Source organism: Proteus sp. G2673 (assembly GCF_009915125.1).
Lineage (GTDB): Bacteria > Pseudomonadota > Gammaproteobacteria > Enterobacterales > Enterobacteriaceae > Proteus > Proteus penneri.
The window spans coordinates 1-57,671 of sequence record NZ_JAABLT010000020.1; the positions used below are offsets into that span (position 1 = coordinate 1).

General features: G+C 37.6%; 50 protein-coding genes and 1 rRNA gene (1 of these 51 running past the window's edge). 10 read left to right on the top strand and 41 right to left on the bottom strand.

Annotated features, from left to right (window positions below):
* Positions 1 to 184 (bottom strand): hypothetical protein (locus tag GWI59_RS17550; protein WP_237611798.1); only part of this gene is annotated, 184 nt, incomplete at its 3' end.
* A gap of 80 nt (positions 185 to 264) precedes the next feature.
* On the opposite strand from GWI59_RS17550, the gene rrf reads away from it, so the two are divergent.
* Positions 265 to 380: ribosomal RNA gene (gene rrf, locus GWI59_RS10075) — 5S ribosomal RNA — on the top strand.
* A gap of 219 nt (positions 381 to 599) precedes the next feature.
* Here rrf and GWI59_RS10080 read toward each other — a convergent pair.
* From GWI59_RS10080 to GWI59_RS10095, 4 genes are all read right to left on the bottom strand, one after another.
* Entirely contained in the window at positions 600 to 947 is a 348-nt protein-coding gene (locus GWI59_RS10080; RefSeq protein WP_072062976.1) for a YfiM family lipoprotein, read from the bottom strand.
* Positions 948 to 1,087: 140 nt separating this feature from the next.
* Positions 1,088 to 2,446 (bottom strand): CDP-diacylglycerol--serine O-phosphatidyltransferase, encoded by a 1,359-nt coding sequence (pssA, locus tag GWI59_RS10085; RefSeq protein WP_109400636.1) that lies wholly within the window; start codon positions 2,444 to 2,446, stop codon positions 1,088 to 1,090.
* A gap of 178 nt (positions 2,447 to 2,624) precedes the next feature.
* Entirely contained in the window at positions 2,625 to 5,294 is a 2,670-nt protein-coding gene (locus GWI59_RS10090) for a bifunctional acetate--CoA ligase family protein/GNAT family N-acetyltransferase (protein ID WP_161724575.1), read from the bottom strand.
* Positions 5,295 to 5,322: 28 nt separating this feature from the next.
* A complete protein-coding gene (locus tag GWI59_RS10095; RefSeq protein ID WP_161724578.1) occupies positions 5,323 to 6,024 on the bottom strand; it encodes a tRNA-uridine aminocarboxypropyltransferase in 702 nt (233 codons plus the stop codon).
* A gap of 142 nt (positions 6,025 to 6,166) precedes the next feature.
* On the opposite strand from GWI59_RS10095, the gene GWI59_RS10100 reads away from it, so the two are divergent.
* Together GWI59_RS10100 and GWI59_RS10105 are read left to right on the top strand one after the other, a co-directional pair.
* Entirely contained in the window at positions 6,167 to 7,225 is a 1,059-nt protein-coding gene (locus tag GWI59_RS10100; protein WP_161724581.1) for a hypothetical protein, read from the top strand.
* Positions 7,226 to 7,383: 158 nt separating this feature from the next.
* The gene (locus GWI59_RS10105) at positions 7,384 to 8,487 is read left to right on the top strand and encodes a tRNA/rRNA methyltransferase (protein ID WP_006537771.1); all 1,104 of its coding nucleotides are present in this window, start codon (positions 7,384 to 7,386) and stop codon (positions 8,485 to 8,487) included.
* A gap of 94 nt (positions 8,488 to 8,581) precedes the next feature.
* Here GWI59_RS10105 and emrB read toward each other — a convergent pair whose 3' ends face one another.
* From emrB to nrdH, 16 genes are all read right to left on the bottom strand, one after another.
* Positions 8,582 to 10,099, bottom strand: coding sequence for a multidrug efflux MFS transporter permease subunit EmrB (emrB, locus tag GWI59_RS10110; RefSeq protein ID WP_161724583.1), 1,518 nt, complete (start codon positions 10,097 to 10,099; stop codon positions 8,582 to 8,584).
* Between the two features lie 15 nt (positions 10,100 to 10,114).
* Positions 10,115 to 11,293 carry a multidrug efflux MFS transporter periplasmic adaptor subunit EmrA gene (emrA, locus tag GWI59_RS10115; protein WP_161724586.1) on the bottom strand — a complete coding sequence of 393 codons (1,179 nt, stop codon included), beginning with the start codon at positions 11,291 to 11,293 and terminating at the stop codon, positions 10,115 to 10,117.
* A 192-nt stretch (positions 11,294 to 11,485) separates the two neighbouring features.
* Positions 11,486 to 12,013 (bottom strand): transcriptional repressor MprA, encoded by a 528-nt coding sequence (mprA, locus tag GWI59_RS10120; protein ID WP_006537766.1) that lies wholly within the window; start codon positions 12,011 to 12,013, stop codon positions 11,486 to 11,488.
* A 492-nt stretch (positions 12,014 to 12,505) separates the two neighbouring features.
* Positions 12,506 to 13,714, bottom strand: a complete 1,209-nt coding sequence (locus GWI59_RS10125; protein WP_006537765.1) for an MFS transporter — start codon at positions 13,712 to 13,714, stop codon at positions 12,506 to 12,508.
* A 168-nt stretch (positions 13,715 to 13,882) separates the two neighbouring features.
* Positions 13,883 to 14,290, bottom strand: coding sequence for a hypothetical protein (locus GWI59_RS10130; RefSeq protein ID WP_109847436.1), 408 nt, complete (start codon positions 14,288 to 14,290; stop codon positions 13,883 to 13,885).
* Entirely contained in the window at positions 14,271 to 15,632 is a 1,362-nt protein-coding gene (locus tag GWI59_RS10135) for a phosphatase PAP2/dual specificity phosphatase family protein (protein ID WP_115065155.1), read from the bottom strand. The genes GWI59_RS10130 and GWI59_RS10135 overlap by 20 nt, the downstream gene beginning before the upstream one ends.
* Positions 15,633 to 15,732: 100 nt before the next feature.
* Complete coding sequence (locus tag GWI59_RS10140) at positions 15,733 to 17,502, bottom strand: bifunctional alpha/beta hydrolase/class I SAM-dependent methyltransferase (protein WP_109847438.1); 1,770 nt, start codon at positions 17,500 to 17,502, stop codon at positions 15,733 to 15,735.
* Positions 17,499 to 18,134, bottom strand: coding sequence for a CDP-alcohol phosphatidyltransferase family protein (locus tag GWI59_RS10145; protein ID WP_161671348.1), 636 nt, complete (start codon positions 18,132 to 18,134; stop codon positions 17,499 to 17,501). The genes GWI59_RS10140 and GWI59_RS10145 overlap by 4 nt, the downstream gene beginning before the upstream one ends.
* A 531-nt stretch (positions 18,135 to 18,665) precedes the next feature.
* The gene (locus GWI59_RS10150; RefSeq protein ID WP_006537757.1) at positions 18,666 to 19,016 is read right to left on the bottom strand and encodes a hypothetical protein; all 351 of its coding nucleotides are present in this window, start codon (positions 19,014 to 19,016) and stop codon (positions 18,666 to 18,668) included.
* Between the two features lie 283 nt (positions 19,017 to 19,299).
* On the bottom strand, positions 19,300 to 20,295 hold the full coding sequence (gene proX, locus GWI59_RS10155; protein WP_006537756.1) for a glycine betaine/L-proline ABC transporter substrate-binding protein ProX: 996 nt from the start codon (positions 20,293 to 20,295) through the stop codon (positions 19,300 to 19,302).
* A gap of 120 nt (positions 20,296 to 20,415) precedes the next feature.
* A complete protein-coding gene (gene proW, locus GWI59_RS10160; RefSeq protein WP_072062962.1) occupies positions 20,416 to 21,612 on the bottom strand; it encodes a glycine betaine/L-proline ABC transporter permease ProW in 1,197 nt (398 codons plus the stop codon).
* Positions 21,605 to 22,804, bottom strand: coding sequence for a glycine betaine/L-proline ABC transporter ATP-binding protein ProV (gene proV, locus GWI59_RS10165; protein ID WP_115065158.1), 1,200 nt, complete (start codon positions 22,802 to 22,804; stop codon positions 21,605 to 21,607). The genes proW and proV overlap by 8 nt, the downstream gene beginning before the upstream one ends.
* Positions 22,805 to 23,425: 621 nt before the next feature.
* Positions 23,426 to 24,394, bottom strand: a complete 969-nt coding sequence (gene nrdF, locus GWI59_RS10170) for a class 1b ribonucleoside-diphosphate reductase subunit beta (RefSeq protein ID WP_109400649.1) — start codon at positions 24,392 to 24,394, stop codon at positions 23,426 to 23,428.
* Between the two features lie 24 nt (positions 24,395 to 24,418).
* Positions 24,419 to 26,545, bottom strand: coding sequence for a class 1b ribonucleoside-diphosphate reductase subunit alpha (gene nrdE / locus GWI59_RS10175; RefSeq protein ID WP_161724589.1), 2,127 nt, complete (start codon positions 26,543 to 26,545; stop codon positions 24,419 to 24,421).
* A 5-nt stretch (positions 26,546 to 26,550) separates the two neighbouring features.
* Entirely contained in the window at positions 26,551 to 26,970 is a 420-nt protein-coding gene (gene nrdI / locus GWI59_RS10180; protein ID WP_006537746.1) for a class Ib ribonucleoside-diphosphate reductase assembly flavoprotein NrdI, read from the bottom strand.
* A gap of 11 nt (positions 26,971 to 26,981) precedes the next feature.
* Positions 26,982 to 27,206: a glutaredoxin-like protein NrdH gene (nrdH, locus tag GWI59_RS10185; protein ID WP_006537745.1), complete on the bottom strand. Its 225-nt coding sequence runs from the start codon at positions 27,204 to 27,206 to the stop codon at positions 26,982 to 26,984.
* Positions 27,207 to 27,489: 283 nt separating this feature from the next.
* Between nrdH and GWI59_RS10190 the strand changes: the two genes are divergently transcribed.
* A complete protein-coding gene (locus tag GWI59_RS10190) occupies positions 27,490 to 27,963 on the top strand; it encodes a methylated-DNA--[protein]-cysteine S-methyltransferase (protein ID WP_161724593.1) in 474 nt (157 codons plus the stop codon).
* 197 nt (positions 27,964 to 28,160) lie between these two features.
* Positions 28,161 to 28,370 (top strand): transcription antiterminator/RNA stability regulator CspE, encoded by a 210-nt coding sequence (gene cspE, locus GWI59_RS10195; RefSeq protein WP_023581133.1) that lies wholly within the window; start codon positions 28,161 to 28,163, stop codon positions 28,368 to 28,370.
* Positions 28,371 to 28,430: 60 nt separating this feature from the next.
* Here the strand turns inward: cspE and crcB are convergent, their stop codons facing one another.
* The 11 genes from crcB to rsfS form a co-directional block, all read right to left on the bottom strand.
* Positions 28,431 to 28,805: a fluoride efflux transporter CrcB gene (gene crcB, locus GWI59_RS10200; protein WP_006537743.1), complete on the bottom strand. Its 375-nt coding sequence runs from the start codon at positions 28,803 to 28,805 to the stop codon at positions 28,431 to 28,433.
* A gap of 13 nt (positions 28,806 to 28,818) precedes the next feature.
* Entirely contained in the window at positions 28,819 to 29,784 is a 966-nt protein-coding gene (lipA, locus tag GWI59_RS10205; protein WP_006537742.1) for a lipoyl synthase, read from the bottom strand.
* A 100-nt stretch (positions 29,785 to 29,884) separates the two neighbouring features.
* Positions 29,885 to 30,529 carry a lipoyl(octanoyl) transferase LipB gene (gene lipB, locus GWI59_RS10210; RefSeq protein ID WP_006537741.1) on the bottom strand — a complete coding sequence of 215 codons (645 nt, stop codon included), beginning with the start codon at positions 30,527 to 30,529 and terminating at the stop codon, positions 29,885 to 29,887.
* 262 nt (positions 30,530 to 30,791) lie between these two features.
* The gene (locus GWI59_RS10215; protein ID WP_161724597.1) at positions 30,792 to 36,662 is read right to left on the bottom strand and encodes an inverse autotransporter beta domain-containing protein; all 5,871 of its coding nucleotides are present in this window, start codon (positions 36,660 to 36,662) and stop codon (positions 30,792 to 30,794) included.
* Positions 36,663 to 37,203: 541 nt separating this feature from the next.
* The gene (gene ybeD / locus GWI59_RS10220; RefSeq protein WP_036912266.1) at positions 37,204 to 37,467 is read right to left on the bottom strand and encodes a DUF493 family protein YbeD; all 264 of its coding nucleotides are present in this window, start codon (positions 37,465 to 37,467) and stop codon (positions 37,204 to 37,206) included.
* A 200-nt stretch (positions 37,468 to 37,667) separates the two neighbouring features.
* Entirely contained in the window at positions 37,668 to 38,879 is a 1,212-nt protein-coding gene (gene dacA / locus GWI59_RS10225; protein WP_109400656.1) for a D-alanyl-D-alanine carboxypeptidase DacA, read from the bottom strand.
* 121 nt (positions 38,880 to 39,000) lie between these two features.
* Complete coding sequence (gene rlpA / locus GWI59_RS10230; protein WP_161671352.1) at positions 39,001 to 39,996, bottom strand: endolytic peptidoglycan transglycosylase RlpA; 996 nt, start codon at positions 39,994 to 39,996, stop codon at positions 39,001 to 39,003.
* A gap of 10 nt (positions 39,997 to 40,006) precedes the next feature.
* Positions 40,007 to 41,119: a peptidoglycan glycosyltransferase MrdB gene (mrdB, locus tag GWI59_RS10235; protein ID WP_006537734.1), complete on the bottom strand. Its 1,113-nt coding sequence runs from the start codon at positions 41,117 to 41,119 to the stop codon at positions 40,007 to 40,009.
* Between the two features lie 5 nt (positions 41,120 to 41,124).
* Entirely contained in the window at positions 41,125 to 43,020 is a 1,896-nt protein-coding gene (gene mrdA / locus GWI59_RS10240; protein ID WP_006537733.1) for a peptidoglycan DD-transpeptidase MrdA, read from the bottom strand.
* A gap of 38 nt (positions 43,021 to 43,058) precedes the next feature.
* Positions 43,059 to 43,529: a 23S rRNA (pseudouridine(1915)-N(3))-methyltransferase RlmH gene (gene rlmH / locus GWI59_RS10245; RefSeq protein WP_109847442.1), complete on the bottom strand. Its 471-nt coding sequence runs from the start codon at positions 43,527 to 43,529 to the stop codon at positions 43,059 to 43,061.
* 2 nt (positions 43,530 to 43,531) lie between these two features.
* A complete protein-coding gene (gene rsfS, locus GWI59_RS10250) occupies positions 43,532 to 43,858 on the bottom strand; it encodes a ribosome silencing factor (RefSeq protein WP_006537732.1) in 327 nt (108 codons plus the stop codon).
* Positions 43,859 to 44,373: 515 nt separating this feature from the next.
* On the opposite strand from rsfS, the gene GWI59_RS10255 reads away from it, so the two are divergent.
* Positions 44,374 to 45,120 carry a YbgA family protein gene (locus tag GWI59_RS10255; RefSeq protein WP_161671353.1) on the top strand — a complete coding sequence of 249 codons (747 nt, stop codon included), beginning with the start codon at positions 44,374 to 44,376 and terminating at the stop codon, positions 45,118 to 45,120.
* A gap of 10 nt (positions 45,121 to 45,130) precedes the next feature.
* Here the strand turns inward: GWI59_RS10255 and nadD are convergent, their stop codons facing one another.
* From nadD to GWI59_RS10295, 8 genes are all read right to left on the bottom strand, one after another.
* On the bottom strand, positions 45,131 to 45,802 hold the full coding sequence (gene nadD, locus GWI59_RS10260) for a nicotinate-nucleotide adenylyltransferase (protein ID WP_161671354.1): 672 nt from the start codon (positions 45,800 to 45,802) through the stop codon (positions 45,131 to 45,133).
* The gene (holA, locus tag GWI59_RS10265) at positions 45,795 to 46,829 is read right to left on the bottom strand and encodes a DNA polymerase III subunit delta (RefSeq protein ID WP_161669907.1); all 1,035 of its coding nucleotides are present in this window, start codon (positions 46,827 to 46,829) and stop codon (positions 45,795 to 45,797) included. The genes nadD and holA overlap by 8 nt, the downstream gene beginning before the upstream one ends.
* Positions 46,826 to 47,374 carry an LPS assembly lipoprotein LptE gene (gene lptE, locus GWI59_RS10270; RefSeq protein WP_072062948.1) on the bottom strand — a complete coding sequence of 183 codons (549 nt, stop codon included), beginning with the start codon at positions 47,372 to 47,374 and terminating at the stop codon, positions 46,826 to 46,828. The genes holA and lptE overlap by 4 nt, the downstream gene beginning before the upstream one ends.
* Before the next feature lie 12 nt (positions 47,375 to 47,386).
* Entirely contained in the window at positions 47,387 to 49,969 is a 2,583-nt protein-coding gene (gene leuS, locus GWI59_RS10275; protein ID WP_072062947.1) for a leucine--tRNA ligase, read from the bottom strand.
* 326 nt (positions 49,970 to 50,295) lie between these two features.
* Entirely contained in the window at positions 50,296 to 51,021 is a 726-nt protein-coding gene (locus GWI59_RS10280) for an amino acid ABC transporter ATP-binding protein (protein WP_006537725.1), read from the bottom strand.
* The gene (gene gltK, locus GWI59_RS10285; protein WP_006537724.1) at positions 51,022 to 51,696 is read right to left on the bottom strand and encodes a glutamate/aspartate ABC transporter permease GltK; all 675 of its coding nucleotides are present in this window, start codon (positions 51,694 to 51,696) and stop codon (positions 51,022 to 51,024) included. It abuts the gene before it with no gap.
* Positions 51,696 to 52,436, bottom strand: a complete 741-nt coding sequence (locus GWI59_RS10290) for an amino acid ABC transporter permease (protein ID WP_072062945.1) — start codon at positions 52,434 to 52,436, stop codon at positions 51,696 to 51,698. The genes gltK and GWI59_RS10290 overlap by 1 nt, the downstream gene beginning before the upstream one ends.
* Positions 52,437 to 52,551: 115 nt before the next feature.
* A complete protein-coding gene (locus tag GWI59_RS10295; RefSeq protein ID WP_109847446.1) occupies positions 52,552 to 53,445 on the bottom strand; it encodes an amino acid ABC transporter substrate-binding protein in 894 nt (297 codons plus the stop codon).
* Positions 53,446 to 53,810: 365 nt separating this feature from the next.
* Between GWI59_RS10295 and GWI59_RS10300 the strand changes: the two genes are divergently transcribed.
* From GWI59_RS10300 to GWI59_RS10315, 4 genes are all read left to right on the top strand, one after another.
* Positions 53,811 to 54,200 (top strand): hypothetical protein, encoded by a 390-nt coding sequence (locus GWI59_RS10300; protein ID WP_006537720.1) that lies wholly within the window; start codon positions 53,811 to 53,813, stop codon positions 54,198 to 54,200.
* An 83-nt stretch (positions 54,201 to 54,283) separates the two neighbouring features.
* On the top strand, positions 54,284 to 56,323 hold the full coding sequence (locus tag GWI59_RS10305) for a protein-disulfide reductase DsbD family protein (RefSeq protein WP_109847448.1): 2,040 nt from the start codon (positions 54,284 to 54,286) through the stop codon (positions 56,321 to 56,323).
* Entirely contained in the window at positions 56,323 to 57,054 is a 732-nt protein-coding gene (locus GWI59_RS10310) for a DsbA family protein (RefSeq protein WP_006537718.1), read from the top strand. Before GWI59_RS10305 ends, GWI59_RS10310 begins: the two co-directional genes overlap by 1 nt.
* Positions 57,054 to 57,557 (top strand): protein disulfide oxidoreductase, encoded by a 504-nt coding sequence (locus GWI59_RS10315; RefSeq protein ID WP_109847449.1) that lies wholly within the window; start codon positions 57,054 to 57,056, stop codon positions 57,555 to 57,557. Before GWI59_RS10310 ends, GWI59_RS10315 begins: the two co-directional genes overlap by 1 nt.
* Positions 57,558 to 57,644: 87 nt before the next feature.
* Here GWI59_RS10315 and lnt read toward each other — a convergent pair whose 3' ends face one another.
* On the bottom strand, positions 57,645 to 57,671 hold the end of the coding sequence (gene lnt / locus GWI59_RS10320) for an apolipoprotein N-acyltransferase (protein ID WP_161724600.1). Its footprint extends 1,500 nt past the window's final position; only the last 27 of its 1,527 coding nucleotides appear in the window; its start codon lies off the right edge, out of view — the gene reads right to left on this strand; the stop codon is at positions 57,645 to 57,647.

The window sequence follows — 57,671 nt, forward strand, 5'->3', positions numbered from 1 at the left end:
AAGCGTAGCGATACGTTGAGCTAACCAGTACTAATGAACCGTGAGGCTTAACCTGACAACACCAAAGGTGTTTTGTCTGAGAGACAAAGATTAGTGAAGTAAGCTTGTTTAAGATTGAATATTGCTGGCGACTGACCGAAAGGAAAGAAGCGGGTAATAAAATCGACCAGTTTGTCTGGAACAAACTGGAACAGTGCGGAGCACTGGCCCCAAAGGGGTGAGTCTCAGGAAGAGACGAATAATTAAAGAATTTGAAGAATTCTGCTTGGCGGCCATAGCGCAGCGGTCCCACCTGATCCCATGCCGAACTCAGAAGTGAAACGTTGTAGCGCCGATGGTAGTGTGGGGTCTCCCCATGTGAGAGTAGGGAACTGCCAGGCATTAATTAAGACGAGAAAGCCAACCCAATGGGTTGGCTTTTTTGCGTTTGGGGGTTTTTAAACAGATCAATAAAACAAATCCACATTCAAGGTTTGATATTTTTAATCATTACTCTTGGACTTATAACCCATAATGTTTCGATATTAATATTATATTGCTGACTCATCATATCTTAAAGGAATACAGAATAGTTGTTCTATTATGAATACTATTTTGTGTTACTTTAATTGCTGATAAAGCAATGAACCCGCTACTGCCCCAGCAACATCGTAAGCAAAATCATGCCAGCTCCAACCAGTACCTTCAGGACGACTATCATAAAGCTCTTTTGCTACCCCTAAACTAATCGAAAACGAGAGCCCAATTAATAATCCCTCTCTATGACCATATTTTTGATGATCTGTATACGCATTTGCTCCCGCAGAGGCTGCCATAGAAAATAAGAAATGTTGAGCTTTATCTTTGCCTTGCCAATTATCATTGGCAAAATGAAATGATGTGCACCCATTTAAAGTCATTATTGATAATAAAATAATCAGAGAGCAATATTTGAGCTTTAATTTCATAAAAAATAAAAGCCTTTTCATTGATAAGAGTGTTTTTAATATAGAAGATTATTAAAGATAAAGGTTGATTTGAGAAAACAATATTATTAAACAAAAAAGCCTTGCTGTAATTTAGCAAGGCTTATCGAATGAAGCATTGGTTAAAGTATACGGCTAATTAATCTATCAACACGAATACGTCGTAACCGCTTGATTAATTTTTTCACTTTAAGTGGGTAAAGCTTAATACTTTCTAGCTCTTGGTAGTGTTTTACAATACGTGTTTTTTGGCGAATACAATCTAGCTCTTTATGCCGTTGTTCATGCAATTCATGTTTAGGATCATGAATTAATATCGCATTTTCTAAATCTAATCCCCATGCTCGTGGGTTAAGATTATTACCTGTAATCAATTGCCAATTATCATCAACCCACATACCTTTTAAGTGATAGGTATTATCACCGTCTTTCCAGAGCCTTACTGTTAATTGGTCATTATCAATAAACCGCTGGAAACGCTGGGTAAATTTACGCAGATTGATCTCATAGAGATAAGGTAGGGCTCCAATAATTTTAAACGGCTCTTCAGGTGGAATATAAAAGTCATTTGCCGTTTTATCACCAATAATAATTTCGACTTGTTTGCCATTTCTTAATAAATGGCTGATTTGACGAACAAGGATCGCTGGTAAATTAAAATAAGGTGTGCAAATAACTAATTTTTCTTCTGTAGAAGCCATTAGGTGAGAAATGGTCTTATTTAAGATATTTTTCTTACCTAAACCTACTAAAGGCGTGACGGCTAATTCATGATTAGAAGCATTGGTTTTAATATCATAGCCATCACGCGTGCGTAAATTAAAACGAAATTGACGTATGCAATTTTTTATTTCAGCACAACGAACTCTATCTTTGATATCAAGACGTTGAATAGCTTCAGATTGCAGAAGATCGTCCACAATAAACTGTTTCATTGTGGTTGCTAATTCACTATTTTGAATAATATGATATCGGTCATAGCGATATTTATCTAGCTTATGCAAATACACATTATTAATGCTTGCACCACTATAAATAACCGTATCATCAAAGATAAAGCCTTTAAGGTGTAATACACCTAGCGCTTCACGAGTATTAACAGGTATCCCATAAATAGGGAGCTCTATATCAGGATGCTGTTGTGCAACATGGTAATACCAATCTGCATTTGTCGCATCAGCAGAGACACCAATTCGCCCACGTTGAGCTCTGTGCCAGTCAACAATAACGGTAATGGATAATTCAGGACGTTGTTGTTTTGCGGTGTAAAGCGCATCAAGGATCTCTTCACCGGCCTCATCGTGCTCTAGGTAAAGAGCTGTAATAAAGATCTCTTTTTGGGCTTGAGCAATATATTTCAATAAGGTGCTGCGAAACGCGGATGTTTGATAAAGCGTTTCAACATCAGCAACTGACTGAGCTAATTTAGGCAGTTGTGCAAGGTGTTGTTGATGCTTAGCAAGTTTTAGTTTAGACAACATCACAGTGCTTAATTCTCTTGTTTATGATGGCAGATGGAGCCATCGTCCATGTGGATTTTCTTTAACCGATCTACTGATCATAACATTAGTTATATGGGATGTACGCATAAAATCATCATATATAGCTAATTTATCAAAGGATGCGTGAACAATCACATAAAGAAACTTTCTTTTATGATTATAGCATTAGGCTATTTTTTGATGGTTCAAGCTGCAAATCAAGATTGACTATTCCTTCATCAAATTGTACTTCAACAGAAAACCCTAGTTTTTTTGCTAAACTTATCATGTTGCGATTTTCAGGCATGGTTATTGCGGTTAAACGTTTAATGCCATGTTCTCTAGTATAGTTAATAAGTTTAGTCATAAGTTGATGGCCTAAGGTATTTCCTTTTAAATCAGAACGTACAAGGATAGCAAATTCTGCATGTTGATTATCTGGATCTGCCATTGCGCGGGCAACACCAATGATTTCAGGTTGATCTTCAGGATTTCGGATTGCGACAAAAGCCATTTCTCGATCGTAATCAATTTGCGTCATATTCGCGAGATCGTCATGAGTAAATTCACTTATCTCACTAAAATAACGATAGTAAAGATCTTCTTTTGTCACTTGATTAATAAACGTTTTTAGTAGAGGTTCGTCCTCAGGCAAAATAGGGCGAATAAAACAAGGATTGCTATCTCTTAAATAAAATGTTTCTTCTAATTCATTAGGATAAGGGCGGATAGAGAGCCTTTGGTGAGGATCACCTTGCAGTGGAGCTAACTCCATTGCAACATCTAATAGTGTAAAATCATTACCAGAAGCCAGTAATGGGTGAATATCTAGCCTAACTATTTGTGGACAATCTAAAAGTAGGTGAGAAACCTGTACCAAAAAATGGCTTAAACTTAAGATATTTAGAGGCTGTAAAGCACTTCTTGGCTGTATCTTTCCGCTTTTTATTGCATTAATAACCAGATAGCGAGCAAGCGCCATATTAAGAGGTGGCAAAGCAACTGCGGCTTTCGTTTCTATTTGCCACTCAACTCCCCCTTCACCTAATACAATTAATGGGCCAAAAATCGGATCTTGCTCTATTGCGACTCGTAGTTCTTGAGAGCCTGCTCGATTTGCCATACTTTGCACTAATAAACCCTGAATTTGAGCCTCAGGGTAGAGTTCGGTTACTCGTTCAATAATGGCATGGGCCGCTGATGAAACTTCAGTGCTGTCACGTAGGTAAAGCATGACACCTTGTACTTCAGATTTATGAGGAATATCAGGAGAACGTAATTTTAGTGCAACGGGATAGCCAATTTTTTCCGCTATATTTACAGCTTCTTGTGCATTATGAGCAATCCAAGTAGGAAGTGTATTAAAACCGTAAGCGTCCATAATGGGCTGAACTTGGTGTGTATCTAATCGATATTGCTTATTTTTTAATGCTTCTTCAATGCAACGATGTGCTTGTTGCGTATTCATTTTGACATCTAAAGGTAATGCTGGCGTTTCTTTTAATTGTTTCTGATTTCGACGATATTCCACCATATGCATAAATGCGGTGACGGCACCTTCGGGTGTTCGGTAGGTTGGAATTCCTGCTTCACTAAATAATTTACGCGATTGCTGAGATGAATATTCTCCACCCCAGTTAGTAAAAACGGTGAGCCATTTTCGTCTAGGATGCTGATTAATTGCTGCTATGACGCGTTGTGCTGTTTCAATACTAGGTGCAATAGCACTTGGGGTATGAATAAGTAATAAAGCGTCATGATCATGACTATCTAATAAGCAATTGAGCGTTGCAATATAGCGATCAACGGTTGTATCATCACCTAAGTTTAGTGGGTTACGAATGCTATTTTCTTCTTGAATAACCATTTGTAGTTTTTGCGTTGTTTCATCTGTCAGTTTCGCCAGCTTGCCTGAATGCAAAAATAACTCATCTATCGCCATGGCCGCAGGCGCAGAGCCATTGCTCATAATCATCAATCTTTCGCCTTTTAAAGGCGTCATATAGCTAAGTGTTTCAACGGCAGAAAACATTTCATGGGTATCTTGTACTCGTAATAACCCCGCACGTTGAAAAGCAGCATCATAAGCGACGTCATAACTCGGTGTATCGCCTAATAACAGTTGAGCTTTTTGAGTACGACCGCTTTTTATCACCAAAATCGGTTTGTTACGCGAAGCACTACGAGATGCCGACATAAAACGTCGTGCATCTTTGATATGTTCGAGGTGCAATAAAATAGCGCTGGTTTTACTGTCTCTTGCTAGAAAATCTAATAAATCATCAACTTGGATATTTTGGTTATCACCTAACGCAATAAAATAGGAAAAACCAATATTACGATAATAAGCCCAATCTAAAATCGTATTGGCGACAGCCGCTGATTGAGAAATAAACGCCAACTTTCCTTTTTTAACTGGCAGAGGTGAAAAGCTGGCATTTAAACCTTGCCACGGCGCTAAAAGCCCCAAGCTATTTGGGCCAAGTAAGCGGATATGATATTGCTGGCAAAGTAATTTTATTGGTTGAAATTGTTCAGATTGTGCGGAAAGCACAATAACGGCTTTACAACCTGATTCACCTAATTGTTTTAGTAGCTCAAGGTTGCGGCGATGATGTGTACAAATAATCGCGAGATCAGGGATCTGAGGTAATTTATCAATAGAAGGATAAGTAAAAACACCAGAAACAGAGCCACGAGAGGGATTAATCGGAAATACTGGACCATTAAACCCGCCACTGAGCAGGTTTCTCATCATTGTTGTTCCTGCTCGACCCAATTTTTCAGAGGCACCGATCACTGCAATAGATTTAGGACGTAATAGTGCTTCAAGACCTCGTTGGCTCATATTCACTCCAGCGTTTCATTATCAACTGCTATTCAATGTAGCTGATTTGCTCTTCTTTTGCCTGACTTCGGTCTGGTTTTCCAAGTAAATATTGTTGACGAAAGTAACTAAAATGAGAAAAAAGTTGTTGTGAAGCTTGAATATCGCCGACATTCTCTAAAATAGAAGCCACAACTTCTGCAGTACAATGTTGATCCTCTCTTGCTGCTTGGCGAAGTACATAGTCACATTGGCTGGCTTCGTTTAAAGATAAGATGGGCAGAGCATCAAGATAGGGGCTTTTGCGAAACATTTTTCGTGCTTCACTCCAAGTACCATCAAGAAGGATAAATAAAGGTGGCTTGCTATTTGCAGGGAGTTGGTTGTATACAATACGTTCTTTTGATGCATAGCTTTCAGGGAATACAACATAAGCTTGCCTATCTGGTGTATTGATTAGATCAAGCAAGGCCTGTTCTGGAGTCGTTCGGGACCATAAAAAAGCCTGTGTGTCTGGTAATACATCGGCAATTAATTTCCCCGTATTACTTGGCTTCATCACTTCAGTATCATACATCAATAAACAGAATTGACTTTTTGCTGGTTGATTGACAATCGTATCACAAAGACACTGTTTTTCTGGTAATAAGCAAAAAGTGCAACGTTTTGTACGAAAACCTCGCGCTTTAAAAGGACGAGTTGAAATTGAAAGTCGATATTGACGAAGTCGAGAGACTGCATTGTCACGCATAACAGATTGACCAATACTGATAAAAAAGAATCGAATATTATCATGATACCCAAAGGTCTACTATCAGTTGTTTTTTTTATGAAAGTTAATTTATAGGATGGTAATAGGATTATTATTATTATTTAATAAGTTGTGGTGACATATGAATATAACGCCAATCTCTTTTATAGCGAATCAACAGAGTATTAACGATAATGAAATTCAAAAGCTATTTGATAGCTTTGGTATTAAACTTTGTAATATTAATATTGCTAAAAGTCAAATAGATAAACTCGCTGATTCAATAAGAAATGGAAGTTCAAAAGATTTAGAATATTTAGTCAATATCATGTTTCATGAAAATAAAGAAATAAGCTTATATGCCACTAATCAACTCTATTTAATTTATTCAAAATTAAATAATTCAATAAGAGGTGATATTAAAGAATTTATTAAATCACTCTATGAAATAAAAGTAAGAGACGATAAAGAATATTTCAAAGAGCGACCTTTATTAAGCGCCATGGCTTGTGGGGATGCGATTGCTGGGCAACAGGGAAAAGGGAATAATGTTTTTATCTCAGCGATTGATAATTATTTAAATATAGAATCTACTAAAAGCGTGTTTGCTAATAATGCTGAAAGCGTAAGTAGCAGTAATCGTTATATCTCTGCATCAGAATTACAGTCTTGGGTTTCACTTCAATCCTATCAATGTGATATTGGTCACTATGAAACAATACTTAATAAAATAGAAAAGAATAATAAATCTGATGAGTTAAAAAATCATGTGGTTTTAGTCAACGGTAACCATTGGGTTGCTTTATTTACTTATAAAAATAGCTGTTTTTTATGTGATTCATTATCTTCAAACAAAGAAGATAATGATGAACGTCATAAATTATTATCTAGACTAAAAGAAAAAGGATTTAATACCTTTAATATAGAAGATAACTTACAAAAAAATGTGCCTAATGGCTGTGGTCTTTTTGCGCTTAATTATATTGATAGTTTACAAAATGAATTAAATAACTTAAATAATGGAAAAGAAACTGATTTAACATCCACAATAGAAACGGTATTACACAATACAGGGAAAAATTTTCTTAACCTGAGTGATGAAGAGCAAACTACATTTAATCATGATTTTAGGAAAACATTAATCATGGATACACTTTTTAATTTTTTAAATCTAGTAATGAATAGCTCTCTTACATATTGATATACCGATTGTTTTTTATTGAGAAAAAGTTAAATCTAATTTTATTTTTAAAGTGAGAGTTTTTTGATATAGGTTTATCTCTTACTCTGCGTGATTCTCTCGGTGACAGTTGCTAAACTATCATGTAATCTGCGCCCCTATTGCAGTTGGAGAGACAAATGAACGATTCTTATGAAGGTAAAAACGGCAAAGTAAAAGTGATGTATGTCCGTAGTGAGGACAATGCCGAAAATAAACCTAAAAAACCATCCCGCCGTCCTGAAAATGGTCGTGGTGATAACCGTAACGACAAAAATCGTGATAATAGACGTGGTGATAACAAATTTTCTCGTCGCGATGACCGCGGTGCAGCAGGTAAGCCTTCAGGGCGTGGCGCATCACGTAATGAATCAAAACCTTCTCGCGATAGCGAAGGCGGAAGTTTTTCTCCATGGAAAACGGTTTCTCGCCCTGCTGGTGAAGAGGCAATTAAAGAGCACGATGGCATTACTGGTAAGAGCCAAATCGATCCAGAACAGCTACGTCGCCAGCGTTTAGAAGAAACTCGCATTTATGGTGAAAATGCCTGTCAGGCAATGTTTAAAAATCGTCCTGACGCGATTGTTCGTGCTTGGTTTTTACAAGATGTGACACCACGCTTTCGTGATGCACTAAAATGGATGGCTGCAAATCGTAAAGCCTATCACGTTGTTGAAGAAGAAGAGATGGTCAAAGCCGCCCGTACCGATCACCATGGTGGTGTATGCTTCTTAATTAAAAAACGTGTCGGTCATGATGCAGAAACTTATCTGAAAGATGCACCTGAACATGATTGCGTATTAGCACTTGAAGATGTGGGGAATCCACATAACGTAGGTGCAATTATGCGTAGTTGTGCGCATTTTGGTGTGAAAGGGGTTATTTCTCCTGATTCTGCTGTATTAGAATCTGGTGCGGCTGTTCGTACCGCAGAAGGTGGCGCTGAATATATCCAAGGTATTGATGCTGATAATTTTGCTCAAACTTTAGATAAATTTAAAAAGGCGGGTTATACACTTGTGGCAACATCAAGCCATAAAGGCAGTGTGCCATTATCAAAAGCACAATTACCAGCGAAAATGGTACTTATCTTAGGTCAAGAGAAAGATGGCTTAAGTGAAAGCACTTTAAATCAAGGTGATATGAGCATTTACATCGGTGGTACTGGACACGTTGAAAGCTTAAACGTTTCTGTAGCTTCAGGTGTATTATTAGCAGAATGGTGGCGTCAGCACCAAGGCTAATTGCTTTATAGTGTTAAATAAAAAATGATAAAAAACCGCTTAATCATTGTGATTTAAGCGGTTTTTTTTATGTATAAGATCTACGTGAATTGCGTTATTTTCCTGGAGAGAATGGCGGTTTAGCAAACCAAACCACGATCATCATGATAAGGAAAATACCTGCAGCTAACCAGAAAATCTCATTGGCTGAAATAATTAATCCTTGTTCTGTAATGGTTTTCGCTAAATAGGCCGATGCCTGTTCATTTGAAAGACCAAGATCATTCATTTGCTGGAATGCCATTTGTGAATCAGGATCAAGTGGATTAATTTTTTCTACAAAGGTTTCATGGTGAAGTGATTCTCTTTGTGTCCAAATTGTCGTAGTTAACGATGCACCAATTGCCCCTGCCAATGTTCTTAAGAAATTTGAAAGACTTGACGCAGATGCCATTTTTTCTGGGGGTAATCCAGATAATGTCATTGTTGTTAACGGCATAAAGAAACATGCAACCGCTAAGCCTTGCCAAAATTGAGGCCATGCCACAGTGGCAAAATCCATTCCTGGTTCGAAGGTATAAGCTCGCCAATAAAAACACACAGAAAATATAATAAAGCTGAAGCTGATGATATAGCGTAAATCTACTTTACCACCAAACTTGCCTATAATCGGTGTGATAATTAAAGGCAATAAACCTACCGATGCAGATGCTAATCCAGCCCATGTTGCTGTATAGCCAAAGACTTCTTGTAAAAGTAGTGGCAGTAAAACAATGGTACCAAAATAGATCATATAGGCGAGACTGAGCGTGACACAACCAATGGTAAAGTTTCGGCTCTTAAAGAGTGAAAGGTCTATCACCGGATGGTCGTCTGTTAACTCCCAAGCAATTAAGAAACTAAGTGCAACCACCGCCACAATGGTGAGGACTATAATTTCTGTTGAGTTAAACCAATCAAGCTCTTTACCCTGATCGAGCATGATTTGTAAAGCACCTATACCAATCACAAGTAAAACAAGACCAATGGTATCAATTGGTTTAATTTCGGTTTTTGTTTCTCGCCCAGCTAATGTGTTTGATATACACATAATAATCAACACACCAAATGGGACATTAATAAAGAATATCCATCCCCAGTGATAGTTATCGCTGATATAGCCACCTAAAATAGGTCCTAAAATCGGTGCAACAACTATGGTTACTGACCATAGTGCAAGTGCCATATTTCGTTTTGCTGGTGGATAGTTATTCAATAACAGACTTTGTGATAAAGGAATAAGCGGTCCGGCAACTAAACCTTGAAGCACACGAAAGAAAATCAGCATTTCAAGGCTTTGTGAAATACCACAAAGCCATGAGGTTAACGCAAAAAGTGCCGTTGACCACATAAAGAGTCGAACTTCACCAATACGTTTTGCTAACCAACCTGTAATTGGGATAGAAATAGCATTTGCTACACCAAAAGAGGTAATAACCCAAGTCCCCTGTGAGTTAGAGGCACCTAAGTTTCCTGCAATAGTTGGAATGGCTACGTTAGCGATTGTAGAATCGAGAACTTGCATAAAGGTGGCCAACGCAAGAGCGATGGTCATTAAGGCAAGTTTTCCTCCTTGTAATGGCTCTTTAATCACCTTTACACCTCGCCTTTATTGTCCCGCATTCTGTTCAATAATTTCATTGATCAGTTTATTAATCGCTGACATATCAATAGTTAATGCATCAGTATGATAAGCAGGTACTTGGCGTTCACTGTGTGATAATACTTTTCCATCGAGGTTAATTGTATCAACGGTTACTTCAGAAGAAAGACCAATACGCAGTGGTTTTTCCGCTAACTCTTTTTCATCTAATGAAATACGAACAGGTAAGCGCTGAACAACTTTTATCCAGTTACCACTGGCATTTTGAGCAGGTAATAATGAGAAAGCACTCCCAGTTCCCATATCTAAACCTAATACAGTGCCATGATAAATCACTTTTTTACCATAAAAGTCAGTTGTAATTTTGGCTGGTTGGCCGATACGCATATTAGCGAGCTGAGTTTCTTTAAAATTGGCATCAATCCACATACCTGTTACGGGAACAATAGCCATTAAAGGTTTACCCGGTGCGACTTGTGCACCTACTTGAACGCTACGACGTGAAACATAGCCATCTGTTGGACTTAAAATTTTAGTACGTTCTAAAGCGAGCCATGCATTACGAACATCGGTTGATGCTTGTAAAACGGAAGGTTGCTGTGCAATTGGTGTATTTAAGATAATTGCCTGATTAGCATTATATTGCTCTCTTGCAACTTCTAAAGCAGCCTTTGCAGTGGAAACAGCTTCTCTGGCGTGTTGAAGTTCTTCTTTACCAATCACATTGCGTTCGCCTAAAACTTCACGGCGACGAAGATCATTTTGTAATTTAGTGAGCTCTGTTTCGCGCAAAACGATGTTTGCTTTTAATTGGCGACCGTTGATGATTTGTTGATGCATTTGGCGAACACTATTCGCTAATGCTGTTTTTGCTTTTTCTAATGCCAGTTTTTCATCACTTGAATCTAATAAAACTAAGGGGTCTCCCGCTTTTACAAAATCGGTGTTATCCACATAAACAGTGGTAACAGAACCAGAAATCTGAGGCATTACCATGATTTGATTACCAGTCACATAAGCATTATCTGTCGTTTCATGATGCCTTAGCACCATAAACCAATAAGCTGTGTAAGCTATGCCAGCAACAATAAATAAGATAGTTAGAAACAGTAGAACATTTCGGCGAGTTCGTTTTTTATTGCGAATGGGAGCCTGAGGGGGGGTATTTTCCTCATTAACACTCATTTAGAAGATCTCCATAAAACCAGAAAAACATCATTAGATATGTTTCCAGTATTAAAACTGGAAACATAATTATAAAGTCAATCTTAGAATAATTATTAGCGTGAGGATAAATTATAAATGCTAATGGGTAAGTATGTTTGCCGATTTATGGCTTAAATAGGATTAGATCAATAAAACTATCTATTATGCTACTTATTCACAAGCCTTTTCAGCCAAAGTATCTAATTGTAATAATAGCTTACGCATTAGCGTTTCAAGCTGTCTTTGTTCAGATTGATCTAATACAGACCAGATTTGTTTTAAACACTGATGTTGCGGTGGTAATAAGCTATTTAAAAACTCTTCACCAGCATCAGTTAAATGGAGATGTAAACAACGACGATCATTATGACTTTCACGGCGTTCAATCCAACCTTGTTTTTCAAGCTCATCAGCAATACGAGTTGCATTTGTTCTTGAAGAGCCTAAAGCCGCACTTAATTCTGATGGTTGAATACTACGATTTTCTGTCGTATCTAATATCATTAATGCCATAAATAATGTCTCGTTAATACCCTGAGACTTCAACATATTATTACGGCTTTCAAGAAGTTTGCTTTGAACATGCATAGAAAGTCGAGTTAACAAAATTTCTTGATAAGGAATATCTTTGTTAAGCGATTTCTGTTGTGTAGCGCGAGTGTTTAGTAATTCTTCTGTTGGCGTAAATGAGCTTTCCATTTTTAGACACCTTGTTAGTTTCGAAAATTAGGATAATGCTGTTATCAACATGTTAAATGGTATATTAAACACACAATTTAGCAATTTTTATTATTTATAGTCACTATGTTTTTTTGATTATGTTACCTGATTCATAAATTTTCTGAATGATAACACAAAAAAAAAGATAGGTACTTATCTCTTTGTTATAAGTTAATAAAATCAATTTATCACTTATCTGACAATGAATAGTAGTCTATTTACGAAAAAACGGATCATTTTTTACGATAAAACACGTAATAAATTTATTATCACTACCAATGGTTGTTATGTTTATGATATCGAAATGAAATTATTTATATAGTGCTTTATTGGGAAGATTGATATAATTTTCTTAATAAAGAATAGGATGATGATATACATTAATAGTAATCACGCTGTTAAAACATTCATATTTTATTCTGATTAGAGTAGGATTGAAGAAATAATATAACCCATCCTTGGGTCTGAAAATTATTCAGTGTGGATTATTGGATCATTTTTATAACCTAAAAACCAAACAATAAGACCAATAACACCAATGACTAATCCAGCGATAGAAACGCCTGTCCATCCATATTGATGATAAGCATAGCCCGATAGTAAAGATCCTAATGCACCACCGATAAAATAGCTTGTCATATAAGCGGCAGTTAGGCGGTTTCTAGCATCCGGTAAAATACGATATATGGTACTCTGATTGGTGACATGAACACCTTGAACCGCTAAGTCTAGCAGGACAACGCCAATAATAAAGCTGATGAGCCCAATCCAGTGATAATAAGGTGCAATAACGATAAAACCCCAAGAAAGAAAGAGGATGACTAATCCCACGGTAGTCGTTTTCTTGCCTTTTCCTTTATCAACTAATACACCCGCTTTACCCGCCATCAATGCACCTGCGGCGCCTACAAGACCAAATAAACCAATCACAGCATCTGAGTAATTAAAAGGATCAGAAGCCAATAAAAAAGCCATTGAAGTCCATAATAAACCAAAGTGAGCAAAAATAAGTGCACCAACTAATGAGCGAGTCCTTAACACGGGCGTTGTTGCAAATAATTTGAAAATAGAGCCTAGCAATTGGAAATAATTTAAGTCAGTTTCACTTTTATAAGTGGGTAAACAGCGCCATAAAGTGATCGCTAAAATGGCCAGAAAAATACTTGCCACCCAGAAAATACCCTGCCAATTAGTAAATGATGCCATTAACCCAGATGCAGTTCTCGCCAGTAAGATCCCGAGTAAAAGACCACTCATAATCGTTCCGACGGCTTTTCCTCTTTGATGTGGCGCGGCAAGCGTAGCAGCAAAAGGAACAAGAATTTGAGCCACAACGGAGAACATACCTGAGAGCGCCGTTCCTATTAACATCACCCAAATATTAGATGCCATAGCGGTAATCAATAGACCACTCGCTGAAATTAATGTCATGGTAATAATGAGTGAGCGACGTTCAAAAATATCGCCAAGAGGTACTAATAACATTAACCCTATGGCATAACTGAATTGCGCTGTAGTGACAATAAATCCGGCCAAAGTAGCCGATATGTGGAAATAGTTTGCGATTGAATCAAGCAGAGGTTGTGCGTAGTAGTTACTGGCAACAACCATGCCTGTGGCAACCGCCATAAGTAAAATAAGGCCTTTGCTTAGTGATGTTTGTGGTGCGGTGTTTTCCATAATACTCATAACGAATCATTTGTAAGGTAAATGATAGTAACATGAGTCATTTTTTTGGGAAAAGAATTACTGTGATAGAAATGTTCAATTAATTTGATATAAACCTTTTATATTTAATTGTTATAACATATTGTTTTATATGCTAAATAAGGTTATTAACTGGACATTCTAATAACTAAAAAACGTAAAAAAGAGCATCGTCAAACACCATATCCATTGAACTGAAATACCAATCACGGCAAAAGAAAACAGACGTTTAGTTCCCAACCAGCGGGCTTCCATTGTCTGTTTTTTCGGGCGTTTAGGAAATAATGTAGAGAGACTTTCATCAAAGCTAATATTGTCTTGATAGCGATAAAGAGCTTGAAAAAAATGACTATCAAGCCATAAACGAAAAAGATGATATTGCGTAAATAAAAATAAAAGAGAAGCACCAAAGAATGCTAATTTATTGTGAAAGTGAAGGCTAAAAACAGGCCATGTGTTTATATAAGGTAACAGTGATAACAGCAGTAAATAACGCCAACTTTGGGTTAAAGATACAATGACTTTACCGCTAGTTTTTGTTGTCAGCATCGTTACCTCGTGATCTATTTTGTTGGAAACGTGAATACCACATTTGTAATGCCTCTTGTGTTTCTAAATTTAAAATCACTTGAGGGCGAGTTTGATACACTTGTTTTATTGCGTCTTGCAGAGTATTTACTGTGCCATTATAAACGAGCCATGCAACCGCAATAGTTGCACTGCGTGAATAGCCTAATTTGCAATGAATATAAACAGTACCTGCTTGATTGAGTTGCTCCATTGATAACATTGCTTTGTTAATATCATCTGGAGATAAAGGTAATAAATCAATTTGAGGCTGTGCTAAATAAAGTTTATTTTGACTAAACTTATTTCTTGGCCATTCACAAGTTAAATCAAAAACAGCGTTCGCTTTTAATTTATAAAGAGGGCGTCCACCTAATAAAATACCTTCAGTGACTAAACTCGGTGTTTGGCACTGTTTTAAATAATAACGATAAGTACACCACGCAAAGAAGCGATAAGGTAATAGGATTATCTGTGCAGAAAGAGGGACTTCACCCTGCGCATTTTTTTGAAAAATAGAAGCTCCAGCACCTAAATAGCCTAACGTTACAAAAGTTAATGTGATTGCTGGCCATAGAAAGATCCAAAAGAATCCTTGCAAACCAAAAGATAACAGATAAAACACCATTGCGGATAACGCATAGTTTTTACCAATACGCAAACTATGTTTGCTACCAGTAAAATGCCATTTCCAACGCGAATTTATTGGTAATAAATAGCAAATAAATACGCCGACACCAAAACCCGTAATAATATCAATAAAGTGATGTTGCCACGTTGTTAGTACAGACACAGCAATAAGCAATGACCATAAATTTAAAAGCCATTGCCATGATTTTGGCGTATGAGCACGGAAACGTAACCAAATAATCCACAATAAAATAATATGTAAAGAAGGGGCTTGGTTATAAGGTAAATCGAAACCCTCTAATTGGGTAAATAACCAGCCAGAAACCCCTTCTGTTGTTGGGCGAATAAAGCTAAATTTTAAAGGGAATAATAAAAAACCAGCACAAGCAATAAGCGAGGCAACAATTAAACGTAGCCCATGTATAAATTGTTCTTTTAGCGTTGTACAAATAATCAGTGAAATACCATAGGCAATATTTACACTCCAATAAGGAATGATTGTCCAGGGTAAAAAGGGGATTGCTTTTTCCCACGAATAAACAAAAGAAGGAACATCAGATAAAGTGGAAGTATAAGTGTTAACTTGCATATAAGTTAAATAGAAAAATGGGGCAAGAAATAACAGCCATACAATACCAGCGAGCCAGATACTTTTTCTTGATGATGTTATTTGAGAGTGTTGGTTTCCCCCCATACAAAGATCCCTTTATTTGTTTATGTTTTTTTACAAGGACTTAAAGCTACCGCTATACAGTGACATATAGTGATAGCCCTGTTATTGGTAGTGTATTCTATTAGCGACGTTTTGCTATCGATACACTAAAAATCCCCCAATGATCAATTTGTTGATCTAACTTTTCAAATCCCGCTTCATTGACTAAAGCATCCATTTCACCTTGACTACGGCAACGCATGATCCAAGGTTGTCCGTTTTGGTGACTTGGTAATACGCGCGCAATCATTTCAAGTTGAGGGTGCCAAGGTTGACAGGTATAAATCAATAAGCCACCACTTGGAATGGCTAGCGAAAGTCCTTTTAAAGACTCTTTTAGCAGATGGTTTTCAGGGAATAATTCATAAAGTCCACTGACAATACCCAAAGTGGGTGAAGGCGAAACAGCACTCAAACTTTCTGCATCAAAAGCGTTACCTTCTTCAAAACGCACTTTGTCTTCTAAATGGCGTTCTTTAATGGCAAGTCGGCCTTGTTCAACATTAATCGGGCTATAGTCGCGCATTAAAATTGAATCGACCTTACCATAGTCATTAACCGCATCAAAAATATAACGGCCTTGTCCTGCAGCAATATCCATAATATGTACTGGCATATTATTTTGTGTTAATTGGCGAATAGCGTATCTGATCGTATTTTCAATATTGATTTTACGTTGGCGAATACCTTGCCAACCAATACTGTTTAAATATTGTTTATCAATGATACGACCAAATAAGCCTTTTCCCTGAGGTTGATTACGGTAGACATAATCCAGAGTCGATCCAGAATCAAAACCCTTATCGTAACCCAGAGCAACCCCTTCAGACGCTTTACCTAACGTGCTCATAGAACGGCTAATTAATTTATAATAAAGTTTTTTTGGACAATATTTAGGAAGAGGGGTCTGTAATGCGCGATAAACATCAGCACTATGGCTCCATATATCTTCATTTTGATAATCGTGTTGATAAAGCGGTTGTGCAAACAATGTTTCAATAAAGTGACGCATTTTATTGATGGGGATTGCTCTGTCTTTCTCGCCCAATGTATCGTGGTAAAAACCAGGTAAAACATGCTTTTCTTTAATAGAGGTATTTAAACGTTCATAGAAAAGATGTTGAGGTTTGGCGTGAACTACATGATCATTACCTGAAATAAATAATTGTGTTGGTAAAGTAATCGCACTTGCATCTTCAACCACGCGATCGGCCGTTTTATAAAGTTCTAATAAAATATTGACGGCAATAGGGCGAGTGATTAGCGAGTCTTGATTAAAAGAGTCGATACGACTTTGGTCATGGGTTAAGTATTTGGCTTTCACATATGAATTGACGTAAAAAAGGCCCCGAATTTTTTGCATTAAGGCGAGGCCGGTGCGTGCAAAAGGAACATATAACTTCACTTTAAATGCAGGAGAAGCTAACACCATACCACGGATCTTCGGGGCATAATCGTGTACCCAACCAGTAACTAAAACAGCACCGACACTTTGACCAACAACCAGAATATTCTCCATTGGAATACTATAGTTAGACGAAACGTAATGAACGAATTCGTCTATATCTTTTATTGATGTTCCCATTGATGGACTATAACCGCGAGCACCTTCATTTTTACCATGTCCACGAGCATCCCAAGCAAACATTGAAAAATCAGGAAGATCTAATTCATCAACTAGATGAGAAACACGCCCCGAATGTTCATGACCTCGGTGAAATAAAATAATTGCTTTTGATTCAGTGGTGATTTGAGCAGGCCAATGGCGATAATACAACGGTGTCTTATCGCTGGTGGTAAATTCAGACTCAATCATATTCCTTTGAGTTTGATATTGCGGTTGTTGATTCATAACGATGTATCCTTATCTTTATCTGTCATCGTTGCTTCTTTTAGTGCTCGATGAATACGGTGATAACAAGTCAACAAAAGTAATAAATTAATAATAATAAAAAGATAATGTATGTTTTCTGATAATGTCAGTGAGGGGAATATTCCGATAAAAAGCGCAATAGTACCGAAAATAAAGGCTCTATCACTTTTTCCCATGGGGCCATCATAACGACGAGACGCATGAATAGTTTGGGCAAGAACACCTAAAAACTCAGTCATTATCATTAAAAAAAGTGCCAGCATGATCCACCAGTAGGCCTGTGGAAAAATAAAAGCAAAAGGTAAATAGAGTGCAATGTCTGAAATAACATCGCTAGCTTCGTTTAATATCGCGCCAAGCGCACTTTTTTGCTTATGTTCTCGCGCAAGCATGCCATCAATGGCATTAAGCGCCATCCGAAAAAAGAGGACAAAAGGGAGTAATAAAAATAAACGAGGGGAAGGATGAAGCAAAAGTAGTCCACCAACGGCAATGGATAAGAGTAAGGCAGAAAGTGTAACTTGATTTGCGGTGATCCCTTTTTTAAATAATTGTTTTACATAAGGGCGCAATAGAGATTGAAATTTGGGTTTTAAGTCATAAATTGTCATGACGCATCCTTGTGTTCAAAAGTACGTATACTATCTCAAAATTATTGATTTATTATTAGCTGATTTTTATCTCATTGAATATCTTTATTTCAAATATTTAATTTATTTACGATTTAGCCATAAAACTAATTTCTGAAATTTACCTGATTTAATAATTATTTAGCTCTAAAAATAAAACAAAAATCAAATGCATATAATTGTAATTATCGGATTGTTCTGTATTTGTGTTTATTTTTTATTTTTAGAATGATTAATTTTTCTTTAGAAATGTGTGCGTAATTATAATTAGAGAATTAAAAGAAGGGAATGAAAATAAGGGATATTAAACACTTTATAACAGCTGATGAAGTAGTTTGATTTATTTTTAATGTATTGTTTTAAATGAGATTTAAATATAATAGGGGTATCAATAGTGTAATCAACGAGTTACAGTGGCAAGATGTTTCGAATATTATGAAAATAAAAATGAATAAACCCCATAGATATTATGGGGTTTTATTGTCATTACGAGTTCATACTCAATATATTGAATTAATAACCTTGTGATGCAGAAGTTGCAATCATTGCCATCATGGTTGTGAAGAAGAAAATAAAGAAAAGAACAGCCATAACGATACTAATAATAAAGTAAACAAAGCCAGCTCTGTTCCATGTTTCTTGCACTTTCATAAAGGTTTCAACAGAATCGTAATCACCGCTTTTCCAAGCCCATTCATTTCCTTTAATACCACAGACAAAGATCCAAACTAAGTTAAGTAAAGGAACAAGCGCTAATAATGGAAGATAGGATTTATTACCAAAACCCCAAATAATATTAAACATGAAAGCACCCCAGTTCCAACGTTTAATTTCTTCAGGTACTGGTTTGTTAGTGTAAGACACAGTTTATTCCTTATCTAAAATAATAAATATAAAAATGAGAATGCCAAAATGGCAACTGAAGAAAACGATAATCATAATTGAAGAAATGAGAGAATGAAAGACAGGTATATCTTTGCCATTAATAAAAAGAATTATCTTAATAATGAAATAGTATTAAGATCTTTTTATTTTTATATAAATTAGCTCTGCCTAATTACATGTAATTATAGTTTTTTATAAATAAAAACAGGCCACAATAGTGTGACCTGTTTTGTGATAATCTTAATTTAAGATTATTTATTAATTACTTTGCAGCAGCCTGAGCTTGTTCAATCCAGCCATCAAAGGTTTTTTGATGTGCTTTGATCCAAGCATTAGCATGACGTTCAATATCTGCCTGCGATTTTTGACCATTATGCATACGTAAGTTTTGCGCATTAATATCGGCAACAGACACTTTCATGACTTCAAAGAGTTTTGCCGCTGCAGGGTTTTCTTCAGCCCATTTTTTATTCGCTGCGATATGCATAGTACTTGGTGGGAAACCATAGTTTTTACCATTTGCTAATGTAGTATCGGTTTTATCATCACCCGGTAATGAAGAGAAAGGCACTTGTAACCAAACAACATCTTTACCCGGTTTTAATACATCACTTATCCAGTAAGGCGTCCAAGTGTAATAAAAAATGGGTTTACCTTCTTTATAGCGAGTAATAGTATCTGCCATCATTGCCGCGTAATTACCTTGGTTATGTGTGACAGATTTTTCTAATCCATAGGCTTTTAAGTGGTTGTTAATAGCTTCTTCACAACCCCATCCCGGATTACAACCCGTTAAATCGGCTTTGCCATCACCATCGGCATCAAAGAGTTTGGCAATTTTAGGATCTTTTAATTGCTCAATATTGGTGATGTTATATTTCTCTGCCGTTTTTTTATCAATCAAGTAACCTTGAGCTGCATTAACGACATAATCCCCTTTACGATAAAAGGTATTATCACCTCCTGCTGCTGCATATTGTGAATTATGAAGAGGAACCCAACTGACTGCCATAAAGGTCGCATCACCATTGGCGATAGAGGAGTAAGCAACGTTATAGTCTACTTCTTTAATTGGCTGAACAGTGTAACCTAATTGTTCTAATGCTTTGTTGACGATTAAAGTTTGAAAGGTTTCTTCAGAAATCGTACTTTGCACGGGTTGAACCGAAATCCCTTTTCCAGGTAAATCAGCAGCGGATAACTGGGTGCTTATCAGTGTGGCGGACAATACTGTTGCCCAGAGAACTGGATTACGCATAGTTTTTCCTTCTGTTGTTATGGTAAGAGATAAATAGCGACAGCGAACTGTCGCCTCTATTTCTTATATTGATTGAACGTGATGTTCTTTATTGATTTTTAATTAATAGTAAAATATTTATTACGATGCTTTTTTGCCAAAGAGTCGGCAAATTAAGCCAATAGGCCCTGTCATATACCAGCATCGATTGCCTTTATGACGGCTGTTTTGACCTAAAGATTGCGTTAATCGGTCAAGAATAATTGCGAGAATAACAATACCTGCGCCCCCTACAGCAGCAAGTCCCATATCAAGACGGCCTATACCGCGTAATACCATTTGACCTAATCCACCAACGGCTATCATTGATGCAATAACAACCATTGAAAGCGCTAACATCAGTGTTTGGTTTACACCTGCCATAATCGTTGGCATGGCGAGCGGTAATTGCACTTTAAACAGCATTTGGCGAGGACTTGCACCAAATGATTGTGCTGCTTCAATTAAATCTTCAGGGACTTGTTTGATCCCTAAAATGGTCAATCTCACAATAGGTGGCAAAGCAAAAATAATGGTGACCACAACGCCAGGGACGTTACCAATACCAAATAACATGACGATAGGCACTAAGTAGACAAACGCAGGTGTTGTCTGCATCGCATCCAGTAAAGGCCGGACAATTTTGGATGCTCTATCACTGTTAGCTAGCCATATCCCTAATGGAAGCCCGATAATAAGACAAAACAGTAATGAAGTGAGTACCAATGCAAGGGTAACCATGGCTTCAGACCAAGCACCTATTGCACCAATTAATATTAATGAGATAAAAGAAGCGACACCCATGGCTTTGCCTGAAAGTTGCCATGCAATCAGAGAAAACAGAATAATGGCGATAGGTGCAGGCATTGAGGTTAAGAAATTTTCAAAACCACTTAATACCAAATCAACGGGTACACGAATACCTTGGAAAACTGGGCGAAAGTGCAACACAATCCAGTCAATCGCATCGGTAACCCATGAATCTAATGGGATCAGCGTATTGTGAAACGGATCCATTAGATTGAATGAATCGGGTGCGACATCCGTCGGTGCGGCATCAAGCCAATCACTGCCAGCGGATGATGTATCAATGTCACCACCACCGCCTGCACCCCATGGATCGGCATCTGTTGATGAACTGTCAGTACTACTCCAAGGATCGCTTTCTGTTGTGCTAGTATCTGTTGTTGCCCAAGGATCATCATTGGCATTATTGGTTGCCTCTTGAGCTGTCTCGCTTGTTATGGTTTCTTGGATATCTGTATCCACAGTCGTATTTTTATCTGTTGTATTACTCATTTGGCGTCTCCTTATCCAGTGCTTGTAGTAACATTCCTTTAGAAATTAAGCCGATATAACGGTTTTTTTCATCAATAACAGGAATAGCACAGGGAGATTGTGCAACAGTTGAAATCAGCTCGTTTAACGGTGTATCCCCATTAATGGCACAAGGCTCAGGTAGAATAGCTGACTCAATAGGTTGTTTATTTTTGAGCGCCTCTTCAAGAGACGTAACGGAAACGATGCCAATAAATTTTCTTCCCCGTTCAATGAGATAGCCAAAATTTCTATCTTCATCTTCGAGTACTTTCAAGGCGGAGCGTGGGCCAAAACCTGGGGCAATATGCAGTAAGGTTTCTGGGCGGCGTTTGGCAATATCTTTTGCACTAAATACATGGCTAATATCAACACCACGGAAAAAGGTACGTACATAATCATTCGCTGGATTGTTGAGTATTTCATCCGGCGTGCCCGTTTGAACAACAACGCCACCTTGCATAATAGCAATGCGATCACCAATACGCATGGCTTCATCGAGATCATGAGAAATAAACACAATCGTACGCTGTTTATCGCCTTGTAAGCTCAATAACTCATCTTGCATTTCAGTACGAATTAATGGGTCAAGTGCTGAAAAAGCCTCGTCCATTAACAAGATATCAGGATCATTGGCAAGTGCGCGAGCCAGACCAATACGTTGACGCATCCCACCAGAAAGTTCATCAGGCCAAGAGTTTGCGTAACTGCCTAAATTGACTTGCTCTAAGGCATCCATCGCTTTTTTATAACGTTCGTCTTTGCTTAATCCAGCGAGATCCATGCCAAATGCAGTGTTATCAAGCACGTTCATATGGGGCATTAATGCAAATGATTGAAACACCATACTGATTTTTTTACGGCGTACTTGTCGTAATTCTTTATCAGACATGGTGGCAATATTTTCACCATCAATAAGCACTTCTCCCTTTGTAGGAGAAATCAGACGATTGAGAAGGCGGACTAGGGTGGATTTACCTGAGCCAGATAATCCCATGATGACAAATATTTCGCCTTCTTCAATTGCCAGATTTGCATTTTGAACGCCCACCGTAAGCCCTGTTTTATCAAAAATCTGATCTTTGTTCATACCAGACTCTAATAATTCAAAAGCGCGTTTAGGGTGCTCGCCAAATACCTTGTAGAGATTTTTTACTTCGAGTTTAATTGCCATGCAATATATAGTTTCCTATTTAAATATTGAAAGGAATAAATTAAATATTAATTAATAAGTGTTATTGTTTTTCCTAAATAAAATTTTAGTAAGGGAAATACCCTACCACAATGATTGAGTCTGACAACCCTATGTTAATTATAATTAACTAAATTATTTAGCTGTAATTTCTTTATTTTTTATATGATTAATAATTAAATAAAGTGAAATAAATAAAATTGATTAAAAGATATATTTCTATCTAACTAACTGAAATAACTTTATTTTTATAGATGTTATTATTTTGATTAGGATCTCAATAAAAATGAAAATTTAATCTCAAAATAGAGGATGAAATAGATGAAAATTAAATGAAAAAAAACCAATAATCATTAGTATAATTAATATTTATTCTCTTATGATAAGGTTTATCTACGAAATTTAAGCTGAAATGATTCGAAAAAAATTGATTTTTTGACAATATTGAACGGCAAAAATCAATCGATTAGATTGTTTATTGCTCAAATAAAAATGCACAAAAAAATAATCTATATTTTTCAGTGCATTATGTTTTATATGTGATACATAATCAAATTGAATGTATTTTGTTGTTTCTCTTACTTCCCATTTGACTAATAAATCTTAAAAATCCCAATCATCGTCTTCAGTGTTAATCGTTTTTCCAATAACATAAGATGAACCGGAACCAGAAAAGAAATCGTGATTTTCATTTGCATCTGGTGATAATGAAGAAAGAATCGCAGGACTTACATCGGTTATTTCATCAGGGAATAAAGCTTCATACCCTAAATTCATTAATGCTTTATTTGCATTATAATGAAGGAATTTTTTGACATCTTCTGTCCAACCTACAGTGTCGTAAAGATCTTCTGTATATTTCACTTCATTGTCATATAAATCTAATAATAATGAGAATGCAAAATCTTTAATATCTTGCTTCTCTAATTCGGATTTATTTAATAACTGATTTTGAAATTTATAGCCAATATAATAACCATGAACGGCTTCATCACGAATAATGAGTCGAATTAAATCGGCTGTATTAGTTAATTTTCCTCGGCTTGACCAATACATTGGTAAATAGAATCCTGAATAAAATAAAAAGGATTCTAAAAAGACGCTGGCAATTTTTTTCTTTAAAGGATCTTCATCTTGGTAATAACGCAAAATAATTTCTGCTTTCTTTTGTAAGTAAGGGTTTTCCTCACTCCAACGATATGCTTCATCGACATCAGTTGTTAAGCAGAGTGTAGAAAATATCGAACTGTAAGAGCGAGCATGAACAGCCTCCATAAAACAGATGTTGGATAACACCGCTTCTTCATGTGGCGTCAATGCATCGGGCATCAATGTCGGTGCACCTACTGTATTTTGGATAGTGTCCAATAACGTTAACCCAGTAAAAACACGAATAGTGAGCTGTTTTTCGGCTTGAGTTAATGTACTCCATGAAGGAATGTCATTGGAGAGTGGAATTTTTTCAGGTAACCAAAAATTCATGGTTAAACGGTTCCAAACCTCTAAATCTTTTTCGTCTTCAATACGATTCCAGTTAATCGCATTAACATGACTTAATAAAGGTGATGACATGCTATGTTCTCCTTATTGTAATTATTAAAGTGTACACGAAACACAGCCTTTGATTTCAGTGCCTGCTAATGCGGATTGTCGGATACGAATGTAATACAAGGTTTTAATTCCTTTACGCCAGGCATAGATTTGTGCTTTGTTAATATCCCTTGTTGTGGCTTCATCCGAAAAGAATAATGTCAGTGATAAGCCTTGATCGATATGTTGTGACGCTTCTGCATAGGTATCGATAATCTTTTCTGCACCAATTTCATACGCATCTTGGTAATATTGGCGATTTTCATTAGTCATAAAGGGGGCGGGGTAATAAACCCGTCCAATCTTACCTTCTTTTCTAATTTCTATTGGCGCGGCAATAGGATGAATGCTTGATGTAGAGTGGTTGATATAGGAAATAGATCCTGTCGGCGGTATTGTTTGTAAATTTTGGTTATAGATCCCATGCGTCATAATAGATTGCTTGAGAGTCTGCCAATCTTCTTGTGTTGGAATATGAATATTAGATTGGCTAAATAGCTGGTGGACTTTTTGAGTTTTAGGTAACCACGGTTGTGATACATATTTATTAAAATATTCACCTGTTGCGTACTTTGATTTTTCAAAACCTTTAAAGTACTGTTTTTTCTCAATAGCTAATTGATTTGAGGCGAATAACGCATAATAAGTGACGGTATAAAAATAGATATTGGTGAAATCTAACGCTTCTTCAGAGCCGTAATAAATCCTTTCACGAGCTAAGTAGCCATGTAAATTCATTTGCCCTAAACCAATCGCATGAGAAGCGAGATTACCTTTTTCAATAGAAGGAACAGACTCTATTTTCGTCATTTCAGAGACATTGCTTAATGCTCTAATTGCTGTGCTGACAGTATGGGCAAAGTTAGGCGAGTCCATTGCCATAGCAATATTCATAGAACCTAAGTTACAACTGATGTCATGACCGATATGGCGATAGCTTAAGTCTGGGTGATACTCACTTGCGCTGTTGACTTGTAAAATTTCAGAGCAGAGATTGCTCATGTTTATTCTACCCGCAATAGGATTTGCGCGGTTTACCGCATCTTCAAACATGATATAAGGATAGCCAGACTCAAATTGAATTTCGGCTAATGTTTGGAAAAACTCCCTCGCTTTAATTTTCTTCTTACGAATTTGCGCGTTATTTACCATTTCACTGTATTTTTCACTAATACTGATCTCTGACATAGGTACGCCATAAACACGCTCTACATCATAAGGAGAGAAGAGGTACATATCTTCATTACGTTTCGCTAATTCAAAAGTGATATCAGGAATAACAACCCCTAAAGAGAGGGTTTTTATTCGAACTTTTTCATCTGCATTCTCTCTTTTGGTATCAAGAAAATGGTAAATATCTGGATGATGAGCATGAAGATAAACAGCGCCAGCACCTTGTCTTGCTCCTAACTGATTAGCATAGGAAAAAGCATCTTCAAGCATCTTCATAACGGGAACAACGCCAGAAGATTGATTCTCTATACGCTTAATGGGGGCGCCTGCTTCACGTAAATTAGTGAGCAAAAATGCAACGCCGCCGCCACGTTTAGAAAGCTGTAATGCAGAATTTACCGATCGACCGATAGACTCCATATTATCTTCTATACGTAATAGAAAGCAGGAAACTAATTCACCGCGTTGTTGTTTCCCGCAATTTAAAAAAGTGGGTGTTGCGGGTTGGAAACGACCACTAATGATTTCATCAACAAGATGAATAGCGAGATCAGTATCACCTTGTGCAAGAGTAAGCGCTACCATACAGACGCGATCTTCATAGCGCTCAAGGTAACGCTCACCATCAAAGGTTTTTAAGGTGTAACTGGTATAGTATTTAAAAGCGCCTAAAAAAGATTGAAAGCGAAATTTTTTGCTATAAGCATGTTTGAATAGCTGTTTGATAAAAGCAAATTCATATTGTTCTAATACTTGAGCTTCGTAATAGTGTTGTTGTACTAAAAACTCAAGTTTTTCTTTTAAATCATGAAAAAATACCGTGTTTTGATTTACATGTTGGCGAAAAAAATGATGTGTCGCTAATTTGTCTTTATCAAACTGAATATTACCTTGCTCATCATACAGGTTTAGCATGGCGTTTAAGGCATGGTAATCAAGTTGTTCTATTGATTGTGTCATATTAATTATCTCATGGCGCATTGGTCAGTAAGGCTTGACCAAAATGCGCTTAAACCCGTTTTTACGCGGTTTACATCTTCTGGCGTGCCTAATAATTCAAATCGATACAAAAAAGGGATTTGGCATTTTTGTGCAATGATGTCGCCAGCCAATCCATAAGCTGTACCAAAATTTGTATTTCCAGAAGCAATAACACCGCGTATTAGTTGGCGATTTTCATAAATATTTAAAAACTGAATAACCGCTTTAGGCACCGCACCTTTAGTACTGCCGCCACCGTAAGTAGGGCAAAGCAACACAAATGGCTGTGTTGCAAGCAATGTTTCATCTTCAAAAATTCTGGTCGCTTTTAAGTTGAGCTTTTGTACAAAACGATGACAGTTTTCAGAGCGACTTGAAAAATAGATCAAAGGTGCAGTTTGCATGAAATGCTCCTTTAGAGCGTGATCTGTCTGATCTTATCAGGGCAGAAACCGGACCAATGCTGGTCACCATGAACAACAACGGGAACTTGGCGATATCCCATAGAAACAATGTGAGCGAGGGCTTGCGTATCTTGGGTGAGATCAACAGCAACAAACGGAATGTTTTTCTGTTTTAAGGCGCGCTCTGTGGCACTACATTGAACGCAATTCGGTTTGGTATAGAGGATAACAGACATAAAAATAACCCTTATAAAAATATGGATGCGTCTGTTTTCACATCCATAATGAGAAGTGTTTAAATACTATATATAGAGTTATTTATTTTCAACCACACAATATATGGTGATTTTTATTTTTGATAATGATTATCATTAAAATTAAATAGTTAGTGCATTAATTTTATTTTTAGATCGCTCGATTGATCAATTTTTATTAGATATACGAGTAATTAGATGATTGCTTTATCAATCAGGCATGATTTACTCTTAGTGCTACAGACAAATCAGCAGAGAAAATATTATGTACCAAGATTATCTCGATGCCCCTGTTGGCTTCCCAAAACCTTATATTTCTATTACAGCCAATGAAAAAGGGATCACTAGCCTCTATTTTGTAAATAACAAAGATGTTGCTGTGAATCCAAGCTCCGTAATTAATCAATGTATAAAACAACTCAAAGAGTATTTTGCGGGTAAACGTACCGCCTTTTCTGTGCCTTTGGCACCAGAAGGAACAGAGTTTCAAAGCCGTGTTTGGAAGACATTACAGACAATCCCTTATGGCGAAATTTGGAGTTATAAAAAATTGGCGCTTACATTAGGTTCAGTCAATTATTGCAGAGCGGTAGGAATGGCAAACTCACGCAATCCAATTTCTTTAATTATTCCTTGCCACCGAGTTATTGGTCATAACGGTAAGTTAGTCGGCTATACTGGTGGGTTAGATATTAAGCGTTGGCTACTTCAATATGAAAAAGTAGAAATTGATGAATAGTTCAGATAGTAAGTATTAAGTATTATTTCTTAAGTGAACTATGCGTTAAGGCATGGGATTTGTCTGAATATTAATCATTTAGCAGAAAAAAAATGTGAGTTTCGTGATCTAGGCTGTGGACAGGGAATCATCATTTTTGTTTTACTATAGTCAACGCAAAACGCTTGCGTTTATTTTCTATTTTAAAGGTAAACTTGATGTCTAAATTAAAAGGTAACGTTAAGTGGTTTAACGAAACTAAAGGTTTTGGTTTTATCACTCCAGAAGATGGCAGCAAAGATGTATTTGTACACTTTTCCGCTATTACATCAGAAGGCTTTAAAACCCTTGCTGAAGGTCAAAAAGTAGAGTTTGAAGTTACTGACGGCGCGAAAGGGCCATCTGCTGCAAACGTTGTCGCTATCTAATTAACGACTTCTTTGAGACAGTAAAAACCCGTTGTTTAACGGGTTTTTATATTCTGAGTATTACATTTCTCGTAGTAACCAAAACGCAAATGCGGTCATTAAAAATGAACCCGCTAAGTTAGCGCCCATCGTACTTAATGCCCATCCTATCTTTCCCTCAGTTAAGAGTGCGACAACTTCGACAGAAAAGGTTGAAAATGTTGTCAGACCGCCACAAAAACCCGTAGTTAGCATAATTTTCCAAATAGGATCAATATTGGGGGCTTTGCTAAACCAAGCGATACCAAAGGCTATAATAAAAGCACCAATACAGTTAGCAACAAAGGTGCCTGTGGCAAAATGAGGAAAAATAGAATTTAGGCGGTAGCTAATCAGCCAGCGTAATACGCTACCTAAACCACCACCTATAAATACAGCAATTGCAATATTAAGCATGAGAAATTAATTGTTATTTAACCTCAATCCCTTGAGCTTGAAGATCAGCATGATAAGACGAGCGAACAAACGGCCCACAAGCAGCGTGGGTAAAGCCCATCGCGAGTGCTTGCTCTTTCATATATTCAAACTCGTCAGGACTGACGTAGCGTTGAACAGGAAGATGATGACGACTTGGCTGTAAATATTGCCCTAAAGTCAGCATCGTTACCCCATGTTTACGCAGATCACGCATAACGTCAATAATTTCTTCGTTGGTTTCCCCAAGACCGACCATTAAACCTGATTTGGTGGGAATATCAGGGTGAGCTTGCTTAAAGCGCTCTAACAGAGTCAATGACCATTGATAGTTAGCGCCTGGACGTACTTGACGATAAACACGAGGAACATTCTCTAAGTTATGGTTGAAGACATCAGGTGGGGTTTCCGTGAGGATTTCCAGTGCTTTATCCATACGACCACGGAAATCAGGAACTAATGTTTCAATACGGATGGTTGGATTTTTTGCTCGAATTGCAGCAATACAATCCGCAAAATGCTGAGCACCACCATCACGTAAATCATCACGGTCTACGGAGGTAATTACGACGTAGCGTAACCCCATATCTTTGATTGTTTGAGCGAGTTTTTCTGGCTCTTGTGGATCGGGAGCATTTGGGCGGCCATGAGCAACATCGCAGAATGGACAACGGCGTGTACAGATTGCCCCTAAAATCATAAAGGTTGCCGTTCCATGGTTAAAGCATTCTGCAAGGTTAGGGCAAGAGGCTTCTTCACAGACCGAATGAAGACCATTTTTACGCATTGCTGCTTTGATACCCTGTATTTTACTTGAGTCAGCGGGTAGTTTTATTTTCATCCAATCAGGTTTGCGTAGCAGTTGTTCTCGTTCTGTAGCGACTGTTTTAACAGGAATAAGTGCCATTTTATCGGCGTCGCGATATTTAACTCCGCGTTCCATCTGAATAGGTTTACTCATAATTGTGCCAGTTCCAGTTATCTAGAGTGATTAACACGATGTGACTGAGGTAATCAGGGTTTTAAAAAAATATGATAAATGTTAAAAAATTATAGCATTTTTATTGCTGTGGTTGAAATCCTAGATGTGTACAAAAATGCTTAACTAATAACGGTGCTACCTGTGTCGTTGACGTATTTGGTGCAAAATCAATTAACTGCGTCATTTTGAGATCAGAATAACCACAAGGATTTATTCGTGCAAAAGGGGATAAATCCATATCGATATTGAGCGCAAGTCCATGAAAGGAGCAACCTTTACGAATACGTAATCCTAAAGAGCAAATTTTATCACCTTTTACATAAACGCCGGGTGCATCAGCGCGAGCATAAGCTTCTACATTAAACTCTGCCAGCGTATCAATAACCGTGTTTTCAAGAGCAGTAACTAGTTGACGAACACCGATATGATTGCGTTTTAAGTCAATTAAAACATACATCACTTGCTGACCAGGACCATGATAAGTTACTTGGCCACCACGATCAGACTGAATAACAGGAATAGTTCCTGTGTTTAATAAGTGTTCAGCTTTACCTGCTTGGCCTTGGGTAAAAACCTGTTCATGTTGAACGAGCCATATTTCATCAGGTGTGTGACTTTCCCGTTTTTCCGTAAACTGATGCATAGAATCAGAAACCGGTAAATAGGGTTTCACACCTAATTGGCGAATAATGATTGTCTTGTCTTGCACCGTGAAAATCTTCATTTGTAGCGTAATTGTGAAGGGCAGTATAACGCCCCAGCAAATGAACTACCAGATTGAGATGATGATTATTGCATATCGTTTTTTTAAAAGTGTTACATGGGGTGTAATTCATTATTATGAATTCAAACGAAAATATAATTATTAGATAGTAAGCTAAATAGATCATTTTCGTTCGAATAGATAAAAGGCCTAACGTCAGTAATATACTGAAATTAGGCCTTATAAACTTTAATTTACTCTCTTACTTAATCAAAGTTACCAATTATAAATCTGTTCTACAGACAGGTTCATATTGGTGATGCCCCGCGGCATATTGAATAATACCATTTGAAAAATTGATTGAGGCAACATCGGACCCTTCAGTTGTTGATGACCAAGCTTGGAATGATCCACCACCTTTACCCCATTCAGAGAAAACAGTTCCGATACCTCTATTATTTAGTCCTAAACTTAATAAATTAGCAGGAGAGGTGCTTAGGTTGTTATTTTCACACACTTTCCATGAGCTTGGAGCTGACATATTTTGACCTGCATAGAAGGTAAACCAGTAAGATGGGGTGAATGTGTAACTAAATGCAGTCCCTTTACCTTCGACGAGAGGAATGGCAGTAATTGTTACCGTTTTATTCGCACTCGTTGGTGTACCAGAGAGTCTTACTTCGCCATTATTTTTACCTACAGTAACCCACGGTTGATTGGATGACCAATTATAATCATTAGTACGAGTTCCATTTTTCATAACAAAATTAAATGTCGCATTGCGATATCCCGTTGTTGGGAACCCTTCATCTAATTCGAATGAATAATTTTTGGCGTTAATGTAAGCAATATCTGTTATTGGAACGACTTTATTCACAGTGACCGTTGCACTCACATTTTTCAGCATAGTTTGCTGAATAATCACATTGAATATCTCAGTCCCTACATTTTTACCTGTAAAAGTAGCAGAATAAGTACCCATTTTATTGTTATAGGTTGTTTTACTTAGTAATCCATAAAGGTTATTTGATGATTGAGCAATACTGACATCATCAAGGTAAACTGCGGTGCCTTTATCATCTGTTATTTTAAATTCCAACACGGATTGGTCATTAATATAAATAGAGTTTGGCGTACTGGTCAGTTGATAATTAAAATTATCTAAGGATAAATCCTTAACCTCTACCGTTGTCTTAATTGACTCATCAACATTATTGTTAATAGAGGCATTAAAATTAGCATTAGTCGCTACTGTACCAGTAAATGTAGCGGTATAAACCTTTTGGGTTTTGTTATAAGTCGTACTAGTTAATTGTCCATCATCATCATTAAGTAAGATAATTTTCGCACCTTCTACTTCAATTGGCTTATTGCTAGCATCTTTAAACGTAAGAGTTAATTGTGATGTTTTGCCTGTATAAATTGAAGCAGGTTCTGCAACTAATGATGCGCTTTCATAAGGTTTCTTGATAATAACATTTGCAGTGATATCTGAACGCAAGATGCCATTTATAGAAACATTAAATTGTGCTGTACCCAATCCAAAACTATTAAATTTAGCTTTATAGACTTTCGCCTTTGGATCAAAGCTTGTTGAGTCTAATGTCCCCAATTTGGGTGTAATCAAATTGATACTGACATTATCATTTTGGATCCTAACGGGTTCACCTGATTCATTAAATAACGCAAGCGTTAAATCAGAAGAGTCTCCCGTAATAATGCTACTTGGATTAGGCGTTAATGTTGCTGAATTATAAGCTTGATTAACTTGAATAGATGTTTCAGCTTGGCGAACTTTCCCATTAATTGTTGCTGAGAAATTAGCTTTACCTACCTGATTACCTGTAAAAGTCGCTTTATAGGCGTTTGTTTTACTATCCCAAGATGTTTCAGTTAATGTACCTAATGCTGGTGTATCGAGTACAATAGTCGCGCTATTACCTTTTATTGGTAAACCATTTATATCTTGGAGTGTTAACGTAATTTCTGATGTACTGTTTACGATTATGACACTTGGTGACGGTGTCAAATTTGGATTATAGAATGCATCAGGACTATCTTTGACCTCGATAGTGGTACTTACGCTATCTATTTTTTTACTATCAACATTGGCACTAAATTTAGCAATTCCAATCTGGGTTCCTTTAAAGGTTGCCAAATAGCGTTTATTGACATTATCCCATTTAGTGGATGTTAGATTTCCTAAGTTTGGCGTATCTAATGCAATAGATACATTATCAGTTTGGAGAGAGTTACCATCTGCATCTTTCAATGTGAGATAAACATCAGATGTATTGTTTAGTGTGATAGGAGATAATTCCTTATCCATACTGGCTGAGCTAAATAGTGGTTCAACCATTACGGTTGTGACGATATTATAAGTTTGCCCATTAATGACAGGGATAAAATCAGCTTCACCTTCTTTAGTACCTGTAAAGGTTGCCTTATAGGTCATTAAATTTGCATCATAAATAGTTTCGCTGATATTCCCTTGTGCCGTACTGTTACTATTTTGCATAATAATTTGTACGTCATTTCCTGCATTGACAGGACTACCCTTATGATCTTTTACCTGTAATGATAACTCTGAAGTCTGTTTTATACGAATTGAGCTAGGTTTTGCAGTTAATGTAGCTTTATATAATTCAGTGATCTTAACGCTAGCACTCGTATTACCTTTAGTATAAGGTTGATTATTAACAAAAACTTCAAAATTTGCAGTACCTATGTTTTCGCTTGTAAATATTGCTTTAAACGTTTCATCATCTTGTTCTGTTTTACCAATTTGTCCCAATGTCGTTGAATTCGATGCTAAGCGAATTTCAACAGTCTCAGTAGGGATAAATGGCTTATTATGCTCGTTGTAGAAAATAACACTTAATTCGGATGTATCGCCAACAGGAATACTATTTGGTGATGCCACTAGGTTAGCACCAGCGATAAAATCATGCTTTAGTGGATCAACAACTACGGTTGCTGAAAGTGAATTTTGTCTCTCATTGTTAATAACGGCATAGAATGTTGCAGTATATGTCGTATTCTTTTCTGTTGGTGTATAGATGACTTGATAGCGACCAGGGTTTAATTTATCTTCAGTGGCATCAGACACTCGTCCATTACGTGTATCTTTGATAACAATATCAATGGGAACATTGGGATGGAATAAATTACCGTATTGATCTTTGATATCTAAAGTAATGGTAGAGGTACGCCAATCGTTATCAAGGCTACGGGAATGTGGATTTTTTCCTTGCTCTTCTTTTGTTCCATAGATGTGGTTTGGATCAGACATAATACTGGCGTTATCTAAATCAACTTTAGATGAGCTATCAATCACCGAAATTTCAGCTGTGGTATTTAAGCGTACTCCTTCTAAAGTGACAAAGAATTTAGCTGTACCCACCGCAGTTGCATCAAAATTCGCAGTATATTGGGTTGAGTTAATTTTTTGAGTATTAGACAAGGTGCCGTAATTTGATGTCTCTTGTAAAATAACCGCATCATCTGTTGGTAATGGATTATTATTTTTATCTGTTAACGAAAGTCTTAATACTGTACTGTGATCCGCTTCTTTTAGATCTAATGATGATTTATCTGCAACAAGTTTTGCATTTAAATCATTCATTCCCCAGACTACAACATTTACTTTAGTATCATTGTTTTGAACATCATCAATACTAACGCCAAAAGTTGCTGTTGTCGGTTGTGTACCTGTATAGGTTGCTTGATAGACACCAGGTTTCCCTGATACTGCGGTGGTGTTGCTCAATGAACCAATATTTGTTGTTAAAACGATTTCAACAGGTTTATCTGTGACAGGTTGGCCTTTATTATCTTGCACTTCTGCTGTGATAACAGAGGTTCTATTTTGGATAATTTGTTCAGGGGTGGCTTTTAAAGAAACAATCTTATATTTTTCTGAATGAGAAAGAATAGATGTTTCAGCTTTACTATCAGGATAAGGAGTATTTGCAACATAAGGATAGAAGGTTACTTTACCCGTTTCTGTTGCAGTAAATTGAGCTGAATAATATTTTTCAGCGGCATTATAGGTAGTCTCGGAGATAACACCGTTACCTGTTTGGTTATCTATTTTGACAATTTGGATTACTGCGTTATCAGCTTCCATTGGCTGATCATTATCATCCAATATTGTCATGATAACTTTAGATGAATCTCCAACATACATTTCATTTGCAGCAGTCAAATCAATATTTTTAAATGTAGATATTTTAACTTTCTCTTTGGTATCCGTAATAACTTCATTATTTATAGATGGTTGGAAAATAGCATCACCTACATTTTTACCAGTAAAGGTTGCAATATATTGTTTTGTTGCAGAGTCGTACGTTGTATTTGAGATCTCACCTTTATCGCTATTTATTAATAAAATATTTGCATTATCAACTTCTATTGATTGCATCTCTTTATTAAAGAAAGTAAGTCGTAATATTGTTGACTGTCCTAGCGTAATATCATTTTTATCTGCTTTTAGCGTCAGCTGATTATAAACAGGCGCCTGATTTTCTACAGTCACTGTTGTGGAAATATCTTGATGAACGGTTTGGTTAAAATAGCCGTAAAAATGGACGATCTCAGGAGCTGTACTAATAAATTTAGCTTGATAAACTTTATCTTTTGCATTGTATTGTGTTTTAGACAATGCACCTTTAGCACTATTACTCATGATAATACTTGCATCATCAACTTCAATGGGCTCACCATCATTATTTGTAAAGCTTAAGGATACGATTGATGTATCATCGATACCTATTTTTTGTGGTGTTGCTGAGATAGCGGCTTTTTGCACTATACCACTTTTTAGAACAACAACTTTAGTCGTTTCAGATGAGGAAGCCCGACCTTTTTTATCGTATGCTGTCGCTACAATATTATAGGTATTTGTTGCCCCTTCTTGTTGATCATAATAAGGCAAATAGAGTAGATAGCTATTTTGACCTTGTTCAATAATTCTACCGCCGTGTTGAAGAAAACGGCTACCGTCAATATCAATGTAATCAAGACCCGCACTAGATTCTACACTAATGGTGACAGTCTTTTGTTCATTACTATAACCTTCTATTAAATCAGGTGTTTTTAAAGAAAGATAAGACTGCTCTTGATAATCAAAAATGATATTGTTATTTCTATCAACGAAGTCATATTTACTATTTTCAAGTAAACGTAATGGTTTTATATTATTTGGATCTAATTGAGCATTAATTGGTGTACCGAATTGGTAATTAAATGAAAGACCCAATTGAGTATCATTATCACCGCTTTTACCTAATTTATGTTCAGCATTAATTGTTAATAGTGGAAAAGGAGTGTAATTAAGCCCCGCAGTGATAGCGTATGGATCTTTAGATAAGTTTGATGTGTTATTAAAAAGGTCAACGTTATCACCATAATATTGTTCAAAATTGGCTTTAAAGCCTAATTGAGGGTAAGCAGGAAGATAACTTTGTGTTCTAATATCCCAACCATTTGCGGGACGTTCATTATAACCTTTTACAATACTTGAGTCTTTCCAACCTGTTATTCTATTATAATAATTCGAACTAATTGAAAAATAATCTCGACGATATTCAAGACCAACCCCTATACGGCTATTTTTACCTGAAAAATCGTGGTCAAAATGCGTATTAAAACCATAGAGTTGAGTATTATCAAATTTACGGATACCAAAGCCTATATTACCTTGGTTTCTATCATAACTACGATGGAATGCTGTTTGATTAAATAAAAGATAATTGTCTGTTTCGTAAAAAGGAATAATGACTTTAGCTTCTGTGTTTTTTAGAGTGAAATGCTTATCTACACCTAAATTTATTTGAGCTTTACCATATTGATTAAACCAATTTTCAATTTCTCTATTAACTTTGCTATTAGCCTGATTTATTAGGTATTGTGAAGCAGCATCATGGGTGTTATCACTAGATAATATAGTCCCTAATTGACTTGTTTGCTGAGCAAGCCATCGCCCGTTATTATTTTCTGTGTTTGTTGATAATTTATTTTCTTCTGCCGTAGCGGCATAAGATTGAATAGTAGGTGTTAATGATAGTGCAATAGGAAATGAAAATTGAGATGCTATTATAAAGTAAGAAAATATTTTTTTCTTACGTAATCTGTCTAGTAAAGTGTTATTCATGTCTTTCACTCAAATAAATGATGAAGAGTAGTATTCTAAATAAGCGTACTAGATTAATAGTAGAAGATAATATAACTAAATACAATTATATAGAGTAAATTTAGAGCATTTGTTTATTTTTGTTTATTCTTTGTTTATTGTTTATAAGCTTAATAAGACAAAAAAAGATGATATTAATAAGTGATAATACTAATACTTATTGTTTAATAATATTAAATTTTTTATTATTTCAAACTGTAAATGATTATTATCTTCTCTTTTGTTGTTAAATTAATTAAGTGGTTTTGCTTAATTAATTAAGTGATATAACTTAGCTTATTTGAATAACTTTTTATTATTATTTATTGTTCAAAAAATATATTTATACCAAAAAAACATGAGATATCACCTAGTCCTAAACATGTGATTCTAAAAAAATGGGGTGTATTAGAAAGTTAATAAGTATTGAGAAACTTAGATAAACGAGAGTGCATCTTACATGCTGAGAAAGAGAGGAAAGCGACTCTCCTCGAGAATAAATACGAGGAGAGTATAAAAGAGACTATAGAACCATACGTACCAGTTCAAGTTCACCTAATTCTTTATATAACGTTTCTACTTGGTCGATATGAGTTGCGTTGATGGTAATAGAAACAGAGTGGTAATTACCTTTGCTACTTGGTTTTACTGAAGGAGTGTAATCACCAGGCGCGTGGCGTTGAATGACTTCAACAACTTGATCCACTAATTCTGGTTTTGCATGACCCATCACTTTATAAGTGAAAGAACATGGGAACTCTAACAGCTCGTTTAATTTTGTTTTCATCATAATGTAATTCCTTAAGACAACAGGTGCTGTTGTTTTAATAATTTATTTCTATACCTAATCTTAGCAAATAAAAAGCGCATTCCCTACATAATAAGGAATGCGATACTAATCATTAGGGTAAATATGGTAATGGTAAATGTGTTTATGCCAATATCTATATGTAAGTTATATGTGGTCACATTTACCTTTTTCAAGTCTTAGCCAAACCAGTGTGAGAATAATAATTTGATGTAATCGATAATACGACTAAAGAAGCCACCTTCTTTTACTTCATTCATCACAACAAGCGGGCGCTGCTCAATAACTTGTCCATCAAGTTGGAAATTAATTGTTCCTACAACTTGGTTTTTAGTGACTGGTGCATGTAATTCTACATTATCAAGAACATAGCTTGCTTTTAAATCTTTTAAACGACCACGAGGAATAGTTAAATAAACATCTTTATCTACCCCTAATTGTACTTTATCTGTTTCACCATACCAGATAGGCTCTGCCGCAAATTCTTTACCGACTTGCAATGGTTTTACGGTTTCAAAGAAACGAAAACCCCAAGTAAGTAGTTTTTTACTTTCGACATCACGACCTTTAGGTGAGTGACCGCCCATAACTGCAGAAATTAAACGCATATTACCTTCAGTTGCAGAGGCGACAAGATTATAGCCAGCGGATGCAGTATGACCTGTTTTAATACCATCAACGTTTAAACTGGTATCCCACAACAAGCCATTTCGGTTAGTTTGGCGGATATTGTTGTAAGTGTACTCTTTTTCTTTATAAATGGCATATTCATCTGGTACATCGCGAATTAATGCAGCACCGATTAGAGCCATATCACGAGCTGTGCTGTATTGTCCTGGGGCATCAAGGCCATGAACGGTTTGGAACTGTGTATTTTGTAAACCTAGACGCTTAACGTAATCGTTCATCATAGCCACAAATGTATCTTGGCTCCCTGCAACATAAGAGGCCATTGCGACACAAGCATCATTACCTGATTGTAAGTTAATACCACGTGTTAACTGTGCAACTGTAACTTGATCACCTGGTTTTAAGAACATTAAAGAAGAGCCACGAAAAATAGGATTGCCCGTTGCCCATGCTTCTTCACCAATGGGTACAATATCGCTATTAGATATTTTACCAGCACGAATAGATTGACCAATAACATAGCTGGTCATCATCTTGGTTAAACTTGCAGGATCACGGCGAACATCAGCATTCATTTCAGCCAATACTTTCCCAGAATTATAATCAATCAGAATATAAGATTCGGCTTCGATACTAGGAACAGCGGGTATCATTGTTTTTAGGGAATCTTCTGCAATACCTTGATGACTGACTGTGAGTAAAGCAAACGTGGCACTTAATAAGCTGGTTCTTAGTCGTTTTGCTGGGAGTATCTGTTTCATTCTGTTTGTTTTATCCAAAATTCAGGGAAAAATAGGAACCGATAAATAAAATATCAGCAAATCTGGATGATTCTACGCTTGAATTTGCTGATATAAAAAGAATTTTACGTAACATTATCTTTTATTGGGTAATAATAAACCCAGTGATATTTTTAACTTGTTTTAGCTTGTTTTTTATCGTTTCGGCTTGCTCTTTAGATGAATAAGGGCCGAGTTGCACTTTATATAATCCATCTGTTTTATTTATCACACCTTGTGTGTTAAATAATGACGATAAATCATTGAGCCAAAACTGTGCATTATTTTCGTTACTTAGAGCACTGACTTGGACATAAAAACCTTGTGCTATGGAGTTTGCCGATAATCCTGGTTTTGACGCTTTTGTTTCCGTCTCTGCTGGCGTTGGAACTAGCACTGGAGTTGGTGTTTTTGCTGGAACTGGAGTTGGCGCAGGTGACTCAACTGGCATATTGTTGTTGGTAGGCGTTGATGTTGTTAATGGCGCAGGCGCAGCTGGTTGAGCATTAAAATTAGGGCGCTCAGGTAATGCCGTTGTTTTCTTTTCTATTTGCGCACCATGCGTACCAATACCACTCATATGGCCAGTTTGATCAACAACAATCCCTTCAATAAGTAATGGGGTTGTCGGCATTAAACGTAAGCTATCAGAAACCGCTGGAGTGACTTGAATTTGTTTTCCATTAACGTAAGGGCCACGGTCGTTAATACGTACAACCATTGTGCGCCCATTGAGTAAGTTTGTAATTTTTACATAACTTGGAATGGGTAATGTAGGATGTGCAGCCGCAAATTCATAGGGATTGACACGTTCACCAATAGTCGTTAAACGACTCATCGCTAAGCTATCATAAACAATAGCCTCTCCTCGCTCACTAAAGTTTGCAGGATCAGTCACAATACGATAGATCACACCATTTTTTCGGTAATCTTGATTTGCTGTTGGGTGATAAGGCTCGTAACGAGGTTCAGCACCAAGAACACGTTGAGCTGGCACATTGGGTAATGGTGCAGGCTGTTTATTCGTGTTCGGCTTATCAACAACACATCCTGAAAGTAGCAATGCACTGATACCTACCAAAACCCATTGCAGACGCATAGAAACCTCATTATAAACTTTTCGATAATAGTTTTCGGTGTGTATGAATAGACATAACAATGCCAAATCCTGCCATTAAGACAATTAGGGCCGAGCCTCCATAACTCATTAGCGGTAACGGAACACCGACAACAGGAAGAATACCACTCACCATTCCTATGTTGACAAAGACATAGACAAAGAAGATTAGCATTAATCCGCCAATCATTACTCTGCCAAATGTATTTTGTGCTTTCGTTGCAAGGTAAAGGCCTCGCGCAATTAAGAGTATATAAAGAGCTAGCAGTATCAAAACACCAATTAATCCGAGTTCTTCAGCCAATACAGCAAAAATAAAGTCTGTATGGCGCTCAGGTAAGAATTCTAATTGAGATTGCGTGCCTTGTAACCATCCTTTTCCATGTAATCCGCCAGAACCAATGGCAATTTTAGATTGGATAATATGATATCCGGCACCGAGTGGATCAGATTCAGGGTCAAGTAGCATCATTACCCTAGCTTGTTGGTAATCATGCATAAGGAAAAACCAGAGTATGGGGATAAAAGCAGCAACAAGAACTATGGCTACAGTGATAAGGCGCCAACTCATTCCTGCAAGAAAAAGAACAAATAAACCCGATGCGGCAACAAGAATAGAGGTTCCTAAGTCAGGCTGTGCTGCGACTAATAAAGTTGGCACAAAAATAATGACTAAAGCAATAGCAGTATTACGCAATGTCGGAGGGCACACATCGCGATTCATAAATCGAGCGACCATTAAAGGCACGGCTATTTTAGCGATTTCTGAAGGCTGAAAACGCACAATGCCTAAATCTAGCCAACGTTGAGCCCCTTTACTGATTTGACCAAAGACATCAACAAGAATAAGTAAAATAACACAGAAGAAATAGAGATGAGGAGCCCAGCTTTCATAGACTCGTGGTGGGATTTGAGCCATGACTATCATGATCATAAAACCCATTGCAATCTGCCCTAACTTACGTTGCATCATTTCTGGATCTTGTCCACTGGCACTCCACATAATAAATGCGCTGTATCCTAATAAAGCAATAATACAGAGCAAGAATAAAGGGTCGATATGGATCCGTGTCCAGAAGGATTTTTTCTTGTTATTTTCAGTCATAAGTATTATTCCTCTGAACCACGCGGTGCGGGTGGAGAAGCTGGCAATACTGTGTTGTTATCACCAAGGAGAATGTGGTCAAGAATTTGTCTTGTAATATCACCAACAGAAGGGCCAGCACCACCATTTTCTAGGATAATAGAGATGGCTATGGTTGGGTTATCGTAAGGCGCAAAGGCAATCATCAATTTGTGGTCACGAAGATGTTCAGCCAATTGGCTTGCATTGTAGGTTTCGTAACTAAACACCTGTGCTGTTCCTGATTTTGCAGCTACTTTATAAGGTGCATCAGCAAAACTTCGGCGGCCTGTACCATTTGGGAAGTTAGCCACACCATACATACCGTGTTTTGCTAATTCCCAATAACCTGAGTTGATATCACCAATTTGGCGTGTTTCCTTATCAACATAAGGCAACATTTCATTGCCAAGTTTTGTACCATAAAGCAGGTGAGGAGTTTTAACTTGGCCGTCATTAATTAATGTCATTAAAGCTTTCGCCATTTGAATGGGCGTTGCTGTCCAATAGCCTTGTCCAATTCCTACAGGGATCGTGTCACCTTGATACCAAGGTTTTTTATAACGTTGCTGTTTCCATTCACGTGTTGGCATGATCCCATTACGCTCTTCAGATAAATCAATACCTGTATATTCACCATAACCAAAGCGACTCATCCAAGTTGATATGCGATCAATCCCCATATCATAAGCAACTTGGTAGAAGAAGGTATCCGCAGATTCTACGATAGATTTTGTCACATTAAGTTTTCCATGTCCCCAACGTTTCCAATCTCGATAACGTTTTTCAGAACCAGGAAGTTGCCACCAACCGGGATCATGAATTGTTGTATTGGCTGTGATTACACCTTCGCTTAATGCCGCAACAGACATAAATGGTTTCACGGTTGATGCTGGCGGATAAAGACCTTGGGTTGTACGGTTGATCAGTGGCCTATCTGGGTTATTTAGTAACCCTTGATAATCGGTATTCGAAATTCCACCGACAAATAAGTTAGGATCATAACTAGGGTTTGATACAAGCGCTAAAATTTCACCATTGCGAGGGTCGGTTACTACAACCGCGGCTCGGCTTGTGGTGAGTAATTCTTCAATATAGGTTTGCAGTTCAAGGTCGATGGTAAGATAGATATCTTTACCGGCTTGTGGAGGCTGCTCGTGTAATTGGCGAATAACTCGACCACGGCTATTAACTTCAACTTCCTCATAGCCCGTTGTGCCATGTAAAACAGACTCATAATAACGTTCGATGCCTAACTTGCCGATATCGTGAGTCGCTGCATAGTTAGGTGATAAACCTTCTTTATCAAGGCGTTCAACATCTTTATCGTTAATTTTCGCAACATAACCAATCACATGCGTTAATGCTGAGCCATAAGGATAATAACGACGCTGATAACCTTTAATTTCTAAACCAGGATAGCGGTATTGGTTGATTGCGAAACGGGCGACTTGTACTTGGCTTAATGTTGTTTTTAAGGCAATAGAGCTAAATCGGCGTGAGCGTTTGCGCTCTTTTTCGAATGCAGCAATATCTTCATCAGTTAAGTCAACAATATCTCTTAAACTTTCAAGTGTTTCTTGTAAGTTTGCTACCTTTTCAGGCACAACTTCTAATTGATAGATAGTACGATTGAGCGCAAGAGGGATACCATTGCGGTCGTAAATAATGCCTCTGCTGGGCGCAATCGGTACTAATTTAATTCGGTTATCATTTGAACGTGTTTGATAATCGTCATGGCGAGTGATTTGTAAGTGATTGAGGTTAAAAACCAAAACACCACTCAATATAATAATTACTGAAAATGCGACAATCACACGACGGATAAATAGCTTTGATTCCGCAGTATAATCTCGAAACGGGGTACGTTTTTTTCTTTTCATCCCATTTGACTTCACTTACTGACCCGCCAATTTATTGATTATTCACGATGATAAGGATGGTTTGTGGTAATGCTCCATGCTCGATAAAGGCTTTCTGCAACCACGACACGAACAAGGGGATGTGGCATGGTTAAAGGAGATAAAGACCAGCTTTGTTCAGCCGCAGTTTTACAAGCAGGTGCTAATCCTTCAGGGCCGCCAATGAGTAAGCTGACATTTCTACCATCAAGCTTCCATCGATCAAGTTGTTCTGCAAGTTTTGGCGTATCCCAGCGAGCGCCAGGAATATCGAGAGTGACGATACGATTCCCTTTACCTACTGCAGCTAACATTTGTTCACCTTCTTTTTCGAGAATACGTTTGATATCTGCATTCTTTCCACGCTTGCCTGCGGGGATCTCGATAAGTTCTAAAGGCATATCTTTGGGGAATCGATTAAGATAATCCATAAAGCCGGTCTGTATCCAGTCCGGCATTTTTGTACCAACGGCAATGAGCTGTAATTTCAAACTCAGCTCCAGAGTTTTTCAAGTTCATACATACGGCGACTATCTTCTTGCATGACGTGTACCATGGCTTCACCAAGATCAACGACAATCCAGTCAGAAACGCCTTGTCCTTCAACACCTAACGGTTGTAATCCCGCTTCGCGGCAATCATCAACGAGGTTATCTGCAACAGACATCAGGTGTCTGCTTGATGTACCCGTACAAATAATCATGTAATCAGTTACACTTGATTTTCCGCGGACATCTAATGCAATAATGTCTTGAGCTTTAGAATCTTCAAGTTTATCAATAATAAATTGCTGTAATTCAGAACCTTGCAAAAGGATCACCTTTAATCTAATGAGTTAATTCAACCGAAAAATAACATACTCGTGATACTTTAAGTTGCAGCGTTGTTGACTACATTTATTCGCACTAGTTATATACTTGGGTATATTCCTAGCGACTTACTTCAATTGTTGTCTAACTGCGCCTCAAATTATTTAGAATATGAATGCTATTTTAAAGGAATTTATACCAATAAATCTATTTTACTGGATGATTAATTCCAGTTAGCAATAACAAGAACATAAATCTCATTTTCTTGTTTTTCGACGTTTGATTTAGAAAAATTCATATATGTCCATTAACTGCGTCATAATAAATAACAAAAAGAAGGCAGATAAGAACTTTTCCATTTAGACGACAGTTTTACCTTACAGTTCCCTTAAGGGAACAGAGGGTGAGAATAACAGCTAAACCTCGTCTGTCAATGCTCATCAAACACCTAATTAGGTGTGTTTTACTTTGTTGTGTTCAGATTATACGGTGTAATGCTCAGACTTTTTAATTGGAGAGAAAAAGAATGGAAAGAAAAGTGAATTATCTCGGGATATCTTCAGAAATTATGAGTAACACCAATCACCAATTGCAAGAAAAGTTAGCTTTGCTTTGCGATACTGTTCAGGCGGAAAAGATAGGCATTATGCAGATAGAGGCTCAAAATAGAGATAACCTGTTGCCACTTTATGGTTATATTGGAAAAAAAGGAGACAGCCTTATCTCACCCGTGAATTTTACTTTACCTCAATTAAATATTGACCAACTTTTACAGCCTATTGTTTTTGATCATTTTCTTACCCAATTTTTCACACTGTTTGATTACCAACAACAGGTTAATCAATCATTAACTAAAGGGGCTTTAGTTAAATTTCATAGCCGATACAAATATTTAATTATGGCTTATTCACTAGCAGCTTATCGAGAATTGGGGCATGATATTGCTAATTTTTCTGATGCCATTCCCCTTGAAGAAGTTGCATCGAAATATCTGGAAAAGCTAATGAAGGCATTCAGTGTTGCAGCGAATAGAGAAGGGCAAACTAATGCGTTAATGCATATGGCAGGGTATTTTAAGCGAAATCTAAACTCACAACAAAAACAAGAACTGGCACAGACAATTTTGCTATATCGTCAAGGTGTTGTGCCTTTTTCCAAGCCTTATAATTTACTTCAATATTGGCTAAGTGTTTATCCTGATGATTATTTGATTCATCAACGCTACTTCTCACCTTATCCGCAAGCTTTTGATTATCTCAGAGAACAACTTTAGAAATAATAAATTATTTATAGAGTTGGTATTGGCGGATATAGTTTTCAACTGCATTTGGTAGTAAATCGTGGCAGTCTAATCCCGCTTTATGACGAGCCCGAATATCTGTTGCTGAAATATTATAAAGAGGTGTATCGGCCAGAAAAATTTTGCCAGAAGGTAAGCAATGAATATCTTCTTGCTGTTTTGTCTGATGCTGAGTTAGCCAAGTTTGCATTTGGGCTGACTCGAAATGAGTTTGATAACCAGGGCGAGCACAAACTAACAAATGGCATACATCTAATAGTTCATCCCACTGATGCCATGTATTAATTGAAAGTAATGAATCTTGGCCAATAATAAATGCTAAAGGTTGTTTATTACCAATTTCTTGTCTGAAGTCTCTTAATGTCTCAATAGTATAAGAAGGTGTTGGCTTCTCAAGTTCACGGGTATCCACTTTAAATGAAGAATAGGACTCAAGAGCAAGTCGCACCATCTCAAGTCGTTGTTGAGAAGATGCCTCCGGTTGAGGGCGATGAGGGGGAATATTATTGGGTAGCCATACCACTTCTTTTAAGCCAATTAATCCTGAAAGTGCTTCAACAGGACGTAAATGCCCATAATGAATTGGATCAAATGTGCCACCGTATAAGGCGATAGCTTGATTAATTAAAGGTGTAGGATCATTATTTTTAGGCATGATTTACAAATCCTTCTGGTAATGCTTTCCCACAAAGCAATAAGCCTAACGCGTTAAGAGATGGCCAAACAGTTTGACCATAATCTTGTTTGATGGTCATTTCGATACTGGCTAATAACCGTATTGCCGTTAGCAATTGATGCTCGGATAAACGCTGTAGTGCTGCTGTGAATATTGGGCGCCTGTTTTGCCAAATTCGATGCTTATCAAAAATCGTTTTTAACGAAGCTGTTTTAGATTCACGATGTAGTGTAATCAACTGCATTAACTCACGTTGTAAAGTTCTAAGTAAAATAACAGGTTCAGAATCTTCTCTTTTGAGTTGTTGCAAGATATGCCATGCACGTTGTGTTTTTCCTGTCAGTAATGCATCAACCCAGTGATAAGGGGTAAAATGTGACGCGTCATTAACGGCCGCTTCTACTCTAGGTAATGTCAATTTACCGTCAGGGTAAAGTAGGGAAAGACGCTCTATCGCTTGTGCTAATGCGAGCAAATTACCTTCATAGCAGTAGCAAAGTAGTTGGTTACCTTGTTCATCCAGCGCTAATCCTTTTTGTTTTGCTCGACGAGCAACCCAATTAGGTAATTTATCAAGTTCAGGCGTCAGACAAGAAATATACGTTCCATTCTGGCTTAATGTTTTAAACCATTCACTGTTTTCTTGAGCCTTAGTGAGTTTATTGCCACGTAAAATCAACAATAAATCTTGATGTAACTCTTGAGATAACCTTGTGAGTTTCTCTGACATGGCTGCATTGGGGCCATTTTCAGGCAAATGCAGCAAAAGAGATTGCCTTTGAGAAAAAAGGCTTAGCGATTGACAAAGTGAGTAAATTTCATTCCAGTCCGTATTATTATCAAGAGTAAATTGATAGTGTTCAATAAATCCTTGGGCTTTAGCAACAGATTGGATGGCATCTTGAGACTCTTGGAGTAACAGAGGTTCATTACCCCAGAGTAGATAACTTTGGCGCAGCCCCTCTTGGAGCTGCGCATTCAGTTGTTCTGGATATAAGCGGATCATTTGGCCGGAGAGATTATCTGTTTTGCTTGCTCAGCTTGTGCAGCTTTTTGGCGTTCAGCATTGTGAACAACCAATAATTTACGCACTAATATTGCTGTCGCTTGTTCACGCATCTCTTGCTTGATAATGTCATTTTCAGCATCTTTTGCGAGTGCTTCTAATGGGTTATCGAAGAATGGGCGTGAAACCTGTGATGAAATTGGGTAAATCGTTCCATCAGGCATAATCACTTGCGCATCTAGCACAAATGTTAGCTGACGTTCTGCTGATTTACCGTCTTGATACACAGAAACGGTCTCTGTACTCTCTGACGAACCGACAATTTTGAGAATAGGGATATCTGCTGTTGGATTTTCAACAAGCTGAACATCACTAAGTCTGAGTTGTTGACGCATTACACGAGATAATGGGCCATAAGGGTCACCAGAGCTAAGATAAAGCGTTTTTAATTCTGCTGGAACCTGAGTTTTCCCTTGTAAGTGAAAACCGCAGCCAGCGGTGATTAACACCGCTAAACCGAAAAATAGCGAAAATAGATATCGCACTAGGCCTCCTTATCAGCCAACAACGATGTTCAGTAATTTTCCTGGAACATAAATGACTTTACGAATAGTCACATCTTCCAAGTATTTAGCAACACTGTACTCTTTTGTCGCCATTTCCTGAACATATTCTTTTTCTGAATTAGCCGGAACAGTGACTCGACCACGCACTTTACCATTCACTTGAACGATTATTAGCTTGGTGTCATCGATCATTGCTTCTTCATCAGCAACCGGCCATGGTGCAACATCAACGTCCTCTTTTCCACCTAATGCCTGCCACATAACAAAACAAGCGTGAGGAATGATTGGAGAAAGCATACGAACGATGGCTTCTAATGCTTCTTGCATTAATGCACGATCTTGCTCTGTATCTTGACTTGCACGAGTTAATTTATTCATTAACTCCATGATGGCTGCAATCGCGGTGTTAAAGGCTAAACGACGACCTACGTCATCAGATACTTTTGCAATTGTTTTATGTAAGTCACGACGCAAATCTTTTTGTTCTTCTGTCAGTGCAGAAAGATCAAGTGACTGTGTCGCTCCTTTTTGTGTATGTTCATGAACTAAACGCCATAAACGACGTAAGAAACGATTTGCACCTTCAACACTAGACTCTTGCCATTCAAGTGTTAATTCTGGTGGAGCGGCAAACATCATAAATAAACGGACGGTATCTGCGCCATAACGTTCAACCATCGTTTGTGGGTCAATACCGTTATTTTTAGATTTAGACATTTTGCTCATGCCAGCATAAGTCAGCTCATGTCCTTCACTGTCAGTCGCTTTTATGATGCGGTTTTTCTCATCACGTTCAACGATAGCTTCAGCAGGAGATACCCAATGACGAGCACCATCTTCACCGGTGTAATAGAACGCATCCGCTAATACCATACCTTGACACAGTAAACGTTTTGCTGGTTCATCAGAGTTCACTAAACCGGCATCACGCATCAGTTTATGGAAGAAGCGGAAATACATTAAGTGCATGATGGCGTGTTCAATACCACCAATATACCAGTCAACAGGTAACCAATAGTTAGCTGCTTTTGGATCTAACATGCCTTTATCGTAATCAGGGCAGGTATAACGAGCGTAATACCAAGATGATTCCATAAAGGTGTCAAAAGTATCTGTTTCACGCAGTGCTGGCTGACCATTAATGGTGGTTTTTGCCCACTCAGGATCAGCTTTAATTGGACTGGTTATCCCATCCATTTTTACATCTTCTGGCAGGATAACGGGTAGTTGATCTTCAGGAACAGGAACAACTGTACCGTCTTCTAAGGTAGCCATTGGAATTGGTGCGCCCCAGTAACGTTGACGAGAAACACCCCAGTCACGTAAACGGTAGTTAACTTTACGTTCACCAACACCCATTTGTGCTAGTTTATCTGCAATTGCGTTAAAGCCAGCTTGGTTGTCTAATCCAGAGAATTCACCAGAGTTAATCAGGCTATTTTTCTCGGTTAATGCGCCTTCAGATAAGTCAGGTTGATTACCTTCAGCATCCGCAATAACAGCTTTAATTGGTAAATTGTATTTAGTTGCAAATTCCCAGTCACGTTCATCATGACCTGGAACCGCCATTACAGCACCTGTGCCGTATTCCATTAATACAAAGTTAGCAACCCAAATAGCTACTTTCTCTTTAGTTAATGGATGGATAGCATAAAGACCCGTTGCAATCCCTTTTTTCTCCATTGTTGCCATATCGGCTTCTGCCATTTTCATGTTACGGCATTCATCAATGAAGTGCTGAACTTCAGGGTTATTTTGAGCAGCTTTTTGCGCTAATGGGTGACCTGCTGCAACTGCAACATAAGTGACGCCCATAAATGTATCAGGACGCGTTGTATAAACGGTCATTGTGTCGTCGCTATCGGCCACATCAAATTTAATTTCGACACCTTCTGAACGACCAATCCAGTTACGTTGCATGGTCTTAACTTGTTCTGGCCACTCATCTAACGTATCTAAATCGTTTAACAGTTCTTCTGCGTAATCGGTAATTTTGATAAACCACTGTGGAATTTCTTTACGTTCTACAGGGGTATCACAACGCCAACAACAGCCGTCAATAACTTGTTCGTTAGCTAATACGGTTAAGTCATGTGGGCACCAGTTAACGGCGGAGGTCTTTTTATACACTAAGCCTTTTTCATATAACTTAGTAAAGAACCACTGTTCCCAACGATAATATTCTGGTGTACAAGTAGTGACTTCACGATCCCAATCGTAACCAAAACCCAGTTTTTTTAACTGGTTTTTCATGTAATTGATATTTTCGTAAGTCCACGGCGCTGGCGCGGTATTATTTTTTACAGCGGCACCTTCTGCAGGTAAGCCAAATGCATCCCAACCAATAGGTTGTAAGACGTTTTTACCTTGCATTCGTTGATAACGGGAAATCACGTCACCAATGGTGTAGTTACGGACGTGTCCCATGTGTAGTCGGCCAGAAGGATAAGGTAGCATTGACAGGCAGTAATATTTTTCTTTGTTATTATCTTCTGTCACTTTAAATGTGTTGTTCTTTTCCCAGTGTTCCTGGATAGTTTGCTCTATATCTTCGGGACGATATTGTTCTTGCATGGCACCGATAATCCTATGGTGAATTAATGGCTACCGGAGGGTAACCGCTATTATGAAATTAAGACTTGCATAGCATAGCTGATTTTGTCTAATAGCCACAACTATTGATCTTAATGAAAGCCACTGTTTGCATAACTTTTTCAAGACAATTGCGAGATATCTTGAAAAGAGTTAAACCAAAAAGAGAATAAATGCGTATTTTCTGAAAAAATAATTTTGATATTGCGAGAAAATAAGTTTTTTTGATATTTAGTTGCGAGGTTAATCGAAATTATTATTTTGGGCTGACGTGCTAAAAAAGCACGCCAGCAGAGGAGATGCAGCGATTAATGCAGAATTTTAGCGAGGAAATCTTTGGCTCGTGCTGATTTTGGATTATCAAAAAAGTCATTTTTAGGTCTATCTTCCACTATTCGACCTTCATCCATAAAAATAATACGGTCAGCAACCTTTTTAGCAAAACCCATTTCATGGGTCACTACCATCATCGTCATACCTTCATTTGCAAGCTCTACCATTACATCAAGGACTTCATTAATCATTTCAGGATCAAGTGCGGATGTCGGTTCATCAAATAACATTGCAATAGGATCCATACATAAAGCACGAGCAATGGCGACACGCTGTTGTTGACCGCCAGAAAGTTGAGCTGGGTATTTGTTCGCATGACTGGATAGGCCTACACGTTCTAATAACTTTAAGCCTTTTTCTTTTGCAGCGCCTTTCTCTCTATTAAGCACTTTAACTTGTGCGAGTGTAAGATTTTCAATAATAGAGAGATGGGGAAAGAGTTCAAAATGTTGGAATACCATACCTACTTTTGCTCGTAATTTAGCAAGATCGGTATGCTTGTCATTTACTTTGATTTCATTAACAAGTATCTCACCTTGCTGTATTGGTTCTAGACCATTCACTGTTTTAATCAGTGTTGATTTACCTGAGCCAGAAGGTCCACAGACAACAACAACTTCCCCCTTTTTAACTTCAGTGGAACATTCAGTCAGTACTTGAAACTGACCATACCATTTGGATACATCTTTTAGGGAAATCATCTAGGTAGTCCTTTTTTTAAGAAAGTTCACTAACATTGAAGCAGCGAAGCTAATGACAAAATAAACAAAACCAGCAAAGAGGATCATTTCAACTTGTGTACCATCGCGTTCACCAATATTTGCCGCCGTTCTGAAAAAGTCAGTGAGACTTAATACGTAAACTAAGGACGTATCTTGGAACAAGACAATTCCTTGAGTCAGTAAAAGCGGGATCATGGCTCGAAAGGCTTGAGGTAAGATCACTAAACGCATTGTTTGTGATTTGGTCATACCTAATGCAAGTGAGGCAGAAAATTGTCCTTTACTAACACTTTGAATACCTGCCCTTATAATTTCAGAGTAGTACGCAGCTTCAAATAATGAGAACGCTATCATTGCCGAAATTAAACGGATATCACTTTTTGGTGAAAGTCCTAGAACATTTTGTAATATGTTAGGCACAATTAAATAAAACCACAGTAATACCATGACTAATGGGATTGAACGAAAGGTATTAACGTAAGCGGCCGCAAACCAACTAATAGGTTTAAACGTAGAAAGGCGCATAACAGCAAGCACCGTTCCCCATAAAATACCAACTACTATAGCGGTGATAGTGATTTTTAAAGTGATTGCCATACCATCGACTAGAAATGGTAGGCTTGGAACAACAGAACTCCAGTCAAATTCGTACATTATTGACCTCCTGTTGTGCCAGGTAAACGCACACGTTTTTCAAGCCAACTCATGAGTAACATAATGATGACATTGATAAAAACATAGGCGAGGGTAATTGCTGTGAATGACTCATACGCTTTCGCTGAATAATCGAGGAGTTTATTCGCTTGTGCTGCCATATCAATAAGTCCGATAGTAGAAGCAATCGCTGAGTTTTTCACGAGATTAAGCATTTCGGAGGTCATTGGTGGAATAATGACTCGATATGCATTGGGTAATAAAACATAACGATAAGTTTGAGGTAAGGTTAAGCCCAATGCTAAGCCTGCGGCTTTTTGACCACGGGGCAATGAGTTTATTGCAGCTCTGACTTGTTCACACATACGCGCTGCGGTAAATAAACCTAAGCAGAGTGCTGAAGAGACAAAAAATTGCACATTTGGCGCTAAGTCCATTTTAAACCAGTCGCCAATAGATTGAGGTAATAGTTCAGGAATGACGAGATACCACGTAAAGAATTGAACAATAAGTGGTACGTTACGGAATAATTCAACATAAACAGTACCTAAGCTTGAAAGCCAGCGATTAGGGACAGTGCGTAAAATTCCGAATAAAGAACCAACAAGAAAGGCAATAACCCAAGCGCATAGAGATAAGGCAATAGTGACTTGGAAGCCAGAAATCAGCCATCCTAAGTATGTGGTGTTTCCGAAAGGGGCTTCTTGGAAGAATATCCCCCAATCCCAATCAATCGACATGATTTCACCTCCGGTGAAAAAAGAGGGGCAGGGAACGGCTGCCCCAAACTTCACTGATCTGTCTGTCCAACAGATACTTTATAATTATTTGTTTGCATCAACTGCTTATGTATTTTTAGTTCAGTGCCTTATCATTTGGTGATGCAAATAAGGCTTTCATTTCATCAGAGATAGTGAATTCTAAGTTAAGATTTTTAGGTGGGATCGGTGCATTGAACCAGCGATTGAAGGATTTTTCTGCTTCGCCTGATTTTTGTGCGTTAGCGATAGTTTCATCGATTAATGCTTTGAATTGAGCATCGTCTTTACGCAACATACAACCATAAGCTTCTTCAGATTGTGGGGTTCCTACAATTTCCCACTCACCCGGTTTTTTCGCTTTAGCACGTTCACCAGCTAGTAATGCGTCGTCCATCATAAAGGCAACAGCACGACCTGATTCAAGTGTACGGAACGAGTCTCCATGATCTTTTGCGCTGATAATGCGCATATTCATCTTTTTCTCATCATTTAATTTGTTAAGTAACATTTCAGACGTTGTTCCTGATGTTACGACTACGTTTTTACCTGACAAGTCAGCAAAATCTTTAATTCCACTGTCTTTTTTCGCCAGTAAACGTGTACCTACGATAAAAATAGTATTAGAGAAGCTAGCTTGTTGTTGACGAGCTTCATTGTTGGTTGTTGAGCCACACTCAAAATCAAATGTACCATTTTGTAATAATGGAATGCGATTCTGAGAGGTAATAGGGATCAGGCGAACTTGCAGGTTAGGTTTGCCTATTTTGTCTTTTACTGCTTGTACAATCAGATTGGAATAGTCTTGAGAATAACCAACCACTTTTTGTTGGTTATCATAGTAAGAAAAAGGAACAGAGGATTCCCGATGTCCAACGATAATAATATCGTTGTCGTTGATTTTTTTTAAGGTTCCAGTGAGTTCTTCTGCCTGCACAGCTCCTGCAGCCCCTAAAATCATTAATGATAACGCTAGTTTACGCATGCGCATAATAACTCCTGTCGTGGTAATAAATGATATTTGTGATTTGCCTTGTGTTGCTTTTTTGTTTTAATTTGTTTTGATAATGTTAATAGATAGAACAAATAACATACCGTTGGGAAGTGCAATTTATGAAATACGAGAGGTATCTCTCAATAAAAGAATGAAATCAAATGTGGTTGATTGTTTTTTTGGAAGTTGTTTTCAATATTTAAAATTATTGTAGTAGAAACCTTATAGAAATAAAGGTTAAAGATGAATATTTGAGATAATGCGAAAAATAAAATAAGTATGGATTTGTAAAGTTTGTCTTAAGGAGTTGTTTGTCTGTAGATTACTATTAAGATAGCGTGTCATATTGATGAGGAACATCTATGAGTAATTGGCGGTCAGGTCGCTGGCTAGTGGTGATAACAGTTTTGCTGATCTTGAGTTGCATTGTTCAGCGTTCATTAGGTGCCCACGTCATTAGTGAGCGCTTAGCGATGGCTGTTGCTCAAACACAATACCCACTATCAACACCAATTACTGATGAGAATAGCGCAACAGATCATACTTATTCACTCTCTACCTGTGAATTAAGCGCTAAATCATTAATATCTGTTCCTCCATTAACAATAGAGCCATTTTTCCATTCGTGGGCTGTATTGCTATTGTTAAGTATGGCTGGCATCTATGTATCGCGTCAGCGTAATCAGAAAAAACACCATCATCCACCGCCTCCAATCAGACTTCACCTTCATTATTGTATTCTGAGGGATTAGAAATTTCCTTTTAGCTAAAAAATTGTACGTCTATCTTTGGGCGTAGCTTTGTGTAGCGTTGTAGGAATTTTTAGGGAGTTGTTATGTTTCGTTCTTTTGTTATGGCGTTGGTATTAACGCTATTTACGTTATCTACATCTCAAGCAGCAGAGACAGGTTGGTTAACCACGCCTGATAATTCTCACGCACAAGTTAGGGCGACAGCACAAAAGTCACCAACGGGTGATGTGAAAATGTTACTTGAAGTGCAACTTGAGTCTGGATGGAAAACTTACTGGCGCTCACCAGGAGAAGGTGGTGTTGCACCTGAAATTAATTGGTCACAAGATGTGAGTGCAATGGTATGGCATTGGCCGTCACCTTCTGCTTTTGATGTCGCAGGTATTCACACTCAAGGCTATGATAAACAAGTTGTTTTTCCGATTGAATTAACCTCTGTTGATGCTGACCGTTTAACAGGCGTTTTAACGTTATCAACATGCAGTAATGTCTGTATTTTAACGGACTACACTTTAGATCTAGATCTTACAGAGCCAGCACCTGCTGATTTTGAATGGCAATATAATCAGGCGATGGCAAAAATCCCAGTTGATACAGGATTAATATCATCAGTTTCTTCGAATTATAACAATAGCCAACTGACTATTTCTTTGCAAAGAGAGCAAGGTGCTTGGGTTGAGCCTAATATTTATCTCGATCCCCCTGAAGGTATGCTTTACGGCATTCCAAAATTAAATCATCAAGATAAAAACTTATTTGTCACCATTGATGTGACAGATGATTGGGGCGATGCAGCTGGTGATATCTCAGGTAAGGCACTTTCCTTTGTTATTACTGATCAAGATTTTTCTCGTCAAGTTAATGACACAATAGGGCATGGAAAAGAAGACATTGTTCCACTATCTAGTTCAGGTATTGGGCTTTGGAGCATTCTTGCTTTCGCACTATTGGGTGGTTTAATTCTGAATTTGATGCCTTGTGTATTACCTGTGTTGGCGATGAAATTGGGTTCGATTTTACATCTTGAAAATCGTGATAAAGGGGTTATTCGTAAGCAATTTTCGGTGTCTGTTTTAGGTATTTTAGTTTCTTTTTGGGCACTAGCTCTATTTATGACGGGGTTACGTTATAGCCAAGAGGCCTTAGGTTGGGGAATACAGTTTCAAAGCCCTTGGTTTATTGGTTTTATGGTGTTAGTTACCGCTATTTTTACTGCAAATCTATTTGGATTATTTGAACTGCGTTTAAGTAGCAATATGAATACTAAAATGGCAACGGCTGGTGGGCAGGGATATGGTCGCCATTTTTGGGAAGGTGCTTTTGCTACTTTACTAGCCACCCCTTGTTCTGCACCCTTTTTAGGCACCGCCGTCGCTTATGCTTTGGTTGCTCCGTTAAGTGAGTTATGGCTTATTTTTACTGCATTAGGGATAGGAATGAGTTTGCCGTGGATCTTAGTGGCTATATTCCCATCTGTTGCAAAAGTGCTACCAAAACCCGGTAAATGGATGAATCGCCTAAGAGTGGTTTTAGGTTTTATGATGCTGTTGTCTAGCATTTGGCTTATTACACTTTTAATTCCTCATTTGGGCATGACAATTGTTGCTGGCATTTTTATTGTTATTACTTTGCTTTTATTACTCGCAATTGCACGGCACTATGGCAAAAAAACGGCTCTTATTTCTACTGTAATTGCCCTATTTTTGGCGGGAAGTACTTATTTGTTTGTTGCTCAACCAGCAAGCCAAACACTCGCAGGTCAAGATACGATAAATTGGCAACCTTTATCAGAAGAGGCAATACACCAAGCATTAGCAGAGAATAAACGTGTGTTTGTTGATGTTACAGCAGATTGGTGTGTAACCTGCAAAGCAAACAAATACAATGTATTATTGCGAGACGAGATCCAAGAGGCACTTTCAGCGCCAGATGTTGTCGCATTAAGAGGGGATTGGACTAAACCCTCTGACAAGATCACTCAGTTTTTAAAACAACGTGGTCAAGTTGCCGTTCCTTTTAACCAAGTTTATGGGCCAGGCCATAAAAATGGCGTGGTTTTACCTTCTATTTTAAATAAAGATTCAACATTGACAGTTCTTTCAGAGGCTAAAGGAGCCCAATAATGAAAAAAACACTTTCTGCACTGGTTATTTCTTCGTTACTTTTTGGTGCAAATGTGCAAGCAGCGGCATTAAGCGCTGATCAGGAAAAAGAAGTTCGTGCGCTGGTGCGTGATACGTTAATCAAAAATCCAGAAATTTTGGAAGAAGCAATCACTGCATTACAAGCACAAAAAGCCGATGAACAACAAGCACAATTTCGTACCGCATTAAAGGCAGAACACGACGCATTATATAACGATGCAGCAAGCCCTCGTATTGGTGCAAAAGACGCTAAGTTAGTGTTAGTTTCCTTTACTGATTATAACTGCCCTTACTGCAAACGTTTCGATCCATTATTAGAACAAATTACAAAAGATTATCCAGAAGTAGCTGTGGTAATTAAACCGTTGCCATTTAAAGGCGAAAGCTCGGCTAAAGCCTCTCAAGCGGTGCTTTCAGTTTGGAAAGAAGATCCAAAAGCATTCTTAGCATTACACCAACGTTTAATGCAGAAGAAAACAATGCTAGATAATGCAAGTATTGACGATGCAATGAAAACAACCAATACAAGCAAAGTAAAATTAACAGATGACAGCTTAAAAACGTTACAAAATAACTTAGATCTTTCTCGTAAATTAGGTATCCAAGGTACACCTGCAACAGTTGTTGGCGATATGGTTATCCCTGGTGCCGTTGATTACGCTCAGCTAGAAGTGATTGTGAAAGAGCAACTGGCTAAAGTGAAAAAATAATGCGTAGTCGCTTACGAAAATGGAGTAAAGAACTGATTGTTCTGGTTGTCATTTTCGTTGTAGCTTCTTTCGCGATGGATTGGTGGCGACAACCTACGCCACCCTCTTTAACAAATTTACCTGAACTTTATACTGTTGATAATAAAGTTGTTTCATTAACAGAATTGAGCGCTGAAAAGCCATTATTAATCTATTTTTGGGCAACTTGGTGTGGGGTGTGTAAACTAACAACGCCTGCAGTAAATTCGTTAGCGCAAGATGGTTATAACGTGACATCTGTTGCGATCCGTTCTGGTGATAACGCAAAGTTAGAGCGCGGTATCCAGTCTAAAGGACTGGTATTTCCTGTGATAAATGATAGTCGAGGGGATATTTCTCAGCAGTGGGGAATTAGTGCAACACCTTCATTTGTTATTATTTATAAAGGGGAAATGGTAGGCTTTACAAGTGGCTGGTCATCTTCGTGGGGATTAAAACTACGTTTATGGTGGGCTGGTTTTTGAACGGTATACCAACGATTATTTTAAGCTTTAGTAGATTAAAAATAACGGAATTCATTGTCATATTGAATTCCGTTATTTTATTTTGCTTTATTCAACTCGACGTTTAATTAAGGC

Excerpts from the sequence above, each read along its gene's own strand:
- crcB (WP_006537743.1), bottom strand. The coding sequence starts at position 28,805 with ATGCTTAATATTGCAATTGCTGTATTTATAGGTGGTGGTTTAGGTAGC.
- GWI59_RS10135 (WP_115065155.1), bottom strand. The coding sequence starts at position 15,632 with ATGGGGGGAAACCAACACTCTCAAATAACATCATCAAGAAAAAGTATC.
- GWI59_RS10105 (WP_006537771.1), top strand. The coding sequence starts at position 7,384 with ATGAACGATTCTTATGAAGGTAAAAACGGCAAAGTAAAAGTGATGTAT.
- GWI59_RS10255 (WP_161671353.1), top strand. The coding sequence starts at position 44,374 with ATGGAAAGAAAAGTGAATTATCTCGGGATATCTTCAGAAATTATGAGT.
- GWI59_RS10145 (WP_161671348.1), bottom strand. The coding sequence starts at position 18,134 with ATGACAATTTATGACTTAAAACCCAAATTTCAATCTCTATTGCGCCCT.
- GWI59_RS10280 (WP_006537725.1), bottom strand. The coding sequence starts at position 51,021 with ATGATTTCCCTAAAAGATGTATCCAAATGGTATGGTCAGTTTCAAGTA.
- nrdF (WP_109400649.1), bottom strand. The coding sequence starts at position 24,394 with ATGTCATCACCTTTATTAAGTCATGTTAATGCGATTAACTGGAATCGT.
- holA (WP_161669907.1), bottom strand. The coding sequence starts at position 46,829 with ATGATCCGCTTATATCCAGAACAACTGAATGCGCAGCTCCAAGAGGGG.
- proX (WP_006537756.1), bottom strand. The coding sequence starts at position 20,295 with ATGCGTAATCCAGTTCTCTGGGCAACAGTATTGTCCGCCACACTGATA.
- GWI59_RS10305 (WP_109847448.1), top strand. The coding sequence starts at position 54,284 with ATGTTTCGTTCTTTTGTTATGGCGTTGGTATTAACGCTATTTACGTTA.
- GWI59_RS10295 (WP_109847446.1), bottom strand. The coding sequence starts at position 53,445 with ATGCGCATGCGTAAACTAGCGTTATCATTAATGATTTTAGGGGCTGCA.
- gltK (WP_006537724.1), bottom strand. The coding sequence starts at position 51,696 with ATGTACGAATTTGACTGGAGTTCTGTTGTTCCAAGCCTACCATTTCTA.
- mprA (WP_006537766.1), bottom strand. The coding sequence starts at position 12,013 with ATGGAAAGCTCATTTACGCCAACAGAAGAATTACTAAACACTCGCGCT.
- mrdA (WP_006537733.1), bottom strand. The coding sequence starts at position 43,020 with ATGAAAAGAAAAAAACGTACCCCGTTTCGAGATTATACTGCGGAATCA.
- pssA (WP_109400636.1), bottom strand. The coding sequence starts at position 2,446 with ATGTTGTCTAAACTAAAACTTGCTAAGCATCAACAACACCTTGCACAA.
- GWI59_RS10095 (WP_161724578.1), bottom strand. The coding sequence starts at position 6,024 with ATGCGTGACAATGCAGTCTCTCGACTTCGTCAATATCGACTTTCAATT.
- dacA (WP_109400656.1), bottom strand. The coding sequence starts at position 38,879 with ATGAAACAGATACTCCCAGCAAAACGACTAAGAACCAGCTTATTAAGT.
- proW (WP_072062962.1), bottom strand. The coding sequence starts at position 21,612 with ATGAGTAATACAACAGATAAAAATACGACTGTGGATACAGATATCCAA.
- GWI59_RS10290 (WP_072062945.1), bottom strand. The coding sequence starts at position 52,436 with ATGTCGATTGATTGGGATTGGGGGATATTCTTCCAAGAAGCCCCTTTC.
- GWI59_RS10215 (WP_161724597.1), bottom strand. The coding sequence starts at position 36,662 with ATGAATAACACTTTACTAGACAGATTACGTAAGAAAAAAATATTTTCT.
- GWI59_RS10140 (WP_109847438.1), bottom strand. The coding sequence starts at position 17,502 with ATGAATCAACAACCGCAATATCAAACTCAAAGGAATATGATTGAGTCT.
- proV (WP_115065158.1), bottom strand. The coding sequence starts at position 22,804 with ATGGCAATTAAACTCGAAGTAAAAAATCTCTACAAGGTATTTGGCGAG.
- lipB (WP_006537741.1), bottom strand. The coding sequence starts at position 30,529 with ATGAAGATTTTCACGGTGCAAGACAAGACAATCATTATTCGCCAATTA.
- emrA (WP_161724586.1), bottom strand. The coding sequence starts at position 11,293 with ATGAGTGTTAATGAGGAAAATACCCCCCCTCAGGCTCCCATTCGCAAT.
- GWI59_RS10125 (WP_006537765.1), bottom strand. The coding sequence starts at position 13,714 with ATGGAAAACACCGCACCACAAACATCACTAAGCAAAGGCCTTATTTTA.
- rlpA (WP_161671352.1), bottom strand. The coding sequence starts at position 39,996 with ATGCGTCTGCAATGGGTTTTGGTAGGTATCAGTGCATTGCTACTTTCA.
- GWI59_RS10100 (WP_161724581.1), top strand. The coding sequence starts at position 6,167 with ATGAATATAACGCCAATCTCTTTTATAGCGAATCAACAGAGTATTAAC.
- GWI59_RS10080 (WP_072062976.1), bottom strand. The coding sequence starts at position 947 with ATGAAATTAAAGCTCAAATATTGCTCTCTGATTATTTTATTATCAATA.
- lipA (WP_006537742.1), bottom strand. The coding sequence starts at position 29,784 with ATGAGTAAACCTATTCAGATGGAACGCGGAGTTAAATATCGCGACGCC.
- GWI59_RS10090 (WP_161724575.1), bottom strand. The coding sequence starts at position 5,294 with ATGAGCCAACGAGGTCTTGAAGCACTATTACGTCCTAAATCTATTGCA.
- nrdH (WP_006537745.1), bottom strand. The coding sequence starts at position 27,206 with ATGTCTGTTATCCTCTATACCAAACCGAATTGCGTTCAATGTAGTGCC.
- GWI59_RS10130 (WP_109847436.1), bottom strand. The coding sequence starts at position 14,290 with ATGCTGACAACAAAAACTAGCGGTAAAGTCATTGTATCTTTAACCCAA.
- mrdB (WP_006537734.1), bottom strand. The coding sequence starts at position 41,119 with ATGACTGAAAATAACAAGAAAAAATCCTTCTGGACACGGATCCATATC.
- leuS (WP_072062947.1), bottom strand. The coding sequence starts at position 49,969 with ATGCAAGAACAATATCGTCCCGAAGATATAGAGCAAACTATCCAGGAA.
- ybeD (WP_036912266.1), bottom strand. The coding sequence starts at position 37,467 with ATGAAAACAAAATTAAACGAGCTGTTAGAGTTCCCATGTTCTTTCACT.
- cspE (WP_023581133.1), top strand. The coding sequence starts at position 28,161 with ATGTCTAAATTAAAAGGTAACGTTAAGTGGTTTAACGAAACTAAAGGT.
- GWI59_RS10315 (WP_109847449.1), top strand. The coding sequence starts at position 57,054 with ATGCGTAGTCGCTTACGAAAATGGAGTAAAGAACTGATTGTTCTGGTT.
- GWI59_RS10190 (WP_161724593.1), top strand. The coding sequence starts at position 27,490 with ATGTACCAAGATTATCTCGATGCCCCTGTTGGCTTCCCAAAACCTTAT.
- nrdI (WP_006537746.1), bottom strand. The coding sequence starts at position 26,970 with ATGCAAACTGCACCTTTGATCTATTTTTCAAGTCGCTCTGAAAACTGT.
- nrdE (WP_161724589.1), bottom strand. The coding sequence starts at position 26,545 with ATGACACAATCAATAGAACAACTTGATTACCATGCCTTAAACGCCATG.
- GWI59_RS10300 (WP_006537720.1), top strand. The coding sequence starts at position 53,811 with ATGAGTAATTGGCGGTCAGGTCGCTGGCTAGTGGTGATAACAGTTTTG.
- nadD (WP_161671354.1), bottom strand. The coding sequence starts at position 45,802 with ATGCCTAAAAATAATGATCCTACACCTTTAATTAATCAAGCTATCGCC.
- GWI59_RS10310 (WP_006537718.1), top strand. The coding sequence starts at position 56,323 with ATGAAAAAAACACTTTCTGCACTGGTTATTTCTTCGTTACTTTTTGGT.